Origin of the sequence: Bradyrhizobium sp. CCGB12 (genome assembly GCF_024199845.1) — a bacterium.
Classification (GTDB): Bacteria; Pseudomonadota; Alphaproteobacteria; order Rhizobiales; family Xanthobacteraceae; genus Bradyrhizobium.
This window is the reverse complement of sequence record NZ_JANADO010000001.1, coordinates 8,907,297-8,964,967: the sequence shown is the minus strand read 5'-3', so window position 1 is coordinate 8,964,967 and position 57,671 is coordinate 8,907,297. Positions and strand designations below refer to the sequence as shown.

Here is a 57,671-nt window from a genome sequence, read left to right as displayed (position 1 = left end):
CAGGGACTGCTCCGGCGGGTGCATGGCGGGGTCAGCCTGCCCGTCCAGAACCAAAACCTCGCCTATGGCAGCAGGCATAGGTTGAACGCCAACGCCAAGCGGCGCATCGCGCACGCGACCGCCAACCTTATCCCCGACGGGACGTCGCTGATGATCGGGCTCGGCACGACGCCCGAATATGTCGCGCAGGCACTCTCCCGCCGGCGGGATCTGCGGGTGATCACCAACAGCCTGAACGTGGCCGCAGCGTTCGCACACAATCCCGACGTGGAGATCACCATTGCGGGCGGCACGCTGCGGCCACTCGACCGCGATATCATTGGCGAGGCCGCCGCGCGTTTCTTCTCGGGTTTCCGCGCCGATTTCGGGATATTCGGCGTCGGCGGCGTTGATCAGGACGGCACGCTGCTCGATTTCCATGTCGATGAGGTCAAGGCACGGCAATCCATCGCCGCCAATTCGAGAACGTCCGTGCTCGTGGCCGACATCACCAAGTTCGGGCGTAATGCGACGGTTCGGGGCGGCCATCTCGACGACTGCCACCATCTCGTCATTGATGATCAGTTACCTCCGGCGTTCCAGCCGATCGCGCTCAAATATAGCGATCGAATTCACACCGCAGGCAATGCTGGCCACCGAGCGACTTGATCGTGCTGTTGAGCCCTGCGGACGACCCTTCGACCGCATCATCCGATATCGGCGATGCGTGCGTCGAGCGCGAATATGCTTTGGTAGATCTCAGGATCATCAAGGATGCCAACGACATCGGGCGCCACCTCGACGGCATTGCGCCAGGCAGTCCGCACCGCCGCTTCGTCGAGTGCTTCGATCATCAGCAGTCCGGCAAAAAAGCCTTCGCTGTTCCGCATGCCCTTTTCAATGGTAGGCACGGACGTCCGGGCTTGATCCGTCGCACCGATCTGGACGGCGACCACGCCGTCGCAACGAGCTATGGCATTCGCAAGCCCTCCCGGATCGCGCGGCGATCGTTCGATCCGCACGACCCCGGCGATGGCCCTCACCGCGACCGCCCCGGGCAGTCACATTGCCACCTCCGCGCATGAAATTGCCCAGGCGCGGCATGATGCGCTGTGACCACGGCGTCGGCGAGTTGAGACGAGCCAGATACGCCTCTCCGTCGAGGACTTCCGCGGCTTCCAGCTCGTATAATATGAAATAGCGGTTTCTGTCCGCCTGCATCGCGTGAAAGACGCGACAAGCGAGGAAGCCTTTGGTCATCACCCGTTCGGTGGTGTGCTCACGCGTCAGCCAGTGCCGGTAGTCCGTCAGATCCGCCAGCTCGATGTCGCCCCAGATCGCCAGAAAACCTTCGCCTCGCACTCTGCACTCCCTGCTCTATGCGCCGCCCGTCGGCGTGAGGCCGTGCAAGGCGGAGGGAACGGCACCGGGCAAGCGCCCGAGCCGTTGAACCACGGCCAGAATGGCCGCGATATAGCCGTAAGGTCCAAGCCCGCAGATCACGGCGGTCGAAGCGCTTGATGTGATGGAATGCCTGTGAAGCTCGTCCCTGGCATGGATGTTCGAGATGTGGACTTCGATCTTCGGACCATCGAAGATCTTCAGGGCATCGATCAGAGCAATCGACGTGAATGAGAATGCCGCCGGGTTCATGATGATCGCGTCCGCATTGCCATGCGCCGATTGGATTAAACCTACGAGCTCGCCCTCGATATTCGATTGATGGAACGAGAGCGAGACGTCCAAAAGTCTCGCGGCCTCCTCGCAGTTCGCCTCGATTTCACCAAGCGTCGTCGAGCCGTAAATGTGCGGCTCCCTGATGCCGAGGAAATTGAGATTGGGGCCGTTCAAGACCATGATCCTCGTGGTCATCGGCTGCTCCTTCTCCATGGGGTAATCAACCACCGAACCACTTCGCGGGTCCCGTGACGAGTTGCGGGAAGAGCACCATCAGAAACAGCACGACGAGCTGGGCGACCATGAACGGCCAGACGCCCTTGATGACCTCCTCCATGCTGATCCGCGAGACGCCGCATACGACGTTCAGGACAACCCCAACAGGCGGCGTGATCAGCCCGATCGCATTGTTGATGATAAAGAGCACGCCGAAATAGACCGGATCGATACCGGCCTGCTTGATGATCGGCATCAGGATCGGCGTGAGGATCAGGATCGTCGGCGCCATGTCGAGCGCCGTACCGACGATGACGACAAGGATCATGATCGCAACCATCAGCAGCGTCGGGCTACCCATGAGCGGGCGCACCAGGTCCGCCACCTGCGTTGCGATTTCCGCGACCGTGATCAGCCAGGACGAGACCAGCGCCGCCGCGACCAGGAACATCACGATGCTGGTGCTGAGCGCCGCCGAGACCACGACCTCATAAAGCTGCGACAGCTTCAGCTCCCGATAGATGCAGGTCGCCACGAACAGCGCATACACGGCGACGACCACCGCAGCCTCGGTCGGCGTGAAGATCCCGAACCGCAGGCCGACGACGATGATGACCGGCAGCATCAGCGCCCAGAACCCGTCGACCACTGCCCGGCCAATCTCGACCAACGACTTCCGCGGTGGGCTTTCGATGTTCTCGTTGCGAGCCACCCACCACCAGGCGAAGCAAAGTCCGACGCCCAGAAGCAGCCCGGGCACGATGCCAGCCAGGAACAGCTTCGAGATCGAGACGCCGCCGGCAACCCCAAACAAGACAAAGCTGATGCTCGGCGGAATGACGGGAGCGATGATCCCTCCCGCCGCGACAAGGCCTGCCGCATACATCTTCTTGTGGCCCGCGGCGACCATCATCGGGACCAGCAGGGCAGCGAGCGCAGCGGCATCCGCGGCGGCCGATCCGGACAGCGAGGCCAAGGCGCAGGATGCCAGGATCGCCACGTAGCCTAGTCCGCCGCGCACATGTCCGACGAGCGCCAGCGCGATGTCCACGATGCGCTTCGCCAACCCGCCTTTGTTCATGATTTCGCCAGCAAGCATGAAGAACGGAACCGCCATCAGCGGGAAACTGTCGGCCCCGTTGATGATGTTCTGCGCGACGATCTGCGAATCGAAGATATCGAGATAGTGCATCAGCGCAACGCCGCAGACGATCAGCGCGAACGCGATCGGCATGCCGAGCGCCATGGCGCCGAGGAGGGAGAATGTGAAGACGGCGATCGTCATGCTGCAATCGGACGGGCAACCAGAGCCTTTGCGCTCAAGCGTGCTCGTCGCTTTCCTTTACTGCGATGAGCTCTTCTTCGCTTGCCGCGCCGGTGACCACGCGAAATAGGTCATAGGCGAGGATCACGGCTGCCGAAACGCCGAATACGAGCCCAGACGAATAAAAGAATAGACCGACCGACATACCCGACGCCGGCGCCGCATCGCCGAATGTGAGAACCGCCTGCTTCCAGCTCCCGAGCGTCAGCAGCCAATCGGCATACAGCATCAGTAAATAGCTGATGACGAAGCAGATGAATCTGCCGCGGGGCGGGAGCGCACGCACCAGTGTATCGACACCCAGATGGGCATGCTGGCGCAAGCCAACGATTGCCCCGAGGAAGGTCAGCCAGACAAGCAGCCAGCGGGACAGTTCCTCCGACACTGCGATGCCGGAGTTGAAGGCATAGCGGAGGACGACGTTGCTGAATACCAGGACGACCATCGCTGCAAGGCAAACGGCGATCGCCGCCTTCAAGACCTCGCAGTAGACATCGAGGATCTTTGCCATCGAGGACCCGTCACTTGACCGTGCTGCGAATACGAGCGAGCTCGGCATTGAACAGCTTCACCTTGTCGGGGTCATATTCACCGGAGAACTTCTCGATGACCGGCTTCACGGCCTCCTGCATGCGCGCGTATTCCGAAGGCGCAATCTCGTTGAATTGCATACCCTTGGCCTTCAGCTCGCCGAGCGCCTGATCGGCGGCCCGCCTGGTCTGGTCACGCTGGTACTGAATCGTCTCTGCGTAAGTATCGCGGAACATCTTCTGCTCCTCGGGCGAGAGCTTGTCCCAGAACTTCTTGCTGACGATGATGATGTTCTGGGTGAAGGTGTGGTTCGTCGCCGAAACGTATTTCTGCACTTCATTGAACTTGTTCGACAGGATGACGCTGTAAGGGTTTTCCTGGCCATCGACCGTCTTGTTCTCAAGTGCAGTATAGAGTTCGCCAAACGCCATCGGCACCGGGTTGGCCTTGAACGCCTTGAAGGTCTCCAGATAGACCGGGTTCGGAATGACGCGCAGCTTCAGGCCGGCCAGGTCTTCGACCTTCGAAACCGGCCCTCTGCTGTTGGTGACGTTACGGAATCCCAGCCCCCAGTAACCGAGCGGAATGAGATCCTTCTCAGGCAGGAGATCCATCATTGCCTTGCCGAATGCGCCATCGGCGAGCGCCGTCGCCTGGTCGAAGGTGGCGACGATGAAGGGGAAATCGAACAGGCCGAGGTCCTTGACGACGCCCGCCAGCGACGTCGTCGAGGCCGAGAACACCTCTTGGGTGCCGCCGCGAACGGCCGACTGCTGCTGCATTTCGTTTCCGAGCTGGGACGCGGGAAACTCGCGGATCTTCAGCTTGCCGCCGCTCTTGGCGGCCAGCACCTCCGCGAATTTCTGCACGCCGAGACTGACCGGGTGATCCGTATTGTTGAGGTGCCCCCAGCGGATCGTCCGCTCCTGCACCTGTGCCGCGGCGGGCAAAGCCGTGAGCACAGCGCTCACCGCGACCGCCAAGCCAAGCATCGTCCTGCGCATGCCGACCCTCCCAGTGATGATGCCGCGGTCTGGCGCCGCGGCTTTGACCCCAGGAAGAAAGCATATGAGAATACGAGAGTCAAAATAGGAAATGGATTTTATCATATGATTTTGGTATCATATGAGCCTGGAATCGAGGGCTGTGCGCCCCCGCCCCGTTCAGCAAGGTCGACGCGATGTCTTTGATCGAGAAAGAAGAATCAGCCGTCGGCGAGGACGGTTATCGCCGGATCCGGACGGACATCATTTTTGGCCGGCTTGCGCCGAGCCATAAGCTCAAGCTCGAGGCGCTGCGCGAAACCTACGCTGTGAGCGTCAGCACGCTGCGCGAGGTTCTGAGCCGCTTGGCTGCCGAGGGCTTCGTCAGGGCGGAAGGCAAGCGCGGTTTTGAGGTCGCCGCAGTTTCCGCCGACAATCTGCGCGAGCTCGCCGGCTTACGTCTGCTGCTCGAGTCCCACGCGATGGCCGTCTCGTTCGCCAACGCCGATGTCGAATGGGAGGGACGCATCGTCTCGGCGCATCACAAGCTCGCCTCGACGGAGCGACTCATGGACTCCGGGATCGGGGAGCCGGAACAGTGGAAGCGCTACGACGGCGAATTCCATCAGGCGCTGATCTCGAATTGCGGATCGCACCTTCTCATGGAGACGCATAGCCTCGTCTTCGACAAGTACTTCCGCTACCAGATGGTTGCTTTCCACTATCGCGGCGCCGAGCCGGCCGCGCAGCACAGGGCGCTGCTCGAATGCGCGCTGAAGCGAGACGCCGAGACGGCAAAGCAGGTGCTCTCTTCGCACGTCAACAATTGCGTCGCGCATGCGCTCGCGAACAGCTCGCTGCGCTGAAGGGGCGCGAGGTGACGGCGACGATCATCGCGACCCGGAAGGTGGAAACCGCGGTGCCTGCAGGCGACCTCTTGGGCGAGACGCCGCTCTGGTGCGACCGGTCAGCCAAGCTTTGGTGGGTCGATATCGACCGGCAGCTTCATCAATCGTTCGATCCGTCGACCGGCGTCCACACGTCATCTCGTTATGACTGCAGCTTTCTCGGAAGCCAGGCCTTGACGTCCGACGGCCCGCACATCCTGGCGCAGGATCTATGCTTGCGGCGCCGGGATCCGACAAGTGATCAGTTGCACCAGTTCTGCGATGTCGAACGCGGCTTGGATAACCGGCTCAATGACGGGCGCGTCGATGCACGCGGCCGTCTCTGGATCGGAACCATGGACAACGAGCTGCATCGGCCCAACGGCTCGCTCTATCGGATTGACGGCGATGGCACGACGACGCGCATGTTTGGGGGTGTCATCGTGACGAATGGAATCGCGTTTTCGCCGGACAATCGCACCATGTATTTCACCGATACCCGGCGATACCGCACTTGGTGTTTCGATTTCGATCTCGACGACGGCGTGATCGGCAACAAGCGGCTCTTTGCAGACTATGCGGCGTACAGGGAGCGGCCTGACGGAGCTTGCGTCGATGTTGATGGCGGGCTTTGGACGGCGTTCTTCTCAGGTAGCCGGATCGTGCGTTATCGACCCGACGGCCGGATCGACACCATCATTCCCCTGCCCGTGACGAATCCGACATGTGTGTGCTTCGGCGGCAGCGATCTGAGGACGATGTTCGTCACAAGCGCGCGCAGGTTTCTCGACGCCGGACAATTGAGTGCAGAGCCTGAAGCGGGCCATCTCCTCGCCATTCAGTGCATCGCGCAGGGCCTCCCGGAACACCGGTTCGCAGCCAATCCACGAACCCGAAACGTCGCCCGTTAAAAACACGTTGGCCGGCCGCACCTTGATTTAATTTGCAGATCACAATAATAATTTAAATATTGACACTGCATTAACTAGTTACAGGGGTCTGAGAGCGCGACGGGCAGGTCCAAATCATTGCGATGCGACCTTCTGGACCACTAGCTGCTTCCGTCAATGTTGTCCGGTCCGCAGGTCATCGGCCAGGGAGACTTATGCAAGAGGGAGCAAGCGCCGCCAATCGGCTACCAGTCACCGTGCTCAGCGGATTTCTGGGTTCGGGGAAGACGACACTGCTTAACCACGTGCTGAGGAATCGTGAGGGCCTCCGGGTTGCCGTCATCGTCAATGACATGAGTCAGTTGAACATAGACGCGGATCTGGTTCGCAACGGTGGCGCAAACCTATCGCATACGACCGAAACACTCGTGGAGCTCAGCAATGGTTGCATATGCTGCACGCTACGCGACGATCTCTTGCTCGAGGTCAGGCGATTGGCCGAAGAACGGCGCTTTGACTATCTTCTGATTGAAGGGACCGGGATTTCTGAACCTCTCCCTGTCGCGGCAACTTTCTCCTTTCGCGACGAAGCCGGTGTCTCGCTCTCTGATCTTGCGAAACTCGACACGATGGTGACGGTCGTGGACGCCACGGACCTGCTCGCCAAGTATAGCAGTCGCGATCTTTTACGCGACCACGGCGAGCTGCGCGATGCGGCCGATGGGCGTACGATCATCGATCTCCTGGTTGAGCAGATCGAATTTGCTGATGTGGTCGTGATCAACAAGGTGTCGGAAGTGACAGAGGCAACGTGTGCGGATGTGCGCAAGGTCGTTGCCGCACTCAATCCCCGGGCGCGCACAATCGAGACCGACTTTGGCGACGTTCCTCTCCACACAATTCTCAACACCGGCCTCTTCGATGAAGCGAAGGCTGCGACACATCCTCTCTGGGACAAGGAGCTATACAATCCCGCGTCCCATGTGCCGGAGACCGAGGAGTACGGCATATCCAGTTTCGTCTACTTGGAAAGACGTCCGTTCGATCCCGTCAGCCTCTTGTCCTTTCTCAATAGGCCCTGGCCAGGTGTGTTACGCGCCAAAGGACATTTCTGGCTTGCGACCCGTCCGGATTGGGTGGGTGTCCTCTCAGTTGCAGGGATGCAACGTCGGTGCGAGCCTATGGGATATTGGTGGGCAACAATCCCGAAGTCGACGTGGCCAGGCCATCCTCACGTCCAACAACAACTCAATGATCAATGGGACAGCACTTGGGGCGATCGTCGTCAGGAGCTTGTGTTCATCGGTTCAGGCATGGACGAAACATACATCCGAGCCTCGCTGGATGCCTGCCTTGCCAATTCGGAGAATGGGTTCGATCCCCAGAGCTGGCGCAATCTCAGCGATCCCTTTCCGCCTTGGGCATTATCCTGATCACGTAAACTGGGCAGCGTAACGCTGGGCATTAAAGTGCAATGCGACCATGTGCCACGGAAAATCTTGACATTAAATATTTAATGTAATTAATATCACTGCTTTAATTCGGCATGATTGAATTTTTGCCGGCGACGCCATGGTTATAGCAACCATTACGAATAGCAGCGCAATCGCAGCCGAACGGCAGATCGAACAGCGCGGCTTCGCGCTCGCCTCCTGGTTCAGAGCCCCGCCTGCAAGTCCAGAATTGGCTCGTTCACGAACATTGGAGATGTCGATCCACGCCGTCGTCACGGTGACGGCCATCAGAAATCTGTCATGCGAATTCCCCCATCTCTCGCGAGGATGTCATGAGGTCCTTGTACGAAAAGTCTGGCATGAGCCAGATCGCTCTCGGATTGCGGACTTGGCCACGGACGCTGCACCGGAGAAATATCTGGGCGTCTGATTCAGAGGCCGAGGACGAGCGGCCGTCATCGCACGCCGCGCGAAATCCGCTGGAAACGGGCCTGCACGCCTCAGCTACCGCTGCGCTGTCTTCAACCAGCCTGACTTCGAGCGCCGAATTCGCAGGCGTGACCGCAGGATTGCGAACGCCAACCTCTGCGGCAGCCGACCAAGCGACGTCAAGTCCCGTCGTCCTCCTTGGTCGGATTCCCTCGGCGACCTTGGCCCCGACTATCGTCGGATCGTCTATGACTCCAGCAGTCGCGCAGGTTTGTGGTTGCGGCTACTTCATTGCTCCAACACGATTGCTCGATCAAATGGCAGCCCACAGCGGGCAATTGCAGGGTAGCCGACTGTCTGGCGGGGCAGATTTCGTGCTGACCGGCCAGACCGGCATCATGGGAGCCTCCACCAGCGCTGCCATGTCATTGCAGCACGTTGCGCCGCTTATCAACTGGAACGCGCTGCCCGGCGGAGGAGAGACCGGTATCGGGACGCCGACCGCCCCAATCGGAATTCTGTCCGGCTCGGTGACAATCGCAAAGGCAACGGCTCCTCCAGCCAGCCGGCAGGCCGCCACAACGGAATCGACCGGCCTTCTCGCGGCCGCAGCGGCCTCTACAAATCCAGTCGTTCTCGAGAATCAGAAGCCGGGAAATCCCCAAAGCGAATGGGATATCGTTGGCGCGGGCAGCTCGAATATCGAAGGTTTTGCCACCGACATCAGCGTCAATCGGGGCAACCGGGTCGACTTCAAGATCAATACGAATTCATCGAACTACCGAATCGACATCTACCGCCTTGGCTACTATGGCGGCATGGGAGCGCGAAAGGTCGACACCATCCAGCACACGGGCGTGCAGAATCAGCCTACGCCGCTGCGCGACGCGGCGACCGGCCTGGTCGATGCGGGCAATTGGTCCGTCTCAGCCTCCTGGAATATTCCGGCCGATGCCGTGTCCGGCGTTTATATCGCAAAGCTCGTGCGCCAGGACGGAACTGCCGGCGCCAATCACATCCCCTTCATCGTTAGAGACGACAGCAGCACCAGCGATGTGGTGTTCCAGACCTCGGATACAACTTGGCAAGCCTATAACGGCTGGGGCGGCGCCAATTTCTATGGCGGCAACGGTCCCGCGACCGGTCAAGGCGCAGGACGCGCCTACGCGGTGAGCTACAACCGGCCGATCGCCACCCGCGGCAACGTCGGAACCTATGCCGGTCCGCAGGACTATTTGTTCGGCGCCGAATATTCAGCGATCTACTGGCTGGAGCAGAATGGTTACGACGTCTCCTACATGTCGGGAGTCGATGCAGACCGTTACGGCAATCTCCTCCTCAACCACCAGCTCTACCTCGACGTTGGTCACGACGAATATTGGTCAGGGCAGCAACGCGCCAATGTCCAGGCGGCCCGCGATGCCGGCGTGAATCTCGCGTTCTGGAGCGGCAACGAGATGTATTGGCGCACGCGCTGGGGCAACAGCATCAGCAGCGGCGCCACGCCCTATCGCACCTTGATCTCCTATAAGGAGACCTGGTCACCAGGAGCCTCGATCGATCCAAGCGACCAGTGGACCGGAACGTTCCGCGATCCGCGCCTCAGCCCGCCGGCGGTCGGCGGGGGAATCCCGGAAAATGCCCTGATCGGGCAGATGTTCCAGGTCGATGATGTCGGCCAAGGCAGCGGCCTTGAGTCCATTAAAATCCCCTATGACGACGCCAATCTGCGCTTCTGGCGCAACACCAGCGTTGCCAATCTTCAGCCCGGGCAAACAGCATCGCTGACCAAGAACTATCTCGGCTATGAGTGGGATGAGGCGCCCGACAACGGATTCGATCCAGCTGGCTTGGTTCGGCTCTCGTCGACAACACTTCCGGTCAACACATATTTGCTCGACTATGGCAACACGACCGGAAGCGGCGTCTCAACCCATAACCTGACGCTCTATCGCGCTCCGAGCGGCGCGTTGGTCTTCGGCGCCGGTACGGTCTACTGGGCATGGGGCCTGAGCGACAATCACGATTTGGCGCCGACACCCACCGATCCGCGCGTGCAACAGGCGATGATCAACCTGCTCGCCGACATGGGGATTCAGCCAGGAACGCTCCAGCCAGGGATGATCGCGGGTACCGCCTCGACGGACTCGACGGCCCCGACCTCCACCATCAACGCACTGGCAAATTTCGTTGCCGGGAGTTCGGTCACGATTTCCGGCACGGCGGCGGATCTCGGCGGCGGCGTGATCGCTGGCGTGGAAGTCTCGACCGATGGCGGACTGAGCTGGCAGAACGCGATCGGCGACGAGACGTGGACCTATACCTGGTCGCCGCAGGTCGCCGGGACTTACACCATCAAATCACGTGCGGTGGACGACAGCATCAATCTGGAAACGCCCTCGGCGGGTCGTACGGTGACTGTGAGCGCGCCGTCCTACATCTCGCTCTTTCCGGGCTCGGCAACCCCCGCCACGATCAACACCACCGATGCAAGCGCCGTCGAGCTCGGTGTGAGGTTTCAATCCTCGACTGCCGGCACCGTAAGCGGGATCCGCTTCTACAAGAGCAGCCAGGATACAGGCACCCATACCGGTGAGCTCTGGAGCAGCACCGGCACCTTGCTGGCAACCGCCACCTTCACAAACGAAACGGCAAGCGGTTGGCAGAGTGTGACGTTCTCCAACCCGGTCTCGCTGACGGCAGGCACCACCTATGTCGCGTCTTATCACACGAACGTGGGCCACTACTCCTCCAGCGTGAATTACTTCACGAGCAATGTGACAAGTGGTCCGCTGACCGCTCTCGCCAATGGTAACGGCGTCTATACTTACAGCAGCAACAGGGCATTCCCGACCACCACGTTCCAATCGACAAATTTCTGGGTTGACGTCATGTTCAACCCGTCCACCACCAATTCCGCGCCGGTGGCTGCGAACGATACCGGGCCGACCGTAACACAGAATACGCCCATGACGATCACGGCGGCGTCGCTGATCGCCAACGACAGCGACCCCAATGGGGATACGCTGACCATAACCGCAGTGAGCGCAGCGACAAACGGCACCGTCGCCCTCAACACGCAGCCCAATCCGCAGAACAACACCATCACATTCACGCCCAATGCCGGCTATACCGGTCCGGCCAGCTTCAGCTACACGATCTCGGACGGGCGCGGCGGTACGGCCACGGCCAATGTCAACCTCACGGTGGCACCGCTCGGAGCGGGTCCTGTCAGCCTGTTCAGCGCGTCAAATACACCGGCGCAGACCAACCTCAATGACGGATCCCAACTTGGGGTCGGGATGAAGTTCACATCCTCAGTCGCCGGCCAGATCACGGCTCTCAAATTCTACCGCAGCGCCAGCGACACCGGTCCCAACGTCCTCGATCTCTGGACGTCGACGGGCACCCGCCTTGCTACGGCCACCTTCACCAATACGTCAGTCAGCGGCTGGCAGACCGTTACTCTGCCCTCCGCGGTTTCGATCGCCGCCAACACGACCTATGTTGCTTCCTATCACACCACCGGCGCCTATGTGGTGACCAACAACTACTTCACCGCGGCTGTCACAAACGGCCCATTGACGGCGCTTTCGGCCACGACACCGGGCGGCAACGGCGTCTATTCCTATGGCGGCACCAGCACGTCCAGCATCTTCCCGACCAGCACCTATAACGGCTCGAACTACTGGGTCGATGTTTCGTTTGTGCCGTCCGGCGGCAGCAACCAACCGCCGGTTGCCAACGCAGACAGCGGCTACACCACCAGCCAGAACACCGCACTGACGATTGCGGCAGGCACGCTGCTCGCCAACGATTCCGATCCCAATGGCGGTACTCTCTCAATCACGGGCGTGAGCGGCGCCGTCAACGGCTCGGTCAGCTTCAACAGCCAGACCAATACGGTGACCTTCACGCCGACCACCGGCTATACCGGCGCGGCTTCATTCAGCTATACCATCTCCGACGGACAGGGCGGCACCGCAACGGCGACGGTCAGTCTGACGGTAAATACCGCACCCAACCAGCCGCCGGTGGCCAACAACGACAGCGGCTACACCACCACCCAGAACACCGCACTGACGGTTGCGGCAAGCGCGCTGCTCGCCAACGATTCCGATCCCAATGGCGGCACTCTCTCAATCACGGGCGTGAGCGGCGCCGTCAACGGCTCGGTCAGTTTCAACAGCCAGACCAATACCGTCACCTTCACGCCGACCACCGGCTATACCGGTGCGGCTTCCTTCAGCTATGCCATCTCCGACGGCCAGGGCGGCACCGCAACTGCAACGGTCAGTCTGACGGTAAATACCGTAACCAACCAGCAGCCGGTTGCTAACAACGACAGCGGTTACAGCACCACGCAGAATACAGCCTTGACGATTGGCGCATCGTCCCTGCTTGCCAATGATACCGATCCAAATGGCGATCCGCTAACCATCACGGGCGTGAGCGGCGCCGTCAACGGCACCGTCAGCTTCAATGTCCAGACCAATGTCGTTACCTTCACGCCGACCACCGGCTACACCGGCGCCGCATCCTTCAGCTATGCCATCTCGGATGGCCGCGGCGGCACCGCGACTGCAACAGCTAACCTGACAGTGACCACGCCGACGGTCAGCTTGTTCTCAGCTTCGAACACGCCGGCGGTTCTCTCGGATCCTGACGCGGCCCAGGTCAATCTCGGCGTACGGTTCACGTCATCTGCAGGCGGTACCATCAGCGGCATCAAATACTACAAGGGCACGGGCGACACCGGCACCCATACGGGTTCGTTATGGAGCAGCACCGGCTCGCTGCTGGCAACCGCTACATTCACGAACGAAACCAGCAGTGGATGGCAGACTGTCGTCTTCAACAATCCGGTTTCGATCACCGCCGGAACGACTTATGTGGCAAGCTACCATAGCAACGGCCACTACGCGACCACGGGCAACTACTTCACCACGGCTCGCGTGAATGGCCCGCTCACAGCCCCCGCCAGCAACAACGGCGTCTACACCTACGGCACCGGCAATCTATTCCCGACCAGCACTTATGGTGCTACCAACTACTGGGTGGACGTGCTGTTCAACCCTGCAAGCGGCGCCAACCAAGCACCGGTGGCCACGAACGACTCCGGCTTTAGCGCGACCCAGAACTCCCCGCTCACGATCCCGGCGTCGGCTCTGCTCGCCAACGACACCGATGCGAACGGCGATGCCCTGACGATCACGGGTGCAAGCAACGGCGTCAACGGCACGGCGAGTTTCAATGCGCAGACCAACGCCTTCACTTTCACACCCAACTCCGGGTATACGGGACCCGCGTCTTTCGCTTATGCCATCTCCGACGGCCGGGGTGGGACGGCAAGCGCGGTCGCCTCACTGAACGTCAATGCACCGGGGACCATCGTCAGCCTGTTCAGCAACAATCCGACGCCGAGCGTGGTAACGGTCAATGATCCGAACTCGGTGGAGCTCGGGTTCAAGTTCCAGGCGTCCAGCGCCGGCGATGTCACCGGGCTGCGCTTCTACAAGGGCCCGTCGAACACCGGCACTCATACCGCGCATCTCTGGAGCAGCACCGGCACCCTGCTGGCCACCGCCACCTTCGCCAACGAGACGGCGAGCGGTTGGCAGCAAGTCAACTTCGCCACGCCGGTAACGATCACGCAAGGGCAGACGTATGTTGCATCCTATCACACGTCGGGAAACTACTCCGTCGATCCCAACCTGTTTGGCTCGGCGATTAGCAACGGACCGCTGACTGCGCCATCCTCGGCTTCGAGCGGAGGCAATGGCGTGTATGCATATGGATCAAACAGCCTCTTCCCGACCAACACCTACAACTCAACGAGTTACGGCGTCGATGTGCTGTTCCGTCCGCAACTGAGTGCGTAGCGGGGCGGCGGCCGACTGTGCCGCTGCTCTATCGCCTCCACAAATCGCGCGATCGCGTCGACGGCTCAGACGAAGCTTTCGGCGTAAGATTACGGGTTTATGACGGCAGTGGGGCGGGCGCGTCTCATGAAAGAAGCGCGGCCGGGCTCGAAATACAGGTCCCGGCAGCGCTGGATTTTCCAACTGAGCACTAAAATCCCAGTTGATTTCAATGTGCACGGGACATGCCACAGGCATGTGACACCCCCTGCATTTCGCCAGGTCACGCTTTCACCGGCCAATCAGCGCGCGGGAATGTCGAGCTCCTCTCAGCATTCAAACTCGAGGCCACCCACATTCTGGAGCTGACAACACCTTAAGATGAAACGCTATCTGCCGGCCGGGTATGGCTCTGGCACCGGGCGGCCGGGTACCCAGCTCAATGCAACTGCTGGCCGGCGGCGATTTCGTTGCGTGACAGCTTCGATGCGACGGCGTCCCGGAACCTGAGATAGGCCTCTCGCTGCCGCCCCCCTGCCCGGGCCGCCGCCAGGTTGAGCCATTTGTAGGCAAGCACGAAGTCCTGGGGAACGCCGTGCCCCTTGTCATACATCAGTGCAAGCATCGCTTGCGCGAACGGGTCTCCCTGCTCGGCCCCGCGGCAGTAGAGATCCGCAGCGGCGTAATAATTCTGCGGAACGCCGAAGCCATGTTCATACCGGAAACCGAGCCGGCCGAGGGCTCTCGCGTTGCCGCGCTCGGCGGTCGGTGAAAGCATCCGGGCAGCGTGGGTATGACCGGTGCGATGGAAGGCGACCGATCCAGGCGAGATACCATCGGCGCTCGCGACGGACGTCGCCGCCACAAGAAGCACAAGCGCAAGCAGGACACAGAACGGCGTCCGCGGCCCAAACATCGGGATCGTCGGCCGGTCCGACTCAGTGGAAGCTGGTGGTAATAGGCGCATTGGTCGATGTCGTGGCAATGCCGCCGCGCAGTTTCGATCGAAGCTCCTCGGCAACGACATGGGCGTCGGAACCGTCACGGATGATCTGCGGGCGGATAAAGATGATCAGCTCTGTGCGCTGGGTGGCATTGCTCTGATGCCCGAAGGCATCGCCAAGGCCAGGGATCTGGTCCAGCACGGGAATCGCATTGCGGGAGCCGCTCTGCTGCTCGCTGATCAGGCCGGCCAGCAGCACGGTCTGACCGTTGACGACCGCGATCTGGCTCTTGACGCGCCGCTCCGACACCGTCGGTGTCAGGCTGTTGGTGCTGGTCGCGGGCACGTTGCTGATCTCCTGCTCGATATCGAGCCGCACCGTGCCGTTGACGCTGACGCGCGGCGAAACCTTCAGGATGATGCCGGTGTTACGATAGTCGATGGTGTTGACCACAGTGTTGCTCGTGGTCAGCACCGTCGCGCTGCCGGTCGACACCGGAACAACATCGCCGACCTGTAAGGTGGCGACCTGGTTGTTGATCACGACGAGCGACGGATTGGAGAGTACCTTGACGCTGGTGACAGCGTGGAGCGCATCCAGGATGAGGCTCGGCTGCGTTTCGGAGCCGATCAGGAAATTGAAGCCCGGAAAGGCCCGGTTGATGAAAGCATTGGTGACCGAGCCTGCGACAGAGGCGGCTCCGGTCGTAGCGTCCGTGACAGTCGCGGGAGCCGTGCTGGCATTGGTATTGAGGACCGAACCGGTGTTCGGCTTCAGCCCGAGGTTCCTGCTGGTGAGATAGGTCTGCACGCCATAGGACAGCGTGTTGTTCAGCGTGACCTCGGCGATCGTCGCGTCGATGGCGACCTGGAGTTGCGGCACATCGATCTGGAGCAGCGTCGCCTCGATGATGCGGTAATTGGCCTGGTCGGCATAGACCAGGAGGCTGTTGTTCACGGTGTCGGGCGTGATCCGCACGTCCTGCATCACGGGCTGGCCGTTGCTGCCGGCGGAGCCGCGTCCGCTATCGAGCGCGGCATTGTTGCCCTGACTTTGGTTCGGATTGCCTGCTTGCGCGCCAGCCGCGATATTTTGGCCGGTCACTCCCGTCCCCGAATTGCCGCGAGACGCAAAGCCGCCCATGGTCGAACTTGAATTGCCGTTGAGCGACAGACGGTCGGCGACGCTCGACGACGCCACGGTTCCGGAACCCGGCGCCACCTGGCTGTCGGCACTGTCGAGCAAATTGCCGGACGATCCGCCAAGGAACATGTCGGTCAGAACCCGCGCGATCTGGCGCGCATCGCCGTACTTGACGCGGTAGACATGGACCGTGGTTCGCGCGGTGTCGTTACGGTCGAGACGCTTGATCCATGTCGCGGCCGTGCGCAGCATCTCCGGCTTCTTGGTCACCACCATCACCGCGTTGAGGCGGGTAATCGGCATGAACTTGATGACATTCTGGCTGAGACCATTTTCGCCGGAATCGACGATCTTCTCGAGCTCGGCGATAACAGGCGCGGGCGAGCCGCTCGATATCGGGAAGATTCCGACAGATTGACCACGCATCCAGTCGACGTCGAAGCTCAGCACCGTGTCGACGGCGGTGCGGCGCTCCGCGCCAGTGCCCTGGATCAAAAGCAGGTTTCGCGTCGTGTCGGCGCGGATCGCGCCGGCCCGCGTGGCAAAACTATCCGTCAGCTTCAGCAGTGTCTGCGCCGAGACATATTGCAAGGGAACGACAGAGATTCCAAACCCGGCCTCGGGATTGGCCGCGGCCTCGTCGACGCGGCCGCCGCCGACCGCGTCGCCGAGCGGCGTCAAGCGATAGCCCGCCGTGTCATGCAGCAGCACCACACCACTGAGGCGGAGTGCATTCTCAAGCACGAAGACCATGTCGGATTTCGGCACCGGGCGAACCGATACCAGACTCACCGTGCCCTGCACGCGCGGATCGATGGTGTATCCGACATGCAGGATATCGCCCAGCACGACCTTGGCGACGGTCGCCACGGGCGTGCTCTCGAAATTCAAATCGAAGCCATTGCCGTTCGGCGTCGGCCTCAGCCGATCGTCCGCCACGGCCGTGACTTCACTTCCCTCATACACCGCCGCGCGAACGTTGCCGCCGCCCTGGCCGGCGGTCGTTGTCGCCAATGCGTTCACCGGCTGGGTCTGGCGCGGCAGCAGGTCCAGCGAACGCACCTTGTCCGAGACGTCGAGCTGCGCCGCGTCGACGCCTGCGTCGCCGACTGTCGCAGAGTTACAGGACGCCAACAACACCAGCGATGACAAAACAAACATGGCTCCAAGGCCGCCACGAATGATCGGGCGGCGGCCCATTATGCCTACGCGTTGCATGAAGGCCCTTCGCTCTGGCTGGCTGCTGTTCGATTGCTTTGACGATCGGTCCTGCCTTGGCGGACTCTTAGCGACCGATCATGACAGAAATAAATTGTTTACATGATTGTCGTTCGCGACCTTGCCGCTCGTGACCTACACTTCGCATCGCACCACTCGTGAAATTGCCCGTACCTGCGATGGCGTCTCAAAGTTTGTTGAGCAGGACGGACGGTGCGGCTTCGCACAGCTGTCACACTTCAGATCGATAAGCATGCAGTTGACGGGGGCCCAACGCTACGGCGCGCGCTGATCCAGGATAGAGTGGCGGGACAACGGAATGGCCAACGATCTGTCCGCTCGGTTCTTGGACTATCTCCGTCAGAACAACCAGCTTATGGCGTTCGATGGGCCGGACGACCGCGCCGGACAGAGGCCCGACCATCGCCAATTGAAGCTGTGGGAGGTCACCAGCCTCTCGCCGGCCGAATTTGCCGAGACAGCCGCGCGCTTCTTCGCACTCGATCGGATCACGCTCCAGGACATGACGGCGGCTGAGCCGCTGGTCGGATCGTTCTCGCCCCGTTTCCTGCGCGAGACCATGGTCTATCCATGCCGGGCGACGGATGGAACCACCACACTCGCTGTCGCCGACCCGACCGACCAGGCAACCCAGCGGGCGGCGGAGATCGTGCTCGGTGCCGGCATCACGTTGAAGGTGGCGTCATCGGAAGATCTCGCCATCGTCCTGAACAGGAGCTTCAGCGCCGAAGACGCTCAGGCCGCCGAAGCGGCCACGACGCTGCCGCGCGAAGATGATATCGAAAGCCTGCGCGATCTCGCCAGCGGCGCGCCGGTGGTGCGTGCGGTCAACGACCTGATCGAGAAAGCGGTCGAACTTCGCGCCAGCGACATCCATATCGAGCCGTTTGCCGGCGGGCTCACGGTCCGCCTGCGGATCGACGGCCTGCTGCGGCCGGTCGCGGCGCTGTCGGGCGTGCTGCCACAGGCCGTGGTCTCCCGTATCAAGATCATTGCCAATCTCAATATTGCCGAGCGCCGCCTGCCGCAGGACGGCGCAGCGCGATTGCGCGCCGGGCGCACCGAGATCGATATCCGCGTTGCGATCATGCCGACCCAGCACGGCGAATCCGCCGTCATCCGTATCTTGCCGAAAGATCGCGGCCTGCTGGTGGTCGAGAAGCTCGGCTTCTCGGAGCCCGACGAAGGCAAGCTGCGGCGGCTCTTGAAGCTGCCGCACGGCATGATCGTGATCACGGGGCCTACCGGCAGCGGCAAGACCACGACGCTCGCGACGATCCTGTCGATCCTCAACGAGCCCAGCCGCAAGATTCTCACGATCGAGGATCCGGTCGAATACGAGATCCCCGGCGTCAACCAGTCCCAGATCAAGCCGGCGATCGGCCTGACCTTTGCCACCGCCCTCCGGTCTTTCGTTCGTCAGGACCCCGACGTCATCATGGTCGGCGAAGTCCGCGATTCCGAGACCGCACATGTCGCGGTGCATGCGGCGCTGACCGGGCATCTGGTACTGACGACGCTGCACACCGAGACAGCCGCAGCCGCCGTGCCGCGCCTGCTCGACCTCGGCGTCGAGGGCTATCTGCTTCGTTCGGTGTTGCGCGGCGTGATCGCGCAGCGTCTGGTCCGGCAATTGTGCGAGCGATGCAAGACGGCGCGACCGCTTGCAGCAGCCGACCTCACCGAGGATCCGAGGCTCGCCGCGCTCGGGTTCCGTGCCGGCGAGACTATTCAGGAGCCATGCGGTTGCGAGCGCTGCAGCGGAACCGGCTATCGCGGCCGTCTTGGCATCTTCGAACTGCTCGAATTGTCCAACGAACTGCGTGAACTGATCGGAGAACGAACCGACGGGCTGAAGATCGACGCCATGGCGATCCGCGAGGGCATGACCACGATGCTCGACGACGGGATCGCCAAATGCCGCGCCGGATCGACCTCGCCGGCCGAAATCCTCCGCGTTGCGACCGTCCGGTGACGCCGTGCCGAATTTTCGCTACCGAGCCCTGACCCAAGCCGGCGAGATCGTGAACGGCACGATCTCCGCACCGACCATGGCCGAAGTTGCGCGCCGGATCGAATATCTCAAGCTGCTGCCGATCGAGACCATCGAGGACAAGCGCGCGTCCGTTGCGGGAGGCCACAGCCTGTTCGGCGGGCCGAGTTCTGCCGAGGTCACGACGTTTACCCACGATCTCGCGCTGCTGCTCAAGGCCGGCGCACGCCTCGACGATGCGCTCGAGCTTCTGTCCGGCGACGCCGATGTTGGGCGGATGCGTCCGGTGGTCGCCAAGATTCGCGCGGCTCTGCTCACGGGCGAGAGCTTTGCCGACGCAGTCGCCGATCACCCGGCCCTGTTTCAGCCGATGTACGTTGCGCTGGTACGCGTCGGCGAGATCTCCGGCACCCTCGATTCCGTGCTGGAGATGCTCGGGACCGAGCGCGCCCGCTCCGAGCAGATGCGGCGGAAGCTGACCGATGCGATGCAATACCCTGCGTTCGTGCTGGTCGCCGCATCCGGTGTGATGCTGTTCTTCCTGCTGTTCGTGCTGCCGCAATTCTCCAGCGTGCTCGGCGATTTCGGCGGCAAGTCGGATACGGCGCTCGCCAGCTTCATCGCGGTGTCGGATTTCCTCCGTGCCAACGCCACGGCCGCGAGCCTGATCGCCGCGACGGCGATCGCCTTTACATGGTGGCTGCTCCGGCAGGCGCGCGTGCGCGCCGCACTGGTCAGCACCATTGCGCAGGTTCCAGGCATTCGCAGCGCCTTCCAGTTTTATCGCGCCAGCCTGTTCTGCCGCAATCTCGGCGTCCTGCTCGGCAGCGGCGTCAACCTCACCGCCGCGCTGCGCATTCTCGTCGACATCATGGCGGTGACGGGAAGCGAGGCGAACTGGACCGCGGCCGCCGACCGCGTCCGTCACGGCGGAAAGCTGTCGGAAGCGCTCGCCGTGGCGGACAGCCTGCCGCCGATGGCGGTCCGCATGCTGCGGCTCGGCGAAGAGACCGGGCAACTTCCGGTGCTGGCCGGCCGGGTCGCGGAGTTCTACGAAGCAAAATTGCAGCGCAGCCTGGACCGCGTCGTCGGTATCGTCGGGCCACTGGCGATCATCACCATCAGCACCGTCGTCGGCGGACTGATCGTCTCGGTGATGACGGCGCTGCTCTCGGTCACGCAGCTCGTCGGTTAAGGCAGGGACATCGATCATGATATCGCGCAACACCATCTTTGGCGCATTTTCCATGCATGCGGGACGCGGCCGCGCGCGGTCGCGATCACCGAGGCGTCCCGGGCAAGAGGGCTTCACGCTCGTCGAGATGCTGGTGGTGATTGCGATCATCGGCCTCATCATGGGGCTGATCGGGCCACGTGTTCTCAACTATCTGAGCGAGTCCAAGGTCAAGACGGCGCGCATTCAGTTGCAGAGTTTCTCCAGCGCGCTCGACCTGTTCTATCTCGATGCCGGTCGGTTCCCGTCCACGGCGGAGGGCCTTGCCGCGCTGGTCCGGCGCACGCCGGGGGTCGCGGCCTGGAACGGCCCGTATCTGAAGGGCGGCAACGTCCCGAGCGATCCCTGGAACCACACCTATCTCTATCGCGCGCCCGGCGAGCACGGACCTTATGACATCGTCTCCTACGGCGCCGACGGACAGGAGGGCGGCAGCGGCACTTCGGCCGACATCTCGCTCGAGAAGACGACCGCCGCCAGGGATGAATGACTGAAATGACCGACGCCACGCAGCACGGCTTCTCCCTGCTCGAGATGGTGTGCGTGCTCGCCATCATCGCGCTGATGGCCGCCGTGCTGCTGCCGTTCATTCCACATCAGACGTCGCGATCGCGGTTGCAGGCCTATGCGTTGCAGGCCGCGACGCTGCTGAAGGCGGATCGCAACGCCGCCATTGAGCGCAGCACCAGCGTTGCGACGCTGGTCGACGCGGCGAGCCGCGTGATCCACTCGGGCTCCTCGCGCACGACGCTGCGGATTCCCGACGACGTCCGGTTCGATGCCGTCCTGCCGCAAAGCTGCCAGCGCCAGGCTGCGCACTCGACCATTCGTTTCTTCGCCAATGGCGGTTCCTGCGGCGGCTCCATCGCGCTGACGCGGCTCGAGGCGGGGTACGAGGTCCGCGTCAACTGGCTCACCGGAAGGGTTGAAATCATTGCGCGCGACATCGCCGCCAACTAGCCACGCTGAAGCGGGCTTCACGATCATCGAGGTGCTGGTCGCGCTCGCGCTGGTGGCTGTCTCGATCGTCGCGATCGGCGCCGTCATGGGCGGCAAGACGCGCGGGGTGCGGACCCTGGAGCAGCACGTCGCGCTGATGCAGGCGGCGCGCACCTTGATGACGGTCGGCATTCCGCCGCGCGCGCAATTGCGGTCGGGTACGTCGACGGGACAGGCCGAAGGCTATCGCTGGACCATCGACGTCAGTGCGCTCGGCGGTGACTGGACCGTGCCCGAGGGTAACGCGCCCTGGGCCCCCGAGCTGGTCAGGATTCGCGTCAAATCGCCGGGCGGCGCGTTGTCCGACATCCGCACCGTGCGCCTGATGCCGAGGTCTCCTGAATGATCCAGGCAAGGACAGACTTGCGAGCGCACGAACGCGGCTTCACGCTGATCGAGACCATCGTCGCGCTGGTGCTGATGGGACTCTTGCTGTCGGCGCTCGCCAGCATCACGGCGCAATGGTTGCCGAGCTGGAACAGAGGCCTCGACCGGATCCAGCGCAGCGAGCTGATCGGGATTGCGCTGGAGCGGATCGGCGCCGATCTCGCGGCGGCGGAATTCGTCGCCCCCAATCGCGACACCCGCCGGCCGCTGTTCGATGGATCCGAGCTGTCCGTGATGTTCGTGCGAACCTCGGTGGGACCGAACGCCGGGCCCGGGCTCGACGTGGTGCGCCTCGGCGAAACCAGAGATGGCGGCGAATTCGTCACGGTTCGCACGCAGACGCGTTTCACGCCGCTCGCCGACGGCCTGTCGCTGACCGAGCAGGTGCATCTCGGCAGCCCGGTCGTGCTGCTGCGTGCGCCCTATCGCTTGTCCTTCGCCTATGCCGGGCCTGACAGGATCTGGAAGAGCGCCTGGAAGGATGCCGACAAATTGCCGGCGATGATCCGCCTGACGGTGCGCGACGCTGCGAGCCAGCGCGTCCTGTCGGTCTCGACCATCGCGCCTGTCCATGTCCAGATTCCCGGTGACTGTACCAAGCCGGACGGCAATTGCAGCGACAAGCGCAATTCCGAAGGCGCCACCGACCAGGGCAAGACGTGATGGACGCCACCGGCAACATCGGCCGATCGCCGAACAACCGCGGCTTCGTCATCGTCGCGGTGCTCTGGATCCTGATGGCACTGGCGTCATTGGCGATCATCTTTTCGGCCTATCTCGCCGCCTCGGCGCGGGCGCTGGCGGCGAGCGACATGTCCTTGCAGACCGAGGCGCTGGTATCGGCCGGCGTCGAACTCGCGGCCTACCGGCTGACGCTGACCGACGAGAAGACAAGGCCGCCCCGCGGCGCGTTTCATTTCGGCCTCGACGAGGCCAATGTCGCCGTGACGTTCACCTCGGAGGCCGGCCGCCTCGACCTGAACTACGCGTCAAAGGAGATGCTGACCGGCCTCTTCGCCGTGCTCGGCGCCAACAAGGGCGCAGCCGCCGAATACGCAGATCGGATCATCGGCTGGCGAACCCGGCCGACGCCAGGCAGCGAGAACGTGGAAGCAGCGCGCTACAATCCGCTCGGCTACTCGCCAAGGCAGGGCCTGTTCACCCACGTCAATGAGCTGGGGCTGGTCGCGGGCATTCCTGCTGCCCTGTTCGATCGCGCCCTGCTCTTCGTTACGGTGTTCAACGGCACGCCCGACATCGATCCGGCCATCGCTTCGCCGGAACTCTTGGCGGCAATGGGCAAGACACCGGGGACCGCGCAGGGCGGATTAGCGGCGCTGTCGGCGTCGCCAAACGGCGCCGCTGGCGCGCCCAGCCCGCAAAGCGCGGCATCGACAGCGCAAAGTCCCTGTTACCGGATCGCGATATCGATCCAATTCCGTAACGGCCGCCGTACCACGTCCGAGGCCGTGATCGCACTCGGAGACAAGGTCGAACCCTATCGCGTGTTGTCCTGGCAAGACGATGTCGAGCCGCGCAATACGGTGCTGCTTCGCGGGAGGGGTTGATGGCACTACTTGCCGAGGCACGACAATGGTTCGAGCAATGGATCGGCGCGGTCGCGACCGCCATTGATGGCGTTGCGGGCCGGTTCATGCAGCGGCGCAGCATCACGCTTGACGAGAATGCGGACGGCTCATTCACTGCACACCTTGAAGCGTCGCGGGCCGGATCGCACCCGGCTCCGCTGTCGTTTCGAGCCGAGCGCGATGCGCCGCCGCCAATGCTGCCGGCGGATTGGAAAGCAGCCTTGGACGGAAGCCGCATCGAGATGCGGCTGCAGCCGGATCACGTGGTCAGTCGCCTGCTCGATTTCCCCGGCCAGGCTGCCGATTTCCTCGACGGCATGATCCGCGCACAGGTCGACCGATTGACGCCGTGGAGCGCTGCTGACGCCGTCTTCGGCTGGGCTTCGCCGCAGTCTGTCGCCAATGATCGCATCGAGGTTGCGTTCAGTGCGACCTCGGCGGCCAAGGTGGATCCCCTGATCCGACTGGCGAAGACGTTCGGCTGCGCCTCCGTCGTCGTCTCGGTGCCAGCCATCGGCAGTGACGGCACCCCGCTACGCGTGACATTGCTCGATCGAAAGCTGCGCGGCCTTGCCGGTTCAAATGTTTCCCGTCTCCTGCGCATTGGCCTCGCCGCGACGGCGGCCGCGGCCGCGGCATGCCTGCTGCTGAACATCTATCTCGGCGGCGAGCTGCAATCGGAACAGGATGATTTACAGAATCGCATCGCGCAGCGCCGCGCGGCGCTGCGCCTCGACGCCAACAGTGATTCATCCGGGCTCGGCCTGCTGGCCAAGCGCAAGCAAACGACGCCTTCGAGCGTCATGGTTCTGGAAGCCCTCTCGCGCGTCCTGCCCGATACGACCTATGTGACGGAACTCCGCATCGAGGGACCCAAGGTGCAGGTGGTTGGATTGACCCAGGACGCGCCATCGCTCATCCGGCTGATGGAGCAGTCACCGCAATTCACCCGCGCCACTTTCTTCGCGCCGACGACGCGCGCGGCGAACGAAACCGCGGAGCGGTTCCACGTCGAGGCCAATATCACCGCCTATTTTGGATCCGGCTCATGAGCGCAGCATCCCGGTCGCTGGCTGCGGTCAGCACATCGCCATTGGTTGCAACCGCGAGCTATCTCGGTCTTGTCGTGTTGCTGCTGCTTGTCGTGATATCGTCGCTGTCCGATCTTGCCGGGCAGCGCAGCGATGTTGCGGCATCGGCCGCCATGCTCGCGCAATTGGAGGGGCGAACGAAGGCCAATACGGCGCCCGGCAAGCCGGTCATGCCGACCGGCTCGGCCTATCTCGAGGGCGCAACTGTCACCGTTGCCGGCGCCACCTTGCTCCAGCGTGTATCGGGCGCGGTCGCCAAATCGGGCGGCAAGGTGCTGTCGACCCAGCTTGACGTCCCCACCATCCCGGCCAAGGCCGGCTTCATCAGCATGGTCGCGAGCTGCGAGATCGAGCAGACACAATTGCAACAGGTGCTTTACGATCTCGAGGCCGGCATGCCGTTCTTGTTCATTGACCAATTGGTCGTGCAGCCTGTCGCCGACGATACCGCCAGGCAGGTCGATCCAGGCAAGCTGCGCGTGCTACTCGGTGTCTCCGGACAATGGCGAGGGACCAAGTGATGTGGCGCTTTGCAGCGATCATTGTCTGCGCGGTCTCGGCTCAAGCCGCATGGGCTGCCGTTCCCGACGGTGCCGCGGATGCACTCGATGCCGGGACGCTCGACGATACCCGGCTCGGCGGGCCGGTACTGTCGTCGCCGCCACCATCTGAGCCCGTGACATCGGTTCGGGTGGCGCCGTCGCCGGCGCCAGCGCCAAGGCCGCTCAGCGCAAATCCGCTATGGGGCATTCCGCTCAAAGCGCTGTCCAACACGCGCGATCGTCCCGTGTTCTCGCCATCGCGCCGACCTCCGCCGGCCGTCGTCGCGGAACCCGCGGAGAGCAAGCCACCGCCACCGCGCAAGGCCGAGCTCGAACCGCCACCGCTGTCGCTCGTCGGCACGATCGCGGGCGGCGATGAAAGCTTCGGAATCTTTCTCGATCAATCAACCAAAGCCGCACTGCGATTGAAGATCGGCGACGATTTTCAAGGGTGGAAACTCCGCACCATCAGCGGACGCGAAGTGACGATGGAGAAGGACGAGCAAGGGGCACTGCTCACGCTGCCACGCCCCGGGAGCGAGGATAGCGGCGATATTCGCCTCATTCCGATCAGCGCAGAGAAGAAGCCCTTGGCTGCGCGGCACGAGAAGTGATTGCGATTCCGGTCGAAATGCCGATTTTAGGTCAGGCCAAGCCAGTTCTGAAGGGCCGGCGTCGCGAGAAGGCCGAGCGCGAGGAAGGGGCCGAACGGGATCGACGTCTGACGCTTCATCTCGTGGCCTGCGAGTTGCAGGCCGCCCGCGACGCCAAGTGCCGCGACCGCAGCAATCAGCAGCAGCGTTGGCACGCCGGCGACGCCAACCCAGATCGTGGCCGCGGCAAGAAACTTGACGTCGCCAAGTCCCAACCCGTCCACATGTCGTAACCTGAAGTAAAGACGCTGCAATAGCCGGAACAGGACACCAACGAGAAAGGCGGTCGCCACCGCGCTAGGAGCGGCAGCTGCGCCGTCTGTGACGACTATATTGGCAAGACCGAGGGCTGCGATCGCAAGATTGAGCCAATCGGGAATGATGCCGTGGCGAAGATCGATCAGGGCGACAGCGCAGCAGAGCACGCAAAGCGCGCCGTAAGACCCGAGAAAATAAAGAGCTTCGTAGCCTATCTGCATCGTGACGTGACGGGAGTGACGCGTGTGGACGCCGTGTCGCAAATAATCCGCGCTGGGGAGCAGATTTGAATCGATCAATCGTAGCGGAGTAAGTTTGCAGGATTGTGATCGTCGACGATGGTGTCGAAATAGAAAGATGCGACAAAACGTCCGTGCTGTCACAAATCCGCATAGGATACCGACAATAGTTCGCCGCACTACGCGCCATGAGCCCTTCATGGCGGATGAGTGGGTTGGACAATGTACAAGATGCGAGTGGCGACGTGCCTTCTGTTGGCGGCGTTGGCCGGAGCGCGTGACGCGCATGCCGGCGCTCTCGAGGACGGAGCCGAAAGCTATCGGCCGTATCTGATCGAGGGCGTCGCCAGTGCGCTGGCGGGCGCGCGCGCCTTGCGGGAGCGCGCCGCAGCTGCAGATTTGCCCGGCGCCAAGAAGGCCTGGTTGTCGGCGCGTGCGGGCTGGGAACGCTCCGAAGTGTTCACCGCCGGCTTCGTCCCCGAACTCGATGCGCAGATCGACGCCTGGCCGAACGCGGACAGCGGGTTCCACGCGATCGAGGCAAAATTGTTCGGAGCAGGCAACACGGATGTCGCCGCCGATGCGGCAGGTCTCGTACAGCATCTGGACGATCTGCACGGCAAGCTCAAGGACATCAAGCTCACGTCCCAAGGCCTGCTGGATGGCACGGTGCGGCTCGCCTACGAAGTCGGGGAGAGCAAGGCCGATGGCGGCGAGTCACGCATCAGCGGAACCTCGCTCGACGATATGCGCAACAACATCGCTGGCATCGATTTCGCGTATCACACGATTTTCTCCGCCGCGCTCAATACGGTGGACGGCAAGCTCGACGAGATGGTGTCGAACCGGATCGAGCAGCTCGAGGCAATCGTCGCAACGCCAGATCTGCCACACGTCGATATTGCGGACCTGCGCCAGACCAGTGAGGAGCTGGTCGTGGCATTGCAGGGGGCTTCGGCCAAGCTCGGCCTGCAGCGCCCGACGCTGGAGGCCCAGGCACGATGACATCGCTTTACCTGCGTCCAGTCGCGCTGTTTTCGGGGCTTGCGGTCCTTGCGCTGTTCGGCCAGGCGGTGGCCTTCCCCGTCGACGGCGACAAGACCGTTCTGCCTGTTTCAACCGAACTGAACGAGGATGCACTCGACAAGCCACGCGAGGTGTTCCAATCCGAGCGCACCGGCAGCAAGTCGTACCTCGTGAATCTTGGCGATCTCGCTTTCAATTCACCGGGACTGCTCGGCCCGGTGGCACGGCAGGGCGGGGTGAGCTGCGGCACTTGTCACGTCAACGGAGCCAACAACTCGAAATTCTTCATGCCGAAGATGTCGAGCCGGCCCGGCACGTTCGACACCACCGGCCCGCTGTTCAATCCGAAGGCCAACAATCTGGCGTTCGACCCCGTCAGGATTCCGAGCCTGCGCGGCGCGCGCTATCTTGCGCCCTATGGCGCCGATGGACGGTTCGCCTCGCTGCGCGACTTCGTCCACAACGTCATCACCAACGAGTTCGCCGGACCGGAGCCCTCCCCGGCAACGCTCAACGCGATCGTCGCCTATATCCAGGACATCGACTTCCTGCCCAATCCGAGCCTCGGTCCTGCGGGACGTCTGGCAGGCAAGATCAGCGAAGCGGAGCGCCGCGGCGAAGCGCTGTTCTCCAAGCCGTTCCCGCACGATCCGTCGCTGAGCTGCGCGGGCTGTCATGTTCCATCGTCAGGCTTCGTCGATCATCAGCAGCACGACATCGGCTCCGGCGGCCTGTTCAAGACCCCGACCCTGCGCAATGCGGACTTCAACGCGCCGTATTTTCACGACGGCCGCTTCGACGATTTCAATCAGGTCGTCGATTATTTCGACCGGAATTTCCAGCTCGGCCTCTCCGCACAGGACAAGGGCGACCTCGTCGCCTATCTGACTGCGGTCGGCGACGGCACACAGCCCTATGAGCGCGACGGCGCCGGCGCGACTCTGAAAGAGATCAACGACTTCTCTTCCGTGCTCGCGATTGCCGTTCCCGCCGGCGACAAGGACACGGTCGCCCTCGCGGTCGACACGATCGGCCGCGAGCTGCGCGAGTTGACCGAGCAATATCCCGACCGGAAGAACACCAGCGTGTCGGGTGGCGAACAGCAGCGGGTGCTCGCGCGCAACAGCCTCAAGGAACTCGTTCTCACGCTACGGCGAATCGATATGGCCGTTGCAGCAGGACGCAACGCCGACGCGGCCACCGAACTCAGGAACTATCGCTATCTGATGGCCGCCGCAGTGCCCGCGCTGCTCGCCAGCGCCGAACCGTGGTCGCTCTTCAACCAGGACGTCCACGATCAGCACTATGCCGCACTTCGACAGGTGATGCAGTCAAAGCACGTTTCGCATTGATTATGCTGCGCGGAACCGCGTTTGCGATTCTCGTGGTCGCTTGAAATTGCTGAAGACCCTTTGCCGTCGCTCGCGGATTCATTGAATCGCGGAGATGCGATTCTCGTTGCGTGTGTCTCCACAGAAATTCTCGGAACGTTTCGAAATTTCTTTCGGGCATTCATCGCAACGAAAAGCATGCGTCATATTGTCTCACTAAGCAGGTCTGTGTTGCTAACCGCAAACATCCTGAGGTCGACAATGACTTTCAATTACAAGAAGCACTGGCGAACCAGCACCGCGATCTGCCTCGCATCCACGGTGCTCGTCGCAACTGCTGCCTACGCCGCTCACTATCCGGGCGGTCACAGCCCGTGGGACAAGCGCTCACACCACAACAACAAATCGCACGACGAAGGCCGGAACGAACATCACGGCGATCATGGTGACAAGGATCACGGCGACAAGGTGAAGACCGCCTCGCCGATCAAGCACGTCATCATCCTGATCGGTGAAAACCGCGGCCTCGATCACACCTTCGGTATCTACAAGCCGAAGGGCAAGGGACAGACGATCTCCAACTTGCTGTCGAAGGGCATCGTCAACGAGGACGGAACGCCGGGCCCGAACTTCGCCCAGGCGCAGCAATATTCGGTCGCGGGCCAGCCGTCGTTCTATATCGGCGCGCCGACGATCGGAAAGTCGCCCTACAACGCGACCAACAAGATGCCGCAGCCGAACACCAACGGCACGCCGACCGCGCAGAGCGACACCGGCGCCCCGTTCAAGACGATCGCCGAAGCCAGTGTCGAAAAGGATATGGATCCGAGCGATCTCGACATCCTCACGACCGGCTTCAGCGGCTTGCCGACCGGTGTGCTCGACACCCGCGTTCCCGGCGCCGGCAGCCTGACCGGCCCCTTCCAGCTGCAGGGTGAGCAGATCAGCGACGACGACTACACCGGCGACTCGACCCATCGCTTCTATCAGGATTGGCAGCAGGACGACTGCAGCGCCGCCAATGCCACGAAGAAGAACAATTCGGGCTGCCTGAACGACCTGTTCCCGTTCGTGATGGCGACCTACTCGGCGTCCAACAAGAGCGCGGCCAACTCGATGGGCTTTTATAATGCCCAGCAGGGTCAGGCCCCGGTCCTCAAGATGCTCGCCGACCGCTTCACGCTGAGCGACAACTTCCACCAGTCGTTCCACGGCGGCACCGGCGCGAACCACTTCATGCTCGGTACCGGCGACGCAGCTTTCTGGAGCGACGGCAAGGGCAACACGGCCACGCCGCCGGCCAGCGCGATCGCCAACCCGAACCCGGTCGCGGGTACGGTCAACCGCTACACCGTCGATGGCAATTGGAGCAACTGCTCCGATGTGTTCCAGCCCGGCGTGAAGCCGATCGTGACCTATCTCAACAATCTGCCGTACGCGGCCGAGCCGAACTGCAAGCCCAACCACTATTACATGCTCAACAACGTCAATCCGGGCTATCTCCCGAACGGCGCGTTGTCGGGCGGCAGCAACGTTCCTCCGTCGTCGGTCCGCACGATCGGCGATGCGCTCATGGAGAAGAACATCTCCTGGGCGTTCTATGGTGGTGCGTATAACGACGCCGTGACGCTCTCGAACGCTGCGGTTGCGGCCAATCCGACCAACCCGAACCTCACCGCTGCCGCGGTTGCCGATCCGGCACACGCGCTCGGTATCGCCTACTGCCAGATCTGCAATCCGTTCCAGTATGCGACCTCGATTATGGCGAACCCGACCGTGCGTCAGGCTCACATGAAGGACACGTCCGATCTGATCACGGCGATCGAGAACAACACCCTGCCCGCGGTGTCGCTCGGCAAGCCGGACGGTCTGCTCGACGGTCATCCGCAGAGCTCGAAGGTTGACCTGTTCGAGGCCTATACCCTGAACGTGCTCAACGCGCTGGACAACAATCCGGAACTGAAGGCCGAGACCGCGGTGTTCATCACCTGGGACGAGGCCGGCGGTTACTGGGACTCGGGCTACATCCAGTCGATCGACTTCTTCGGCGACGGACCGCGCATCCCGACCCTGATCCTCTCGCCCTACTCGACGGGCGGCAAGGTCAACCACAACTACGCCGACCACGTTTCGCTGCTGAAGTTCATCGAACGCAACTGGGCTCTCCAGCCGCTCACGAACCGCAGCCGCGACAACCTGCCGAACCCGACCTACTCGAAGAACAACGAGTACGTCCCGACCAACAGCCCCGCATTGTCTGACATGTTCGACGCGTTTGACTTCAGCAAGGCGGTCACGCTGTCCTACACCGAGTGATCGATCTCTCGTCCAGCACGAGACATTGATCGCCCTGATGCCGGCGCCGGCCGAACCCATAGTTCGGTCGGCGTTGTCCTGTCCGCCATGAAGCAACCCGGGAATATGTCCATGAAGATCGATGCACAGGTCTCGCCGGTTAGCAGGCTCCTCAAAGCCTCCCTGCTCGCCGCCACGCTCCTGGCAGCGACGGCGGGATCGCTCGAGGCGCAGCAATTTTCTGCTGATCTTGTTGCCAGAAAGGACGAGACGACGACTGCACTGGGACGCTTGCGTGTCTCGGACGGAAAGGAGCGGTTAGAGGCAGCCGCGCTGCCCGATGGCTTCTTCCTGATCGACATGGCGGGGCCTGCGGCCTATTTCGTCCGCCCCGGCGCGCGCGTTTTCATGGACGCGAAGCAATCGAGCCCCCTGACGGGGATGCTCGTTCCGGTCGATCCGAACGATCCCTGCCGGCAATGGCTGGCGATGGCGCAGCTATCCGCACCGACTGATCTTCCGACATGGCACTGCCAGCGCGAGAGCGAGGAGACGATCGCGGGGCGAGCAATGTACGTTTACCGGGTCGCGACACCATCCGGCTCCACCTTTCTCGCTTGGGTCGACCGCGAGCGCAGATTCCCGGTCCGGATCAAGACGGAGGACGGCACGATAATCACCGCCGATCGCATCCGCGACGAACCCCAGCCGGCGCAAGCGTTCGAGATTCCCGCCGGCATCGGCAAATTCGATCCGCAAGCGCTGATCCGCCGGATCAAGCAGAGCGACGTGTGGGTCGCGCAGCCGGACTCGGAGTGAGCCCGGCGCAAGCGTTCCGCGTCACTGCGGCTGCTGGCCTGCCGCCGGCAGCAACCGGACTTCCACTCCATCGTCGATGCGAACGGCATGCCGACCAGCACGCCGCTCTATACGCCGACCACCACCGTGAAGGATGCGCAGCTCACCGCCAAGTGCAACCAGACCGGCCTGCCGACGGGCCTTGCCTGCGGCGACTATGCGGTCAACACGACGCAGCCGTTCTATCAGCCTTATTCTCCAGGCACCGCTGATATCAAGCGCCTGCCGCCACTGCACACGCCGAACATCGGCGATCGTCTGTCGGCCAAGCGCGTTGATTGGGCGTGGTATTCGGGCGGCTGGTCGAACGTCAATGGCGATGTCGGCGCATCCGGCTGGACCAACGGCAACGGCACCACCTGCACCGATCCGAACCATCTCACTACGGCGGTCTTCCCGAACTGCCCCGACGTGGACTTCCAGTTCCATCACCAGGCGCTCAACTACTTTGCGACCTACGCACCGGGAACGCAGGCCCGCAAGGACCATCTGAAGGATGAGGCTGAGTTCATCCAGGCCGCCAGGAACGGCCGGCTGAAGCAGGTCAGCTTCATCAAGCCGGTCGGCGAGGAGAACGAGCATCCCGGCTACACCAGCGAATCCGAGGGCAGCCAGCACCTCGTCGATCTCATCAAGGCGATCGTCGAAGGACCTGATGGCAAGGATACGCTGATCGTCATCACCTATGACGAGTTCGGCGGTCAGTGGGATCACGTTCCTCCGCCGCCGCACAACCGTCACGGTGCCGAAGCCCTTGCTGCGGATCAGTGGGGTCCGGGCACCCGGGTCCCGGCGCTGCTGATCTCCAGGCGTTTCGACAAATCGGGTGTCGCCCATGAGGATTTCGACACGACGTCGATTCTCAGGCTGCTCGAAAAGCGGTTCGATCTCGATCCGCTGGTGACGCGCCGGGTTCGCAGCCTCTCTGCCGCGCTCAAGGCCGGCGAAGGCGGCTGGCACTGACAAGAAAGGGCTCTGGCCCGCGTCAACACCTGATGCGGGCCAGATGGCCGCTTGCGTGCCGCAATTTTCATGGTTGTTACGTGCTAGCGAGACAGCAGGCATGGCTTCTCCTCCCCGCGGCGCATTTCGCCCGAGCTTTGCTTGATCTCTCCACCCTCGAAGCCAAGAGGGCGCAGGGAAAGCCGGGTGCCGGCTGGCACCCACGGTCCGCTGCGCGAAGATGTAGCGCAAAAAGACCGCACAGCAGCATACAGGTGTAGCCAATCACTCGGCCTTCCCTGCGCGATGGTCGGACGGCGTATGCCGTGCTCTCCCGGGAGCCGAATTCCTTCTGGCCTCCCTCGCCCCGGCGGAAGTCGCCAGCACCGCGCCGGTTGACGCGATTGCCGCATCCGCAAGAGCTTGACCGTAGCAACGACGGCCAGGACCACACGGTTTTGCCGTACGCACGGCTCGCCATTTCGCCGCAGTCTTCCCGGCCCTGTCGACGGAGCCGGAAACTTACAGACGAGACGAACCTGACAGCGCCGTTCGTCCGCGCGAAGCCATGGGGCTCACGGAGAGCAATCCGCCCCGCCCTTGGCTGCTCGCGCCCGACGCTGCTGCGTCCACCGCAAGCCCGGCCCTGCGATCACCACGACAATGACCGCCCCTCAAGGGTGAGCCGGGATGAAGCGACAGATACGCCATTTCCGAATTTCGGTAAAGTGGAATATTTTTGTGGGGAGGGGTTGACGGGGTGGCGGGGTGTGTTGCCCGACGGGCGACAGTGATCGGCTGCTCGCACCAGAGCGTGCCGTCGTTGTCGAACATGGCGATGCGCCCGGCGGGCGGGAACGAAGTCCGTCCCACCATCGCAGGTAACGCGCGCGACAAAATCGGCGATCGCCGATTTCGCCGCGCCGTCGTTCCAGGATGACAATGGATCGCCCGGCTGCGCCACCGCAACCGCCGTGGTCGCGAGACCCACATAGTGGTGCAGTGAGCCGAGCCACCATTGCAGCGATCCCTTCCCTGCTCTCCCGCTATTGCGGCTTCAAGCGTTCAAGCTCATTGAGCCGCTTCAAAGCCGCCTGCTGCCGCAGCAGCCCGTAATTGATGCCGCTCGCGTTCAGCGAGCTGCCTTCCTGATAGGGGAACTGGTCGAAGTCGGAAAAGAACTCCTTGATCTTTCCCTGTACGGGCACGATCAGCCACATGTTCCGGGCGAGGAAATCGATCGCTCCCCCTCCATCCTCCATGCCGCGTTCGTAAGGATCCATGCGCAGATTTGCGATGAGCGACCAAGCCGGGACTTCGCGGGTCGCGGTCGCGATGTTGCCCTTGGACGCCGTCGCAAAGCTCAGCTTCCAGTCGTTCCACCTGATCGCATTGAGGTTGCCACCCTGGTCGAAATAGTAGATCGCATCGCGCGGCGGCTCCTTGGCCTCTCCCTTGAAGAACGGCATGAAGTTGTAGCCGTCGAGATGAACCCTGAAGCTCTTGCCGCCGGCGCCCGCGAAGCCGGACTTCATCTTCTCCTTGATGTCCGGGATTCCGGCGGCGGCACAAAGCGTCGGGAACCAGTCGATCAGCGAGATGATCTCGTTGTATTGCGTGCCCGGCTTCACGACGCCCGGCCACCGCACCATCATCGGGATGCGCATGCCGCCTTCCCAGGTAGTGCCTTTCTCGCCGTGGAAGGGCGTCTGGGCGCCGTCCGGCCACAGGGCAAGCTCGGCACCGTTGTCCGTGGTGTAGAGGACGATGGTGTTGTCGGCGATGCCGAGATCGTCGAGCTGTTGAAGCAATTCGCCGACCATGCCGTCGTGCTCGGCCATGCCGTCGGCATGAATACCCTTGCCGGTCTTGCCGAGCGACGACGGCTTCAGATGCGTGAAGACGTGCATCCGCGTCGCATTGAACCAGACAAAGAACGGCCGGTTGGCCCTCGCCTGACGCCCGATAAAATCCTTGGCGCCGCCCAGAAACTCCTCATCGACCGTCGGCATGCGTGCCGTGTTGAGCGGGCCAGTGTCCTCGATCTTGCCATCGGCGGACGCCTTGAGCACGCCGCGCGGGCCGTACTGCTTCCGGAAGTTCGGATCCTTCGGATAGAAATAGCCTTCCGGCTCTTCCTCCGCGTTGAGGTGATAGAGATTGCCGAAGAATTCGTCGAAGCCGTGCTTGGTCGGCAGATGCTCGTCGCGGTCACCGAGATGGTTCTTGCCGAACTGCCCGGTGGCGTAGCCTTGGGTCTTGAGGACATCCGCGATCGTCGGCATCCAGTCCTGGATGCCGTGGGGATCGCCGGGCATGCCGATGGTGAGAAGACCAGTCCGGAACGGCTCCTGGCCGAGAATGAAGGAGGCGCGACCCGCGGTGCAGCTCTGCTGGCCATAGGAATCGGTGAAGATCGCGCCTTCGCGCGCGATCCGGTCGATGTTGGGCGTGCGATAACCCATCATGCCCATGGTGTAGGCGCTGATCTGGGGAATGCCGATATCGTCGCCGAAGATGACGAGGATGTTGGGCTTGCGGCCACTGGCGGGAGCAGCAGCGGGCGCTGCCGAAGGCGCCGCCTTCTGGGCCTGCGCCAGCGCCTGCGATGTCAGCGCGGCCGCGGCAACGATCGACGATGTGCCCAGCAACACGGCCCGGCGGTGAATGGCTGAATTATCGCTGCTGTTGGAATCGGTCGCGGCATTGCCCGCTGACTTCGTCTCGTTGGTCATTCGACGCTCCCTGATCTACGTGTTTATTGGTTAGCGCTGGTGATATCGAGTTTCGATCGTCCGTTCCGTCTGAATTGGCTCCTTGTGTTCAGCTTATCTGGCGGGCTTTCTGTTCTCATGCGCAGTGACGTGCGAAGTCCCGGCCGGATTCAAATATTGGGGCAGGCCCGCCACGTCGCGCGGCGTGGCACGCGGACGCAGGCTACGGCGAGCGGCGGTTACATGTCGCAACAGGTCACCTGAGGACCATCCCGCCGAGCCGCGCCGGCCCGCGAACAATTGTCTCTCCAGCGCGCCGAGTTGTCGGGTAAGCTCCGGATCGCGTGCCGCGGCCTTGAAGTCCCGCGCGGTGACCGTGTCGATGCGCGGGAGCCATTGTAGCAGGGCGAAATACGATCCCTTGGCGTCGCGACGGCGGATCGCGTGACGCAACTCGTGGAAGGCAAACGCCTCCGACCGAAGATGCGCCTCGCGGCGCCGACGAAGATCGGTGGCGGCGCGACGAGCCAAACGAGGCGTAAACCAGGCCAGCACGGAGATAAGAGCCGTCAGCAGAAGTGCGGCTCGCCAGTGGTCGATGATAAAATCGAAAGCTCTATCCCACGCCCATCCCCGAGGTTGGCCGGTTGAAGGGGCCGACCCTGCTGCGGCTGCAATTCCCTTGAGTGGCACGGCGTCAAGACGGACCTGCGCGATCTTGCCACTCTCGACATTCCACCAGTCGATGGCGATGGCCGGCAACTCATAGTCGCCCGCCCGCTCCAACATGTAGGTTGCGGAGTCGATGCGGGTCGACGTCATGACGTCGGTGCGTCCGTCGACCTTGTCCTCAAGCTTCGGCTGCACCGGATAGAGCCTCAAGCCGTCGATGGCGGGGAATTGCTGAGGGGGCAGCAGCATCGCCGGCGTCCCCTCGGCCCTGATCGTGATCGTCCGGGTCACGGCATCACCGGCCTTGAGCGGCTCGGCCGAACGCTTGATGTCCTGCTCGACGGTCAGGCTGCTGGCCGATACGAACGGGCTAAGCGTACTTGCCGCGTCCGGAATGAACGCCTCGAATGAAACCGGCGGCAGCGCTACGGTCACGTCGCGCGTCGCGGGTGGTTCGGCCGCAAATTTGATCCTGACGCTCTGGCCGACGACGGCGTAGGAGCCTGGCTCCTGCGGCGAGATCGCGTATTCGAAGCGTACGCCGGCATAGGACACACCGTCGCGCTGCTCGCTGGTGTTGACGCTCTGCAACTGCCGCGTCACCGCGTTGCTTACCTGGAAGTCGGGCAATTCGGGCGGCGACGTCATGTAGTTCGGCGCCAGGGCCAGGATACTCAGCGTGGTCTGCTGTCCGACCACGATTCGCGGCGGGCTGATCGTCACCTGCACGATCGGGTCCGGCGTCACAGCCTGTTGCGCACGCGCATCCGGCGACTGGAGCGCACAGCCGAGCAGCACCGCGATAGAGCCCATCCAAACCTTCACTGCGATGCCCTCCCCTGTGCCGGGGCGGCGGCCTGGATCGCGAATTTCATCTTGAGAAAGTCCGCCGGCGAGGTCTGGACCTGGCGCATCCAGGCTTCGGCCGCGCCGGCCGTCGTGACATCCTGCGGTGTAACAGTGATCCGCTTGCCGCCTTTCTGCTTGGGATCAACCCGCATTTCGTCGGCTTTCAGATCGGGCGGCGCGGCGGCGTTCTGCTCCTGCTTGCGGCGTTTCTCCTCCTGCGCATCCAGCGCCGCCTGCACGATGGCGCGATTGGTCTTCGCGGCGGCATTGCCGGGCTCCGCCTTCAACACCTCGTCATAGATCTTGAGCGCCTTCTCATAGGCATGGTTCTGCGCCTGCGCATTGCCGAGCGCGAATTTTCCCTCGAGCGTATCGACGCGCGAGAATTCCTCGGCCGCGGCAATGAAGTCATAGGCACGGTAGGCCGAGATGCCGCGCCACATCGGATCGGCGAACAGCGTTTTCGCGGCTTGATAATCGCCTCGATCGAACGCGAGCCGTCCCTGCTGATCCGGCGTCAGCCACAAGCTGGCGAGCCGCGATGTCTCTTCGGCTCTCGACGGACCAACCTGGAAAGTGATGCAGAGGGCGAGGACCCACGCCACCGTCGTGCCGCGCCGGAACCAGAGCAGGCTCAACAGCGCCAGCAGCGGCAGCAGCCAATACCCCTCATCCCGCCATTGCGTGCCGAACGCGTCGCCCTGGGCTGCCTGGAAGCGCGTTTCGATCCGGCGCTCGAGCCGCGCGATATCTGCGCCGTCGATACTGACCCGGATGACGTCCGCGCCACCCGGCATCGCTGACACATCGGCGCTCACCGCTAGGATGACGAGGTTGTTGCGCCCGGCCGCCTGCCGCACCGTCGCCGCATCCGCAGCGCCAAGATCGTCGGCGACCAGCAGAATGGTGCCGGCGACGGGCTCCGTGGCGAGCGCGACCGCGGCCAGCGCGATTGCGCTGGCAACATTCTTCCCGTCCGCTGGCATCAGCCCCGGGGTAAGCGCGGCCAGGAACGGCTCGATCACGAAGCGGTCGTCGGTCGGTGGCATCACCAGATGTGCGGTGCCGGCATAGGCGACGAGCCCGGTCCTGGCGCCCGTGCGGGCCGCAAGCAGATCCCGGATCTTCTGCTTGGCGCGTTCGAGCCGCGAGGGAGCGACATCCGTCCCGCTCATCGACGAGCCGACCGCGAGCGCGATCATCAGCGGCGCCTTGTCCTCGACAAAGGGCGGCAGCTCACGCCGCCAGGTCGGTCCGGACAACGCGACAACGCCCGTCATCATGGCGAACGCCACCAGATAGAGCGGATTGATGTGGCGTCCGCGCTGCGGCCGCACGGTCAGGTGAGTCAGGAGATGGGGCGCGATCACCCTGCCCCATTGCGCGCCCACGCTTTGCCGTCGAAGCAGGACGATGAACACGACGGCAAGTGGGATCAGCGCGAGCAGCCAGAGCGGGCGCAAGAGATGGAAGGGCATCGCGGCCGCGTCATGCACGGCTCACGCTCCTCATCCGGCGCCACTCGCTCCCGAGCAGAAGCGCGAGCCACAGCAGCAGGCCTAACATGACGGCGCCACCAAGTGGCCATTGAAACAGCGGTAACTTCGGCCGCCACGACTGGGTCTCCAATTTTGCCGGCGCCAGCCGGTCGATGTCGACATAGATCGCCTGGAGCTCGGCGCCATCCTCGGCCCTGAAGAAGTGCCCGCCGGTGGTGCTGGCGACCCGTTGCAGAGCGCCGAGATCGACGCGGTTCTCGCCGGAGGCAGCGGGATCGCCGACGCCGATCGTGTAGACGGTAACGTCGTTCTGGTGGGCGATGTCGGCGGCGTGCTCGGGCGGCACGCGGCTCGCGGTGTCGTTGCCGTCGGTCAGGAGGACGAGCAGCTTCTGCTTCGCCGTACTGGCCGCGAATGTCTTGATGGCAAGCCCAATGGTGTCACCGATCGCCGTCTGCTGGCCGGCCATGCCGACCGCAGCCTGATCGAGCAGTTGCTGCGCCGTCCGAAGGTCCTGGGTGAATGGCACTTGCACATAAGCCTTCGTGCCGAACAGGAGCAAGGCGACACGATCACCTCTGCGGCGCGCAATGAAATCCCCGATCACGCGCTTGACGCCGTCGAGGCGAGTGAGCATTGCACCGTCGGGCGCCTTGAAGTCGCGCTGATCCATCGACCCCGATATGTCGATGGCCAGGATCAGGTCACGCGCGGACACGTCGCGCGTCACGGCATCGCCGACCCATTGCGGCCGGGCCAGTGCTGCGACTAGCAATACCCAGATCACCGCTGCTACGATCATCTGCACCGCACGGCGCTCCAGGATGACCGCGCCCCGCTCCGGCACCTGTCCGGTCGCCGCCGCCAGGCGCTCGAAGAACGGCACCTGGACCGAGGGCTGTCTCGCCCGGTATGGCGGCAGCAGCCACCACGCCAGGATCGGCAGCGGCAACAGCAGGAACAGCCATGGCCAGGCGAATTCAAGCATGGTGCCCCCTGATCCAGCGGCGGACGAGGCGGAGCAGCGATTGCAATTCGGCACCATCGGGCGGCATCTGCCGATAAGGACCGCTCACGAGCAGCCGGCCGACACCCTGCGAGAATTCCTCGCCGCCGTAGCTGCGATCGAGGAAGGAGAGCCAGGCCGGTCCAACCAGAGGCGCGACCTGTTCGCGGGAAAACGCAGCAAGCGCCGTGCGCCTCACCAGCACGGTCAATTTCGACAGCAGTTCCGGCGATCCGGAATTGCGGGCGTGCTCGATCCGGTAAAGCTCGGCGAGAGCTTCCCGGCGATAGCGGTTGATGCGGCGCAGATGGGTAAAGCGCCACACTGCCGCGCCGATCGCGGCCAGCAGCAGCACGATTGCAAGCCGCGCCTCCCAGGTCTGCGGCCAGAGGCTCACCGCGTGTGGCAACGGGATGTCGATCAGGCCGGCAACGGGATCGGCTTTCAAGGAGGGAGCTTCAGCCAAGGGCCGCCTCCATCGGACTGTGTGCGGCTGTGCGACCATGGCGGGCCGCCAGTCCACCAAGCAGGCGGCGGAGCTGCGCCGCGGTGTCCTCCGCCGCACTGAGCGGCAGCACGGGAATTCCGAGTTCGTGCGTCCAGGCGAAGATGCCTTTCAGGCGATCCTGCGTGGCCTGCGATACGCTCCTGCGGACACTGTCGCGCCCGACATCGAGCCGGATCTGCAATTCGCCGTCGGTCACGGTCATGCTGGCCGAAGGCGGCAGATCGCTTTGCAGGGGATCATGGACCAGCGCTGCGATCACGTCGTTGTGCCGGGCCAGCGCGGTGACTATCTCGCGCGTGGCGTCGTCCACTCCGTCGAAATCGCTGATGACGATCACGACAGCATCATGCGGCGCGCGGCGCCGGGCGCGATCGAGCGCAACGTTGAGCATCGCCGGCGCGGAGACGAGGCCGCGCCCGACACCGAGTGCTTGGTTCTGCGCGACGATGGCGCCGAGGATCTGAAGCACGGTTGCCCGACTGCGGCGCGCCTTCACCTCCACGACGTCGCGATCGCCGAAAACGACGGCGCCGATGCGGTCGCCGACGCCAAGCACCCGCCACGCCCCGATCGCGGCGGCCTCGGCCGCCGTCACCGATTTCATCGCGCGTCGGCTGCCGAAGAACATCGACAGGCGCTGGTCGACAACGATGATCGTTTGCCGGTCGCGCTCCTCGTTGAAGACGCGGATGTGCGGCTTGCGCAGGCGCGCCGTTACCTTCCAGTCGATCGTGCGGACATCGTCGCCGGCGCGATAATCCCTGATCTCCTCGAAGTTCAGGCCACGACCACGCATGCGCGAGGCGAAGCGGCCGGAGAGCAGGCTGTGCACCGGCTGGCGGGGCAGAAACGAGACCTTGCGTCCGCCATATTCGAGCGCGATCAGATCGTCGAGACCGACATAGACACCCGGCAATTTGGCTGATGTCCCGGTCATACCCGCCTCAGGCTGCTGCGACGAGCTCGGTGATCTTGTCGATCACCTGATCGGGTGTGACGCCTTGCGACACTGCCTCGTAGCTGAGGATGATCCGGTGCCGCAGGCAGTCGTGGGCGACGGCGCGGACGTGGTCGGGCGTCACAAAGTCGTATTCGTCGAGCCAGGCGCGGGTACGCGCGCAGCGATCGAGTGCGAGGCTGCCGCGCGGGCTGGCGCCGACCTGGATCCACTTGCTCAAGGGCTCGCCATAGCGACCGGGGAAGCGCGTCGCGTAGATGAGGTCGACCATGTATTTCTGGGCGAGGTCCGACACGAAGATGCCGTCGATCTCGCCGCGCGCATCCAGGACGGCTTGCTGCGGGATCGACGATGGATCGGAGGCATTGTCCTTCGATGCTTGCGCGTTCTCGGCGCGGTTGAGCCTGATGATCTCGCCTTCCGTCGCCTCGTCCGGATAGGTGATGACGACATGCATCAGAAAGCGGTCGAGCTGCGCCTCGGGCAAGGGATACGTTCCTTCCTGCTCGATCGGGTTCTCGGTCGCGAGCACCATGAACAGCGCAGGCATCTTGTAGGTCTTGCCGGCGACCGTGACCTGGCGCTCCTCCATGGCCTCGAGCAGCGCCGACTGCACCTTGGCCGGAGCACGGTTGATCTCGTCGGCGAGCACCAGATTGGCGAAGATCGGGCCCTTCTGAAACTGAAACTGGCCACCCTTGTCGGTCTGAACGTAGATCTCCGCGCCGGTGACGTCCGACGGCAGCAGATCCGGCGTAAACTGTACACGCGACAGATCGGCAGCGAGATGCTTCGCGAGCGTCTTGACCGCGCGTGTCTTGGCAAGTCCGGGCAGGCTCTCGATCAGGAGATTGCCGTTTGCAAGCAGCCCGATCAGCATGCTCTCGACGAGATGGTCCTGGCCGAGCACGGACTTGCCGATGCGCGACTTGAGATCGAGCACGGCGTATCGCGCTGACGAGTGTTTCGGACTTGCCGGCTCTGTCACGGTCTGCGGTCGGTTGATCTGGGGATCAGGCATCGCTGTCCCTCGATGGGAACGATTCCGGCCGCCGGGATGGGCGGCCGGGACGCTGTTTCGCGCCAGCTATTTCGGCGCGGCCTTGTCGAGCGTCTTCATCAACGCATCGACCATCTGGTCAATGCTAAAGCTCGCGGAGCGCTGGCTCGGCGGAAACTCCTTGAACGTCTGAAGGAATGGTGCCACGCGCCAGACGCCATACGAAATCAGATAGCCGTTCTTCCCGAACCAGTCGTAATATTGGTCGGAAACGACGTCGGCCCGCTCGAACGGGTCCATCCGCAGGTTGAAGATCTTCGGCGCTCGCAGGCAGGTGAACGGGTTCGACCAGACCTCGAAGCCACCGGGCTTGCGCTGCTCACAGAATACGATCTTCCAGTCGTTGTAGCGATAGGCGACCATGTCGCCGTCATCGTTAAAATAGAAGAATTCGCTGCGGGCCGATTTCGGCTGTTGTGCCGTTAAATAGGGCAATTGGTTGTAACCATCGAGATGCACCTTGAATGACTTGCCGCCGAGGTCCGTGCCCTTCAGCAGGCGATCCTTGATGTCGGTATCGCCGGCCGCGGCAAGAAGCGTCGGAAACCAGTCGAGGCCGGAGACCATCTCGTTGGAGACTTCACCCGCCTTGATGCGGCCGGGCCAGCGGATCATCGCCGGGACGCGGAACGCACCTTCCCAGTTGGTGTCCTTCTCGCTACGGAACGGCGTCGTCGCGGCGTCCGGCCACGACCACTGATTGGGACCATTGTCGGTAGAGTAGACCACGATGGTGTTGTTGGCGATACCGAGCTCGTCGAGCGTCTTGAGAAGCTTTCCGACGTCGCCATCATGCTCGATCATGCCGTCGGCATATTCGTTGCCTGGCATGCCGCTCTGTCCCTGCATCGAGGCGCGCACATGAGTGAACGCATGCATGCGCGTGGTATTCATCCAGGTAAAGAACGGCTTGTTGGCTCTCGCCTGCCGCTTGATGAAATCGATTGCCGCGTCCGTGGTCTCGTCGTCGACCGTTTCCATTCGCTTGCGGTTCAGCGGCCCCGTATCCTCGATCTTGCCGTCGGCGGACGCCTTCAGCACCCCGCGTGGCGAGTTGCTTTTGACAAAGGCAGCATCGTTCTTGGGGTAATAGGGCCGCTCAGGCTCTTCCTCCGCATTGAGGTGATAGAGGTTGCCGAAGAACTCGTCGAAGCCATGCTTGGTCGGCAGATATTCGTCGCGATCACCCAGATGGTTCTTGCCGAACTGGCCCGTCGCGTAGCCGAGCGGCTTCAGCGCCTGGGCGATGGTGACGTCGCGATCCTGCAAGCCGACGGTCGCGCCGGGGACGCCGACCTTACAAAGGCCAGTGCGCAGGCAGACTTGCCCTGTGATGAAGGTAGACCTGCCGGCGGTGCAGCTGTTCTCCGCGTAGTAGTCGGTGAAGATCATGCCTTCGTTGGCGATGCGATCGATATTCGGAGTCTTGTAGCCGACGAGGCCCCGTGTATAGGCGCTGATGTTGGACTGGCCGACGTCATCGCCGAAGATGACGAGGATGTTGGGCCTGGCCGTGTTCGGCTGCTGCGCGATGGCTGGCGTCGTGACAAAGGGGCTTAAGCTCGTCGCAATCAGCGCCGCGGCGAGCAGGCTACGGAATAGCGACGTTCGGCTGTTCTCGTTTGGATTTGCAGTCGTCTTTGCCTTGTCCTTCACGTCACTTCCCATTTGATACTCCCTACTTTGCAGAAGGTATCGGTGAGCTCGTGTCAGCAGGTATCCGCATCACGCAGCGGAACCCGACGTGACTGGTCGAGGTGTCGATCGGCTCGGCGTGCCTCGCCGCGGGACGGTAGCGTCGGCAGTAATTGGGTGCGCAAAGATGCGAGCCGCCCTTCAATACTTTCCGGGGGATGCGGACGCTTGGTTGACATGGATCAAAGCTCGCCTCCTCTCGACCGCCGCGTGGGTTGCGTGGAATGCAACAGGGCTTTGCAGCGTCCGCATGGTGCTTCGCCGACCACCAGTCGGACGTCCACTCCCAGACATTGCCGATCATGTCGGAGAGGCCGTAGCCGTTCGGCGGGAAAGCCATGACCGGCGAGGTACGCTCGAACCCATCCTCGCCGAGATTCTGGACTGGGAAGCTGCCCTGCCAGATGTTGGCCATGTGCCTGCCGCCCGGCATCAGCGCATCGCCCCAGGCGAACTCGGAATCGTCAAGGCCGCCACGCGCGGCGAACTCCCACTCCGCCTCCGTCGGCAGATCCTTGCCGGCCCAGCGCGCATAGGCGGCCGCGTCGCTATAGGAGACGTGGACGACGGGGTGATCGTCGAGGCCCTTGATGTTGCTGCCGGGACCATAGGGATGGCGCCAGTTGGCGTCCCGCATGAACGACCACCACTGGCTCCAGTCTTGGAGATCTTTGATGCGCGGCAGCGGCGAGAACACCAGCGATCCCGCGTAGAGCATCTCCTTCAGCGCGCCCGGATAATTTTTGGGATCCGGAACGATCTGCGCTTCGGTGACGTGGCCGGTGGCGTTGACGAATTGCTTGAACTGCCTGTTGGTGACCGGCGTGCGATCGATCCAGAAGCCGTCGACGGAGACGCGATGGCTCGGCGCCTCCTCGGGGTAATGGTGATCGGATCCCATGTGGAAGGTCCCGCCGGGAATGAAGACCATATCGCCGGTCTTCAAATCATCCGGCAACCACTCGCAATGACCCGGGTCCGCCCGCAGCATGGTGGAAACTCCGATACGCGCATTCCACCCGGCTTACGCAACGAACTTCGGTAGATACCGAAGACGGAATATTGCCCGGCACTCTGGACGCATTGTCTGGTCCTCTTTCTTGGCGCTTGAGACTCGCGACGAAGGCGCCTCATTGCGTCAACGTCACTTTCCTTTCGCGCGCACGTTTATCACCCCCGTGGAAAAGCCCTGCCGCGTGCGCCCTCCCATACGCAGGCGCATCCGATTGATCTCGCTAAGGTTGTGAACGGTAACCGAAGATTGGCCAGCTGTGATGTGCAGTTTGTGCCAGCACGCCGCACCGATTGGTGAGGCTTAACGACACATCGCGCAAATGCCCAATCCGAAGCGCTCTCTAGCGCATATCGCGCGTCAAATTCGGCGAGCATTTGTCTCAAAACGCGAAGTCGATCTTCGCTCCTCTAGCAGCGATTGGTGCGCTGGCCTCGAACTTTGACACTGGCAACGGGCTGACCGTGGTCGACCTCGTGAATGTCGGCGACGAAGCGAAAGGCTATGCTGTGTCAATCGGCGTTCAAATATTGCAAGCCGAATGACAGGGAGATTTCCGACTACCTACGCCCCAGCGTATATCGAAAACCTTGCGTCCCGCGTATCGGAGCACTCGGCGGATGGCGGCGGCGGTTTGGCGAGCAATTCGCTTCGGAGACCTCCTGGCGGATCTCGAGAGACCTGAGAATCGCGGGCAATCATCGGTCTCCATGTAGTCCGGGCAGCGATCGGAACACCGGGTTGTCGCTGTCAGGCGGCACGCCGCCGGTGCGGCGGACAAACCGTCGATCGTCGTGATTCAGCCGTCAGCGAGCCGGATCACGGCGACGCCGCCAAAAATGCCGACTATCATCGGCTCGACCACGGACAGCGTGAACAGTGCCGCGACGGACCTCGATCGCATTGCCGCCGACGGCCATCATTTCCAGCGTGGCAGCGGAAGCCAGAGGATGGTTTGTCACGGCCATGCCGCGCGGTCGCCGGCGTCTTCTCGCAATCGAACAGCGTGGCGGCCCGTTGTCCCCAGGACATGAGATTGGTCATTCTCAGTAGAGCCTCGTACGGTACCCTTCTTCCATCACCTTCTCGGCCTCTGGGACCGCAATGGCTGCGGTCTGCTCGGCGATGATGCGGCCGAGCGTCGGGAAGCTGTTGCGCTCGACCTGCGCGGCTGGATTCCACAGCTTCGAGCGCATCAGCGCCTTGCCGCAGTGGAAATAGGTCTCCTCGACGTGGATCTTGAGCCCGATGATCGGGACGACATTCTGCACCGCCAGAGGTGTCAGGAGTTCCGCATCCTGCGAGATCTCGGCGCGGCCATTGACGCGCAGGGTCTCGTTGATCCCCGGCACCAGGAAGATCAAGCCGATCCCTGGTGATGTGAGGATGTTGCCAAAGGTATCGACGCGGTTGTTGCCGCGCCGATCAGGGATCAGCAGCGTCTTGTCGTTGAGCACGGCGACGAAGCCCGGCGCGTCGCCGCGCGGGCTGGCATCGGCATGGCCGTTACCGTCGCTGCTGGCGAGGACGAGGAACGGGGACAGCGCGATGAAGTCGCGGCAGAACTTGTCGAGATGATTGAGAACCTTCTTCTCGGCAAGCAGGTTGAGCTGCCCGAAATGGGCACGCAGATCTTCTTGCGTCTTCACCGGCGGCTTGCCGCCTGCACCCCGGCTGTCCATTCGCGAACCTCCCAGTTTGGCGAGTTCCTTCTTCGGATTACCTGGTCTCGATGCCGCACCAACCCGCGGTAAACAGCGCGAGCGCCTTGGTGACGCGCCTGACCGAAGCAAGATCGACGCGCTCGTTGAAGCCGTGTGCACCCTCCATCCTGGCACCGAAACAGAAGGCGGGGACGCCGAAGTCGAGCCCGTAGAAGCGGGCATCGGTCAACGCGGTGGACGAGAAGCTGGTCAGCTTGCGGCCAAACACGTGCTCGTAGACCGGCGCCAGAACGGCTTCGCTCTCCTGAATCTCGGTCGCCTCATAGCCCGGCGACAGGAAGCCGGACCAGACGATCTCCGGCGGGTTGTTGGCGAGGAACGGATGTGAGCCCGCCGCCTTCGCGACGAAATCCAGGATTTCGGCCTGGGCGTCGGCGATCTTCCAGCCCGGCAGGACGCCGATGCGGCAGTCGACATCGCACCAGGCGGGAACGCTGGAGGCCCAGTCTCCGCCCTTGATGATGCCGGGATTGAAGTTGAGGGGATGATCGACCGACTTGAAGGAGGGATGCGTTTTGGCACGCTCGTTCCACTCGGCTTCAAGGCCTTCGAGCTTCTGGATCAGGTGAATGGCGGCCTTGATCGCATTCGAGCCGGTGCCGGCACGCGCGACATGGACGGGTATGCCGCGCACCTTGAGGCGGAACCAGATCACGCCGACCTGGGCGCGCATCAGCTTCTCGTCGGTCGGCTCGGGCAGGATGCAGACATCGGCGCGATAACCGCGCTGGAGCGTCGACAGCGCGCCGAGGCCGGTGCTCTCCTCCTCGATCACGGATTGCAGGTGGATGCGGCCCTTGGACTTGTAGCCGGCTGCCTTGATCGCATCGAGCGCGTAGAGCGCCGAGATGGTGCCAGACTTCATGTCACCGGCGCCGCGGCCATAGAGCCAGCCATCCTCGACCGTCGGCTGGAACGGCGGCCGTTCCCACATGTCGAGCGGGCCTGCCGGCACCACGTCGCAATGCCCCTGCAGGATCAGCGATCGGCCCTCCTCCTTCGCCGGCCGATAGGTGCCGACGACGGAGCGCGCGCGCGTGAAATCGGTCTCCACCGGGCCATAACCCGGCAGCGTCTTCAGATCGTCCTGTCTGATGACCCAGTCGTCGACCTCATAGCCGCGATCCCGCAGCAGCTTTGCGAACATGTCCTGGCACGGCGCTTCCGCCGCGCGCGTGCTCGGGATGGCCGTGAACGCAATGGTCGTGTCGATCTGCTTGTCGAAAGCGGCATCCACGGCGGCCTCGATGCGCTCGCGCGCGCCGGCGGGAAGGGAAAGATCGTCGGTCATGAACTCATCCTTGCTGTCGGAATTCGGCCGGCCGCACTGGCAAAGCCGGGCTGATCGAAGAAGTCGCGGCCCGGGATCGCATCGAGCAGGTCGCGTGTGTACGCTGCTTGCGGTGCGGTGAAGACGCCGGCGGTTGCACCCTCTTCCACGATGCGCCCCTTTTGGAGCACGATGACGCGGTCGGCGATCTCGGCGGCGATCCGCAGGTCGTGGGTGATGAAGATCATCGCGAGCTTCATCTCCTGACGAAGCTCGGCGAGTAGGGCCAACACCTGAGCCTGGACCGAGACGTCGAGCGCCGACACGGCTTCGTCGGCGATGAGCACACGCGGCTTGAGCGCCAGCGCTCGCGCAATGCAGATGCGCTGGCGCTGGCCGCCGGAGAATTCGTGGGGATAACGATCCGCCGCAGCGGCATTGAGGCCGACCCGCACCAGCAGCTTCTTCGCCTGCTCCATCGCCTCGGTGCGCGACGTGCCATAGGCCATCGGCCCACGCGCAATGGCATCGCCGACCTTCTGGCGCGGATCAAGGCTGGCAAACGGATCCTGGAATACGATCTGGAGCTGCTTTCGCGCCTGGCGCAGTGCCTCGCCGCGGAGCTGGCGCAGATCCTGGCCGTTGAAGCGGATCGCACCTCCATCCGGCTCGGTCAGGCGCATGATCATGCGCCCGAGCGTCGACTTGCCGGAACCGGATTCGCCGACGACGGCGAGCGTCTCGCCTTCGTGCAGGATCAACGAAATACCGTCGGCCGCGACGACTTCACGCGGCGGCTGCAACAGGCCGCGCTTGACCCGGAATGTCTTCTCGAGACCAATCACTTCGAGCAGCGGCGCGGGGTGGATCGCCGTGCGCCGGATCTCGTCGAGCCGCGCCTTCGGCACTGCATCGATCAACTCGCGGGTGTAATCCGCCTTGGGTCTTCGCAAAACCTCTTCGACCGTACCTTGCTCCACCACCTTGCCGTGACGCAGCACCACGACGCGGTCGGCAACATCCGCGACGACGCCGAAATCATGGGTGATGAGCAGCACGCCCATGCCGCGGTCGCGACGGAGATCATCGATCAGGCGCAGGATCTGCCGCTGGGTGGTAACGTCAAGCGCGGTGGTCGGCTCGTCCGCGATCAGGAGCGCCGGCCGGTTGGCCATCGCCATCGCGATCATGACGCGCTGGCGTTGGCCGCCGGACAGCTCGAACGGATAGCTCTTCTCGAGCAGCTTGGGATTGGGCAGGCCGACCTGCGTCAGCAGCTGCTGCACGCGTTCGTGCACCTCAGCTGCCGACGGCGTCGGCTTCTGATGCGTGACGATCATCTCCTCGATCTGCTTGCCAACCCGCTTGAGCGGGTTCAGCGAAGACAGCGGCTCCTGGAAGATCATCGCGGCTTCGCCGCCGCGCAGGCGACGCAGCGCCTGCCGGTCGAGCTTGACCGGGTTGTGACCTGCGACGTTCACGACACCGGAGGCGACCGCGACGCTCTTCGGCAGCAGCGACAGCACCGCATGCGCGATCATCGACTTGCCCGAGCCGGACTCGCCGACGAGGCAGACGACTTCGTTCGGCTTGACCTCGAAGGAGACGTTCTCGACGGCGAACGGCCGGTCGCCGCCTTCGGGCAGCGCGATCGAGAGGCCCTCGACCGACAGAACCGGTGACTTGGCTTGCACGGCCTCGGTCATGACCGGCGCCTCGACACACGCGGATTGAGCACGTCGGAAAGGCCTTCGCCGAACAGGTTGATGGCGAGCACCGTGATGAGGATGGCGAGCCCCGGAAACACGCTCATCCACCAGGCATTGCGGATGACGGTGCGCCCCGCTCCGATCATGAATCCCCAGGACATCAGATTGGGATCGCCGAGGCCCATGAAGGACAGCGCACTTTCCAACAGGATTGCAGTGGCGACGGTCAGTGAAGTCACAACGAGGATCGGCGAAATGGCGTTGGGGAGGATATGGCCGAGGACGATGCGCAAGGTGCCCTCGCCCTGGCATAGCGCGGCCTCGACGAACTCTCGGTTACGCAGGCGCAGGAACTCGGCGCGGGTCAGGCGCGCCAGCGGCGGCCAGCTCACCGCGCCGATGGTCAGGATGATCGTGAGCAGCGACGGGTTGAAGGTCGCGACCAGCAGGATCGCGAGCACGAAAGCGGGAATGGTCTGGAACAGCTCCGTCATCCGCATCAGCACCAGATCGACCTTGCCGCCGAAATAACCTGATATCGCGCCGATCGTGACGCCGATCACCATGGCGGCGATCGCCGAAGCGATCCCGATCACGAGCGACACGCGGGCGCCATAGGCAACGCCCGCCGCAACGTCGCGGCCGAGCGTGTCGCCGCCGAGCAGCAAGCCGTCCTCACCGGGCGGTGTGAACGGCGCGCTGACCATTTCCCAAGGCGAGACCGGAAAGACGATAGGCGCGATGAGCGCGATAACGACCACGACCAGCAGCACGACGAGGCCGACCATGCCGCTGGGATGACGCAGGAAGGCGCGAACCGCATCCATCAGGCCGCGCCCGTCGTCATGCGGGGATCGATCAGCTTGTAAATCAGGTCGGTCAGCAAGTTGAGCACGATCACGACGATCGACAGGATCAGAAAGATACCGAGCAGCACGGGATAGTCACGCTGGAGCAAAGCGTCGAAGGTGAGTCGGCCGAGCCCCGGCCAGGCGAATACGGTCTCGATCACGACAGCGCCGCCGACCAGCGCGCCGGCCTGCATGCCGGCCACCGTGACGACAGGCACCAGCGCGTTGCGCAGCATGTGGCCGATGACGATGCTCGGGCCGGACAGGCCCTTGGCGCGCGCGGTCTTGATGAAGTCCTGCTGGGCAACCTCGATGATCGAGGAGCGCATCAGCCGGGCATAGATCGCGAGATAAATCGCCGCCAGCGAGGTTACCGGCATGATCATGTGCTTTGCAATGTCCAGCGCATGCTCCAACGGCGAAAGCTTGACGTTTATGGTCTCATAGCCGAATGGCGGCAGCCAGCCGAGCGTCACGGAGAAGACCAGCACCAGCATCAGCCCGAGCCAGAATACCGGCGTCGCATAGAGCACCAGCGACAGCACGGTGAAGATCGTGTCGAGCAGACTGCCCGCTGTCAGTCCCGCAAGCGCGCCGAGCGTCGTCCCAATCAACAGCGCGAGGCAGAAGGCCGTCACCGTCAACAGCAGCGTCGCCGGGAGCCGTTCCATGATGAGGTCGACCACCGCGCGGCGCTGGCGATAGGAATAACCGAGGTCGAGCCTGACAACGCGACCGAGATAGCTTGCAAGCTGCACGGCATAGGGCTTGTCTAAGCCATATTCTTTCCGCAGATCATCAAGCAGTTTTGGATCCGACGCGCCTGATTGTCCCGCCATGACCTGGGCGGGATCGCCCGGGGCGGCCCGCACCAGCACGAAGTTGAAGGTGGCGATAGCGAGGATGACGGCGACCAGTTGAGCAATCCTGCCCAGTGCCATCAGCCCGATCGTCGCCGCGCTGCCGAGACGGATCACGATTTGTAGACCGTCCCAAAGGTCTCATGCGAACCGATGCCGGTCGACACGATGTTCTTGAACGCCTTGTCGTAGATGATGGGATATTCGAGCTCCAGCGTCCAGGCGACCGGCACCTCCTCGACCAGAATCTGCTGCACCTTGGAATAGAGCTCCTGTCGCTTGGCCTCGTCGAGCGTGACGGCGGCCTCGTCGAACAACTTGTCGACTTCAGGGTTGGAATAGCCCTGGGTGTTCGAGAACAGGATACCCTTCTTGATGTTCGACGACACATAGGTGCGGGAGACGCCGAGCGCGGGATCGCCGAGCTGGTAGAGCAGGTTCTGGGTCATCTCGTAGTCCCAATTGCCGACCTTCTCGGCCCAGCCCGCCATGTCGGTGCCGACCAGGACGAGATCGATACCGACGCGGGCAAAGCTCTGGCGGAAGAATTCGCCGGCGCGCTGGTAGGATTCGCCGTAAGGCGGCACGACATATTTGATCTCGGCGCGCTTGCCGTTGGCGTCGGGCTTCAGCCCCATCTCGTCGAGCAGAGCCTTGGCCTTGTCGATCGAATAGTCGTAACGCTTGACCTTGCCGTCATAGAACTTCGTCTTGGACGAGATCGGACCGGTCGCGACCTTGGCGTTGCCGAAATAGACGCGCTTGGCGAGCGCATCGCGGTCGATCAGGTGCATCACCGCCTGGCGGAAGCGCTTGTCGTTCATCGGCGCGATGCGATTGTTCATCTCCAGCCACTGATGCGGCGCGAAATATTCATAGCCCATAGTGGTGACCTCGAGATTCTTCTGCGCCTTGAAGCGCTGCACATCGAAGAACTCGATATCGGTCCATTGCACGAGCTGCACCGTGCCGTTCTCCAGCGCCAGCGCGCGCGAGGCGGAATCCGGAATGATGCGGTAGATGATCTCGTCGAGATGGGGCTGTTCCTTCAGATAGTAGCCATCGTGGCGCACCAAATGGACATGCGAGCCGCGTACCCATTCCTTCAGCTTGAACGGGCCGGTGCCGATGGCCTTGTCGTTCAGCGGGTTCTTGCGGTAGTCGGTGCCTTCATAGACGTGCTTGGGCACGATCGGCGCCGAGGTGCAGTCGAAGCAGCCGAGGAACGGCGCAAAGGGCTGCTTCAGCTTGAACACGACGGTGAGCGGATCAGGCGCCTCGGCGGAGGCGACGCGCGCAAAATTCTGTCGTGCACGCGGATGCGTCTCCATCAGCACCTTCATGCAGCTGAACACGACGTCCTCGGACGTCATCGGCTTGCCGTCATGGAAGGTGATGTTGGGAAACAACTTGAACGTATATGTCAGTCCGTCGGGCGAGACCTCCCAGGACTGCGCCATGCCGGGCATCGGCTTCAAGTCGGCGCCGTATTTGAGAAGGCTTTCATAGATCTTGCCGCCGAGCGTCAGCGTCGGCTGCTGCTGGTTGAAGGCGGTGACCAGCAGCGGTGGTTCGGGCTGGATGATGGTGTTGAGCGTTCCACCGCGGGTCTGGCCGGCTGCGCGCGTGATGCCGAAGGGAATTGCGGCGCCGGCGGCCAGCATGGCCCGGGTGAATTCGCGTCTGTTCATCGAGCTCTCCGTGGTCGCATATCGACGCGAGATGGACTTCGCCAATGCCTTGCATTCGGTTTCGGCGAATGCCGTAGGCTGAGCGCATTCTTGCCAATCCCCCTGTCCCGCGCTACCTGATTGGGGACAATGATCATCGCGATCGGGCCATATCTGGCCCGGAAGATGCATAAGAGCCTTGCGAAAAGGACCTTGATCAGGGAGTTCACGACACGTGAAAGTCGTAGCGCGGCAAGGTGTCACTGACGAATTGCGCACCGGCAACAAACAGGTGGGCCCGGCGGCGGCTGCAAACTATGCCGGACATCTTCAGACGATCGCGCGGCCCGTCGCCGCGATGACCGCAACCTATCCGAACGAGAGCACCAGCACGCGGCACGCGCATCGGCGCGACCAGTTCATCCTTCAGGTCGCGGGGGTGACGGCGATGCTGACCGAGCGCGGTCATTTCGTCGTTCCACCCGGCCATGGCTTGTGGATTCCGGCCGGCGTGGTGCACCAGTCGCGCGCCTGGGGCGAGGTGGAGGCGCAGACGATCTACGTCACGCCCGATCGCGAACGGGAATCGTCGAACAAGTGCCGCCTGATCCGTGCCTCCCCGCTGGTAGAGGCGTTGATGGACGAGGCAGTGCGTATGCCCGAGATCTACGAGCAGAGCGGACGCGACGGCAAGCTCGTCGAATTCCTGCTGACCGAGATCGCGCGCATGCCGGAGGTCACACTGCATGTGCAGGTGCCGCCGGACCCGCGTCTTGCCGCGATCTGCAAGGCCGTGCTCGGCGACCCCTCCTCGGATCTCACGCTCGACGATTGGGCCGACAAATGCAGCCTCAGCCGGCGGACACTGACGCGGCTGTTCCGCCGCGAGACCGGCCAGAGCTTTTCAGTGTGGCGGCAGCGCGTCCGGCTTCTGGAAGCCCTGGCCCGCCTTGGAGCAGGCGAACCCGTGACTTGCGTCGCGCTGGACGTGGGTTACGACAGCCCGAGCGCTTTTGCCGCCATGTTCAAACGCGAGCTCGGGGCGGCGCCGCGGCACTATCTTCGATGGACCGACCAGGAAGTCGTGCTGCGCTAGGCGCCCGGCCCTTCGCAGAAATGCGCACACCGGTCTCCCGGCATGCGCGCTCCATCATCTGTCCCTGTCCACCCGGTCATGAGGCCGACCGGACAGTTTCAGTCACGCATCCCTACTTTTTGATCAGGGAGCACCGCGACTGCGACAGCGGCTGGAAGGCCTGATCGGCCGGGATCGTGGCCAGCAGCTTGTAGTAATCCCACGGCGCCTTGGATTCTTCCGGCTTTTTCACCTCGAACAAATACATGTCATGGACCATGCGGCCGTCCTCGCGGATCTTGCCGTTCTTGTAGAAGACGTCGTTGACCGGCAGCTCCCGCATCTTCTGCATCACGTCGTCAGTGCGGTCGGTGCCCGCGGCCTGGACAGCCTTGAGGTAATGCAGGACTGATGAATAGGTCCCGGTTTGCAGCATGTTCGGCATGGCATTCATCGTCGCGTAAAAGCGCTTCGCCCATTTCCGCGTGTCGTCGTTCATGTCCCAATAGGAGGCTTCGGTGATCGTCAACCCCTTGGCTTCCCTAAGGCCGAGACCGTGGACGTCATTGATGAAGCCTGCCAGAGCTGCGAGCTTCTGTCCGCCCGAAGTCAGGCCGAATTCCGCCGCCTGCTTGATCGAGTTGATGGTGTCGCCGCCGGCGTTGGCGAGCGCGACAACCTTGGCCTTGGAGCCCTGCGCGGTCAGTAGGACAGAGGCGAAGTCGGCAGTGCCGACAGGATGCTTCGTGCTTCCGAGAACCTTACCGCCGAGGGCCGTCACGACGTCGCCGGTGTCCTTTTCGAGGCCCTGGCCGAATGCGTAGTCGGCCGTCACGAAATACCAGGTGTCGAAACCCTGGCTGACCAGCGCCTTGCCGGTGCTGTTGGCGATGGCAAAGGTGTCATAGGCCCAGTGCGCCACATAGGGACCGCAGACCTCGTTGGTGATCCGCGTCGAGCCCGGCGAACTCAGCGTGATGACCTTTTTCTTCTCCTTGGCAATTTCGAGGACGGCCAGAGCGGGCGAGGAGGACGCAACGTCGAGAATTGCATCGACCTTCTCGGTATCGAACCATTTGCGCGCGGCGTTGGCGGCAATGTCGGGCTTGTTCTGATGATCGGCCGAGACGATCTCGATCGGCATGCCGAGCACCTCGCCGCCGAACTCCTCGACGGCCATCTGCGCGGCGGTGACCGCGCCCTTGCCGGTTATGTCGGCATAAACGCCCGACATGTCCTCGATCAGCCCGATGCGAACGACGCCGTCCGAAACCTTCTCGCTCTGCGCAGCAGCGGGACCGCCGCACAGCAGCAGGCCTACTGCAGCGACCGCCAGATAGCCGAATTCGAATTGTCTCATCGCCCTACCCCTTGTCATCACGTCTTCATGTTGTTGTCAGCGGCCGTCGAGACGGCCGCGATATCACTTGTCGCCGCCCCTGTTCGCGAACGCGGCCAGACCTCGTTTGGCATCCTCGCTGGTGAAAGTGCGCTGGCCGAGCCCGGCCTCGAGGCGGAACGCTTCGGCGAGCGGCAGATCCTGCAGCGTCAGCGCGGCTTCCTTGATGGTCTGGATCGCGACCGGGCTGAGCGCGGCGATCTTTGCCGCGAACTCGTAGGCCAGCGGTTCGACCTTGTCGGCGTCGACAACGTGGTTGACGACGCCCTTGGCCAGCATGTCGTCCGCCGAGAAACGTTGCGCCGTCAGCATGATCTCCATCGCATGCGCGTAGCCGATCTGCCGGACCAGGCGCACCAGCGTGCCGCCCGCCGGGACGAAACCGTGCTTTGGTTCGGGCAGCTGGAACACTGCACTGCGCGCGGCGATGCGGATGTCCGTCGCCAGCATGATCTCAAAGCCGCCACCCATGCACATCCCGCGGACGGCGCTGACGACCGGCTTGTAGAAGCCGGGAAACTTGATGTGAGCTGGATCCCACTCGGAGATATCGAAGCGATCGGACGCCAGCGCCGGAATGGACTCGGTGAGATCCGCACCGACGCAGAACGCCCGCTCGCCGGCTCCCGTCAGCATGACGACGCGAATCCTGTCGTCGTCCTTGATCTCGAAGAACGCGCGGCCGAGATCGTCATACATGGCGAGCGTCAACGCGTTCAGTTTGTCCGGCCGGTTGATCCGGACCGTCGCGATATGGCCGTCCCTGGTGAATTCGATCGACATCAAATCGCTCCCGAAGCCTTGAGGCGAGCCAGCTCTTCTGGCGTCACGTCCGCGAGACGCGCGAGAATTTCGGCATTGTGCTCGCCCGGCAGCGGCGCCTTGTCGAACGATGACGGCTCGCCTCCCGACAGCTTGATCGGCTGGCCGAACATGCCGATCAGCTTGCCCGCAACGGGAACGTTGACGATCATGTTGCGCGCGGCGATATGCGGATCTTCGACCACTTCTGCGATGGTCTTGATCGCACTGAGCGGGATCTTGTCGCCCGCCATCTCCTCGAGCTCCGCCTTGGTGTAGCGGCTGAACCAGCGCTCCAGCAGCGGCTTGACCCTGGTCTCGGCGATGACGCGATCGAAGCGCTTCTCCATGGTGTCGATATCGGGATCCTTGGCGCGCTCGGGTTCGCCGAACAGCGCGCAGGTGATCGCCCAGAACTTGTCAGTGTAGCCGCCGAAGAAGACGTAGCCGTCCTTGCAAGGAAACTGGCCGTAAGGCCGCACAAACGGATGATCGTTTCCGAGCGGCGACGCCACGTCCTTCTCGGCGGTGTAGCGGACCACCGCATTCTCGGTCAGGGTCAGGACGGAATCCTGCTGCGAGACGTCGACGACCTGACCGACGCCTGACGTCTCGGCCTCGCGCAGCGCCGCCAGCGTTCCGATGGCGGCATAGAGCGATGCGGCGAGATCGCCGATGATGGTGCCGACGCGGACCGGCGGCATCTCGGCATAGCCGTTCATCGACCACAATCCGCCCGCCGCCTGGCCGGTATTGTCATAGGCGGGCTTGGACGAGTTCGGACCGGTGCGACCGAAGCCGCTGATGGCGGTGTAGATCAGCTTTGGATTTTCCACGCGTAGCACCTCGTAGCCGAGGCCGAGCTTGTCCATCGTGCCGGGCCGGAAATTCTCGACGAGGATGTCGGCTTTGCGGACCAGCCTCTTCAGCAGCGCTTTGCCGTCCTCGGACTTGAGATTGAGCGTGATCCCCTGCTTGTTGCGGTTGAACTGGGTGAAGAAGGCGCTGAGCTGCTCGTCGCCGACGAAGGGCGGGAACGTTCTGGCATAGTCGGGGTCGCCTGGATGCTCCACCTTGATCACGGTGGCGCCGAGATCGGCCAGCAGCATAGAGCAGAACGGACCCGCGACGACGCGCGTGACGTCGAGAACCACGACGTTCTTGAGAGGGCCGCTGCGCACGGCCAGACCGCCCGTGTTATCTTCTTTGTTCACATCATCCTCCCATCCCCCCGCGAGCGCCTGCCGGCATGGCGCGCAATCTCGCTCAAGGGGGTGAGCACCGAACATACATTTTCGAACCCGTGCGTCGAGGCGACGAAATGCCTGCATGTCATGCAGGCATC

General features: G+C 63.0%; 48 protein-coding genes (1 of these 48 only partly in view). 21 read left to right on the top strand and 27 right to left on the bottom strand.

All coding sequences use genetic code 11. The features are described 5' to 3' along the window. A protein-coding gene (locus NLM27_RS41160) for a DeoR/GlpR family DNA-binding transcription regulator (protein WP_254148696.1) crosses the window boundary here: on the top strand, window positions 1-648 show its 3' portion. The gene continues 141 nt to the left of window position 1, outside the view; the window shows 648 of its 789 coding nt (coding positions 142-789); its start codon lies off the left edge, out of view; it ends in the stop codon at window positions 646-648. 38 nt (window positions 649-686) lie between these two features. Here the strand turns inward: NLM27_RS41160 and NLM27_RS41155 are convergent, their stop codons facing one another. From NLM27_RS41155 to NLM27_RS41135, 5 genes are all read right to left on the bottom strand, one after another. Next, window positions 687-1,022 carry a hypothetical protein gene (locus NLM27_RS41155; protein ID WP_254148695.1) on the bottom strand — a complete coding sequence of 112 codons (336 nt, stop codon included), beginning with the start codon at window positions 1,020-1,022 and terminating at the stop codon, window positions 687-689. Window positions 1,023-1,356: 334 nt separating this feature from the next. Continuing rightward, the gene (locus NLM27_RS41150) at window positions 1,357-1,851 is read right to left on the bottom strand and encodes a type II 3-dehydroquinate dehydratase (RefSeq protein ID WP_254148694.1); all 495 of its coding nucleotides are present in this window, start codon (window positions 1,849-1,851) and stop codon (window positions 1,357-1,359) included. Window positions 1,852-1,876: 25 nt separating this feature from the next. Continuing rightward, the gene (locus NLM27_RS41145; RefSeq protein WP_254148693.1) at window positions 1,877-3,157 is read right to left on the bottom strand and encodes a TRAP transporter large permease subunit; all 1,281 of its coding nucleotides are present in this window, start codon (window positions 3,155-3,157) and stop codon (window positions 1,877-1,879) included. 34 nt (window positions 3,158-3,191) lie between these two features. Further along, entirely contained in the window at window positions 3,192-3,707 is a 516-nt protein-coding gene (locus NLM27_RS41140) for a TRAP transporter small permease (protein ID WP_254148692.1), read from the bottom strand. 10 nt (window positions 3,708-3,717) lie between these two features. After that, window positions 3,718-4,731 (bottom strand): TRAP transporter substrate-binding protein, encoded by a 1,014-nt coding sequence (locus tag NLM27_RS41135; protein WP_254148691.1) that lies wholly within the window; start codon window positions 4,729-4,731, stop codon window positions 3,718-3,720. 176 nt (window positions 4,732-4,907) lie between these two features. Between NLM27_RS41135 and NLM27_RS41130 the strand changes: the two genes are divergently transcribed. The 3 genes from NLM27_RS41130 to NLM27_RS41120 all read left to right on the top strand — a co-directional run bounded on the left by NLM27_RS41130 (window position 4,908) and on the right by NLM27_RS41120 (window position 7,920). Continuing rightward, window positions 4,908-5,576 carry a GntR family transcriptional regulator gene (locus NLM27_RS41130; RefSeq protein ID WP_254148690.1) on the top strand — a complete coding sequence of 223 codons (669 nt, stop codon included), beginning with the start codon at window positions 4,908-4,910 and terminating at the stop codon, window positions 5,574-5,576. An 11-nt stretch (window positions 5,577-5,587) separates the two neighbouring features. Beyond that, window positions 5,588-6,508 carry an SMP-30/gluconolactonase/LRE family protein gene (locus tag NLM27_RS41125; protein WP_254148689.1) on the top strand — a complete coding sequence of 307 codons (921 nt, stop codon included), beginning with the start codon at window positions 5,588-5,590 and terminating at the stop codon, window positions 6,506-6,508. A gap of 194 nt (window positions 6,509-6,702) precedes the next feature. Further along, complete coding sequence (locus tag NLM27_RS41120; RefSeq protein WP_254148688.1) at window positions 6,703-7,920, top strand: GTP-binding protein; 1,218 nt, start codon at window positions 6,703-6,705, stop codon at window positions 7,918-7,920. A 72-nt stretch (window positions 7,921-7,992) separates the two neighbouring features. Here the strand turns inward: NLM27_RS41120 and NLM27_RS41115 are convergent, their stop codons facing one another. After that, window positions 7,993-8,229 (bottom strand): hypothetical protein, encoded by a 237-nt coding sequence (locus tag NLM27_RS41115; RefSeq protein ID WP_254148687.1) that lies wholly within the window; start codon window positions 8,227-8,229, stop codon window positions 7,993-7,995. Window positions 8,230-8,300: 71 nt separating this feature from the next. Between NLM27_RS41115 and NLM27_RS41110 the strand changes: the two genes are divergently transcribed. After that, entirely contained in the window at window positions 8,301-14,252 is a 5,952-nt protein-coding gene (locus NLM27_RS41110; protein WP_254148686.1) for a DUF4082 domain-containing protein, read from the top strand. Window positions 14,253-14,670: 418 nt separating this feature from the next. Here the strand turns inward: NLM27_RS41110 and NLM27_RS41105 are convergent, their stop codons facing one another. Then, the gene (locus NLM27_RS41105; RefSeq protein ID WP_254148685.1) at window positions 14,671-15,009 is read right to left on the bottom strand and encodes a tetratricopeptide repeat protein; all 339 of its coding nucleotides are present in this window, start codon (window positions 15,007-15,009) and stop codon (window positions 14,671-14,673) included. A gap of 160 nt (window positions 15,010-15,169) precedes the next feature. Next, complete coding sequence (gene gspD / locus NLM27_RS41100; protein ID WP_254148684.1) at window positions 15,170-17,479, bottom strand: type II secretion system secretin GspD; 2,310 nt, start codon at window positions 17,477-17,479, stop codon at window positions 15,170-15,172. 376 nt (window positions 17,480-17,855) lie between these two features. On the opposite strand from gspD, the gene NLM27_RS41095 reads away from it, so the two are divergent. From NLM27_RS41095 to NLM27_RS41050, 10 genes are read left to right on the top strand one after another with little or no spacing between them, the layout of a single operon-like run. Further along, window positions 17,856-19,532: a GspE/PulE family protein gene (locus tag NLM27_RS41095; protein ID WP_254148683.1), complete on the top strand. Its 1,677-nt coding sequence runs from the start codon at window positions 17,856-17,858 to the stop codon at window positions 19,530-19,532. A gap of 4 nt (window positions 19,533-19,536) precedes the next feature. Next, a complete protein-coding gene (locus NLM27_RS41090; protein WP_254148682.1) occupies window positions 19,537-20,745 on the top strand; it encodes a type II secretion system F family protein in 1,209 nt (402 codons plus the stop codon). Between the two features lie 52 nt (window positions 20,746-20,797). After that, window positions 20,798-21,274 (top strand): type II secretion system major pseudopilin GspG, encoded by a 477-nt coding sequence (gene gspG / locus NLM27_RS41085; protein WP_254149054.1) that lies wholly within the window; start codon window positions 20,798-20,800, stop codon window positions 21,272-21,274. A gap of 5 nt (window positions 21,275-21,279) precedes the next feature. After that, on the top strand, window positions 21,280-21,744 hold the full coding sequence (locus tag NLM27_RS41080; protein ID WP_254148681.1) for a type II secretion system protein: 465 nt from the start codon (window positions 21,280-21,282) through the stop codon (window positions 21,742-21,744). Further along, window positions 21,719-22,129 (top strand): prepilin-type N-terminal cleavage/methylation domain-containing protein, encoded by a 411-nt coding sequence (locus tag NLM27_RS41075; protein ID WP_254148680.1) that lies wholly within the window; start codon window positions 21,719-21,721, stop codon window positions 22,127-22,129. The genes NLM27_RS41080 and NLM27_RS41075 overlap by 26 nt, the downstream gene beginning before the upstream one ends. Next, the gene (locus NLM27_RS41070; protein WP_375142307.1) at window positions 22,126-22,833 is read left to right on the top strand and encodes a type II secretion system protein J; all 708 of its coding nucleotides are present in this window, start codon (window positions 22,126-22,128) and stop codon (window positions 22,831-22,833) included. Before NLM27_RS41075 ends, NLM27_RS41070 begins: the two co-directional genes overlap by 4 nt. Continuing rightward, window positions 22,833-23,738 carry a general secretion pathway protein GspK gene (locus NLM27_RS41065; protein WP_254149053.1) on the top strand — a complete coding sequence of 302 codons (906 nt, stop codon included), beginning with the start codon at window positions 22,833-22,835 and terminating at the stop codon, window positions 23,736-23,738. Before NLM27_RS41070 ends, NLM27_RS41065 begins: the two co-directional genes overlap by 1 nt. After that, window positions 23,738-24,811 (top strand): PilN domain-containing protein, encoded by a 1,074-nt coding sequence (locus NLM27_RS41060; RefSeq protein ID WP_254148678.1) that lies wholly within the window; start codon window positions 23,738-23,740, stop codon window positions 24,809-24,811. The genes NLM27_RS41065 and NLM27_RS41060 overlap by 1 nt, the downstream gene beginning before the upstream one ends. Then, on the top strand, window positions 24,808-25,371 hold the full coding sequence (gene gspM, locus NLM27_RS41055; protein ID WP_254148677.1) for a type II secretion system protein GspM: 564 nt from the start codon (window positions 24,808-24,810) through the stop codon (window positions 25,369-25,371). Before NLM27_RS41060 ends, gspM begins: the two co-directional genes overlap by 4 nt. Next, window positions 25,371-26,006 carry a hypothetical protein gene (locus NLM27_RS41050; RefSeq protein ID WP_254148676.1) on the top strand — a complete coding sequence of 212 codons (636 nt, stop codon included), beginning with the start codon at window positions 25,371-25,373 and terminating at the stop codon, window positions 26,004-26,006. Before gspM ends, NLM27_RS41050 begins: the two co-directional genes overlap by 1 nt. A 26-nt stretch (window positions 26,007-26,032) precedes the next feature. Here NLM27_RS41050 and NLM27_RS41045 read toward each other — a convergent pair whose 3' ends face one another. Continuing rightward, window positions 26,033-26,524 (bottom strand): A24 family peptidase, encoded by a 492-nt coding sequence (locus tag NLM27_RS41045; protein WP_254148675.1) that lies wholly within the window; start codon window positions 26,522-26,524, stop codon window positions 26,033-26,035. 390 nt (window positions 26,525-26,914) lie between these two features. On the opposite strand from NLM27_RS41045, the gene NLM27_RS41040 reads away from it, so the two are divergent. The 5 genes from NLM27_RS41040 to NLM27_RS41020 all read left to right on the top strand — a co-directional run bounded on the left by NLM27_RS41040 (window position 26,915) and on the right by NLM27_RS41020 (window position 33,015). Next, the gene (locus NLM27_RS41040) at window positions 26,915-27,547 is read left to right on the top strand and encodes an EfeM/EfeO family lipoprotein (protein WP_254148674.1); all 633 of its coding nucleotides are present in this window, start codon (window positions 26,915-26,917) and stop codon (window positions 27,545-27,547) included. Further along, complete coding sequence (locus tag NLM27_RS41035; protein ID WP_254148673.1) at window positions 27,544-28,920, top strand: cytochrome c peroxidase; 1,377 nt, start codon at window positions 27,544-27,546, stop codon at window positions 28,918-28,920. Before NLM27_RS41040 ends, NLM27_RS41035 begins: the two co-directional genes overlap by 4 nt. A gap of 240 nt (window positions 28,921-29,160) precedes the next feature. Beyond that, entirely contained in the window at window positions 29,161-31,215 is a 2,055-nt protein-coding gene (locus NLM27_RS41030) for an alkaline phosphatase family protein (RefSeq protein WP_254148672.1), read from the top strand. A gap of 111 nt (window positions 31,216-31,326) precedes the next feature. Further along, window positions 31,327-32,013, top strand: a complete 687-nt coding sequence (locus NLM27_RS41025; protein WP_254148671.1) for a hypothetical protein — start codon at window positions 31,327-31,329, stop codon at window positions 32,011-32,013. An 87-nt stretch (window positions 32,014-32,100) separates the two neighbouring features. Further along, the gene (locus tag NLM27_RS41020) at window positions 32,101-33,015 is read left to right on the top strand and encodes an alkaline phosphatase family protein (RefSeq protein WP_254148670.1); all 915 of its coding nucleotides are present in this window, start codon (window positions 32,101-32,103) and stop codon (window positions 33,013-33,015) included. Window positions 33,016-34,040: 1,025 nt separating this feature from the next. Here the strand turns inward: NLM27_RS41020 and NLM27_RS41010 are convergent. The 15 genes from NLM27_RS41010 to NLM27_RS40935 all read right to left on the bottom strand — a co-directional run bounded on the left by NLM27_RS41010 (window position 34,041) and on the right by NLM27_RS40935 (window position 53,072). Next, window positions 34,041-35,729 (bottom strand): arylsulfatase, encoded by a 1,689-nt coding sequence (locus NLM27_RS41010; protein ID WP_254148669.1) that lies wholly within the window; start codon window positions 35,727-35,729, stop codon window positions 34,041-34,043. Between the two features lie 93 nt (window positions 35,730-35,822). Then, entirely contained in the window at window positions 35,823-37,193 is a 1,371-nt protein-coding gene (locus tag NLM27_RS41005; RefSeq protein ID WP_254148668.1) for a BatD family protein, read from the bottom strand. An 8-nt stretch (window positions 37,194-37,201) separates the two neighbouring features. After that, entirely contained in the window at window positions 37,202-38,725 is a 1,524-nt protein-coding gene (locus NLM27_RS41000; RefSeq protein ID WP_254148667.1) for a VWA domain-containing protein, read from the bottom strand. Further along, window positions 38,718-39,716, bottom strand: coding sequence for a VWA domain-containing protein (locus NLM27_RS40995; protein WP_254148666.1), 999 nt, complete (start codon window positions 39,714-39,716; stop codon window positions 38,718-38,720). The genes NLM27_RS41000 and NLM27_RS40995 overlap by 8 nt, the downstream gene beginning before the upstream one ends. Further along, window positions 39,709-40,200: a DUF4381 domain-containing protein gene (locus NLM27_RS40990; RefSeq protein WP_254148665.1), complete on the bottom strand. Its 492-nt coding sequence runs from the start codon at window positions 40,198-40,200 to the stop codon at window positions 39,709-39,711. Before NLM27_RS40990 ends, NLM27_RS40995 begins: the two co-directional genes overlap by 8 nt. Beyond that, window positions 40,193-41,179: a DUF58 domain-containing protein gene (locus tag NLM27_RS40985; protein WP_254148664.1), complete on the bottom strand. Its 987-nt coding sequence runs from the start codon at window positions 41,177-41,179 to the stop codon at window positions 40,193-40,195. Before NLM27_RS40985 ends, NLM27_RS40990 begins: the two co-directional genes overlap by 8 nt. Before the next feature lie 7 nt (window positions 41,180-41,186). Next, complete coding sequence (locus NLM27_RS40980) at window positions 41,187-42,221, bottom strand: MoxR family ATPase (protein WP_254148663.1); 1,035 nt, start codon at window positions 42,219-42,221, stop codon at window positions 41,187-41,189. A 66-nt stretch (window positions 42,222-42,287) separates the two neighbouring features. After that, window positions 42,288-43,928, bottom strand: coding sequence for an arylsulfatase (locus NLM27_RS40975; protein WP_254148662.1), 1,641 nt, complete (start codon window positions 43,926-43,928; stop codon window positions 42,288-42,290). Window positions 43,929-43,938: 10 nt separating this feature from the next. Beyond that, the gene (locus NLM27_RS40970) at window positions 43,939-44,946 is read right to left on the bottom strand and encodes a formylglycine-generating enzyme family protein (protein ID WP_254148661.1); all 1,008 of its coding nucleotides are present in this window, start codon (window positions 44,944-44,946) and stop codon (window positions 43,939-43,941) included. Window positions 44,947-46,013: 1,067 nt separating this feature from the next. Beyond that, on the bottom strand, window positions 46,014-46,649 hold the full coding sequence (locus tag NLM27_RS40960; protein WP_254148660.1) for a pyridoxamine 5'-phosphate oxidase family protein: 636 nt from the start codon (window positions 46,647-46,649) through the stop codon (window positions 46,014-46,016). Between the two features lie 37 nt (window positions 46,650-46,686). Continuing rightward, window positions 46,687-47,982, bottom strand: a complete 1,296-nt coding sequence (locus tag NLM27_RS40955; RefSeq protein ID WP_254148659.1) for an ArgE/DapE family deacylase — start codon at window positions 47,980-47,982, stop codon at window positions 46,687-46,689. Further along, window positions 47,979-49,667, bottom strand: a complete 1,689-nt coding sequence (locus NLM27_RS40950) for an ABC transporter ATP-binding protein (protein ID WP_254148658.1) — start codon at window positions 49,665-49,667, stop codon at window positions 47,979-47,981. The genes NLM27_RS40955 and NLM27_RS40950 overlap by 4 nt, the downstream gene beginning before the upstream one ends. Continuing rightward, entirely contained in the window at window positions 49,664-50,497 is an 834-nt protein-coding gene (locus NLM27_RS40945) for an ABC transporter permease (RefSeq protein WP_254148657.1), read from the bottom strand. The genes NLM27_RS40950 and NLM27_RS40945 overlap by 4 nt, the downstream gene beginning before the upstream one ends. Continuing rightward, window positions 50,497-51,498, bottom strand: a complete 1,002-nt coding sequence (locus NLM27_RS40940) for an ABC transporter permease (protein WP_254148656.1) — start codon at window positions 51,496-51,498, stop codon at window positions 50,497-50,499. The genes NLM27_RS40945 and NLM27_RS40940 overlap by 1 nt, the downstream gene beginning before the upstream one ends. Next, window positions 51,495-53,072, bottom strand: coding sequence for an ABC transporter substrate-binding protein (locus tag NLM27_RS40935; protein ID WP_254148654.1), 1,578 nt, complete (start codon window positions 53,070-53,072; stop codon window positions 51,495-51,497). The genes NLM27_RS40940 and NLM27_RS40935 overlap by 4 nt, the downstream gene beginning before the upstream one ends. Window positions 53,073-53,286: 214 nt before the next feature. Here NLM27_RS40935 and NLM27_RS40930 point away from each other — a divergent pair, with 214 nt between their 5' ends. Next, complete coding sequence (locus tag NLM27_RS40930; protein ID WP_254148652.1) at window positions 53,287-54,147, top strand: helix-turn-helix domain-containing protein; 861 nt, start codon at window positions 53,287-53,289, stop codon at window positions 54,145-54,147. Between the two features lie 112 nt (window positions 54,148-54,259). On the opposite strand, the gene NLM27_RS40925 is transcribed toward NLM27_RS40930, so the two are convergent. The 3 genes from NLM27_RS40925 to NLM27_RS40915 form a co-directional block, all read right to left on the bottom strand. Continuing rightward, a complete protein-coding gene (locus NLM27_RS40925; protein ID WP_254148651.1) occupies window positions 54,260-55,486 on the bottom strand; it encodes an ABC transporter substrate-binding protein in 1,227 nt (408 codons plus the stop codon). 63 nt (window positions 55,487-55,549) lie between these two features. After that, window positions 55,550-56,308, bottom strand: a complete 759-nt coding sequence (locus tag NLM27_RS40920) for an enoyl-CoA hydratase/isomerase family protein (RefSeq protein ID WP_254148650.1) — start codon at window positions 56,306-56,308, stop codon at window positions 55,550-55,552. Then, window positions 56,308-57,540 (bottom strand): CaiB/BaiF CoA-transferase family protein, encoded by a 1,233-nt coding sequence (locus tag NLM27_RS40915; protein WP_254148649.1) that lies wholly within the window; start codon window positions 57,538-57,540, stop codon window positions 56,308-56,310. The genes NLM27_RS40920 and NLM27_RS40915 overlap by 1 nt, the downstream gene beginning before the upstream one ends. Between the last annotated feature and the right edge of the window lie 131 nt (window positions 57,541-57,671).

What these genes read in the sequence shown, in the direction of transcription:
- NLM27_RS41150 (WP_254148694.1), bottom strand. Translation starts at nt 1,851, where the DNA reads ATGACCACGAGGATCATGGTCTTGAACGGCCCCAATCTCAATTTCCTC.
- NLM27_RS41145 (WP_254148693.1), bottom strand. Translation starts at nt 3,157, where the DNA reads ATGACGATCGCCGTCTTCACATTCTCCCTCCTCGGCGCCATGGCGCTC.
- NLM27_RS41140 (WP_254148692.1), bottom strand. Translation starts at nt 3,707, where the DNA reads ATGGCAAAGATCCTCGATGTCTACTGCGAGGTCTTGAAGGCGGCGATC.
- NLM27_RS41135 (WP_254148691.1), bottom strand. Translation starts at nt 4,731, where the DNA reads ATGCGCAGGACGATGCTTGGCTTGGCGGTCGCGGTGAGCGCTGTGCTC.
- NLM27_RS41130 (WP_254148690.1), top strand. Translation starts at nt 4,908, where the DNA reads ATGTCTTTGATCGAGAAAGAAGAATCAGCCGTCGGCGAGGACGGTTAT.
- NLM27_RS41120 (WP_254148688.1), top strand. Translation starts at nt 6,703, where the DNA reads ATGCAAGAGGGAGCAAGCGCCGCCAATCGGCTACCAGTCACCGTGCTC.
- NLM27_RS41115 (WP_254148687.1), bottom strand. Translation starts at nt 8,229, where the DNA reads ATGGCCGTCACCGTGACGACGGCGTGGATCGACATCTCCAATGTTCGT.
- NLM27_RS41110 (WP_254148686.1), top strand. Translation starts at nt 8,301, where the DNA reads ATGAGCCAGATCGCTCTCGGATTGCGGACTTGGCCACGGACGCTGCAC.
- NLM27_RS41105 (WP_254148685.1), bottom strand. Translation starts at nt 15,009, where the DNA reads ATGCTTTCACCGACCGCCGAGCGCGGCAACGCGAGAGCCCTCGGCCGG.
- gspD (WP_254148684.1), bottom strand. Translation starts at nt 17,479, where the DNA reads ATGTTTGTTTTGTCATCGCTGGTGTTGTTGGCGTCCTGTAACTCTGCG.
- NLM27_RS41095 (WP_254148683.1), top strand. Translation starts at nt 17,856, where the DNA reads ATGGCCAACGATCTGTCCGCTCGGTTCTTGGACTATCTCCGTCAGAAC.
- gspG (WP_254149054.1), top strand. Translation starts at nt 20,798, where the DNA reads ATGCATGCGGGACGCGGCCGCGCGCGGTCGCGATCACCGAGGCGTCCC.
- NLM27_RS41080 (WP_254148681.1), top strand. Translation starts at nt 21,280, where the DNA reads ATGACCGACGCCACGCAGCACGGCTTCTCCCTGCTCGAGATGGTGTGC.
- NLM27_RS41070 (WP_375142307.1), top strand. Translation starts at nt 22,126, where the DNA reads ATGATCCAGGCAAGGACAGACTTGCGAGCGCACGAACGCGGCTTCACG.
- NLM27_RS41065 (WP_254149053.1), top strand. Translation starts at nt 22,833, where the DNA reads ATGGACGCCACCGGCAACATCGGCCGATCGCCGAACAACCGCGGCTTC.
- NLM27_RS41060 (WP_254148678.1), top strand. Translation starts at nt 23,738, where the DNA reads ATGGCACTACTTGCCGAGGCACGACAATGGTTCGAGCAATGGATCGGC.
- gspM (WP_254148677.1), top strand. Translation starts at nt 24,808, where the DNA reads ATGAGCGCAGCATCCCGGTCGCTGGCTGCGGTCAGCACATCGCCATTG.
- NLM27_RS41050 (WP_254148676.1), top strand. Translation starts at nt 25,371, where the DNA reads ATGTGGCGCTTTGCAGCGATCATTGTCTGCGCGGTCTCGGCTCAAGCC.
- NLM27_RS41045 (WP_254148675.1), bottom strand. Translation starts at nt 26,524, where the DNA reads ATGCAGATAGGCTACGAAGCTCTTTATTTTCTCGGGTCTTACGGCGCG.
- NLM27_RS41035 (WP_254148673.1), top strand. Translation starts at nt 27,544, where the DNA reads ATGACATCGCTTTACCTGCGTCCAGTCGCGCTGTTTTCGGGGCTTGCG.
- NLM27_RS41030 (WP_254148672.1), top strand. Translation starts at nt 29,161, where the DNA reads ATGACTTTCAATTACAAGAAGCACTGGCGAACCAGCACCGCGATCTGC.
- NLM27_RS41025 (WP_254148671.1), top strand. Translation starts at nt 31,327, where the DNA reads ATGAAGATCGATGCACAGGTCTCGCCGGTTAGCAGGCTCCTCAAAGCC.
- NLM27_RS41020 (WP_254148670.1), top strand. Translation starts at nt 32,101, where the DNA reads ATGCCGACCAGCACGCCGCTCTATACGCCGACCACCACCGTGAAGGAT.
- NLM27_RS41010 (WP_254148669.1), bottom strand. Translation starts at nt 35,729, where the DNA reads ATGACCAACGAGACGAAGTCAGCGGGCAATGCCGCGACCGATTCCAAC.
- NLM27_RS41005 (WP_254148668.1), bottom strand. Translation starts at nt 37,193, where the DNA reads ATGGGCTCTATCGCGGTGCTGCTCGGCTGTGCGCTCCAGTCGCCGGAT.
- NLM27_RS40995 (WP_254148666.1), bottom strand. Translation starts at nt 39,716, where the DNA reads ATGCTTGAATTCGCCTGGCCATGGCTGTTCCTGCTGTTGCCGCTGCCG.
- NLM27_RS40985 (WP_254148664.1), bottom strand. Translation starts at nt 41,179, where the DNA reads ATGACCGGGACATCAGCCAAATTGCCGGGTGTCTATGTCGGTCTCGAC.
- NLM27_RS40980 (WP_254148663.1), bottom strand. Translation starts at nt 42,221, where the DNA reads ATGCCTGATCCCCAGATCAACCGACCGCAGACCGTGACAGAGCCGGCA.
- NLM27_RS40975 (WP_254148662.1), bottom strand. Translation starts at nt 43,928, where the DNA reads ATGGGAAGTGACGTGAAGGACAAGGCAAAGACGACTGCAAATCCAAAC.
- NLM27_RS40970 (WP_254148661.1), bottom strand. Translation starts at nt 44,946, where the DNA reads ATGCTGCGGGCGGACCCGGGTCATTGCGAGTGGTTGCCGGATGATTTG.
- NLM27_RS40960 (WP_254148660.1), bottom strand. Translation starts at nt 46,649, where the DNA reads ATGGACAGCCGGGGTGCAGGCGGCAAGCCGCCGGTGAAGACGCAAGAA.
- NLM27_RS40955 (WP_254148659.1), bottom strand. Translation starts at nt 47,982, where the DNA reads ATGACCGACGATCTTTCCCTTCCCGCCGGCGCGCGCGAGCGCATCGAG.
- NLM27_RS40950 (WP_254148658.1), bottom strand. Translation starts at nt 49,667, where the DNA reads ATGACCGAGGCCGTGCAAGCCAAGTCACCGGTTCTGTCGGTCGAGGGC.
- NLM27_RS40945 (WP_254148657.1), bottom strand. Translation starts at nt 50,497, where the DNA reads ATGGATGCGGTTCGCGCCTTCCTGCGTCATCCCAGCGGCATGGTCGGC.
- NLM27_RS40935 (WP_254148654.1), bottom strand. Translation starts at nt 53,072, where the DNA reads ATGAACAGACGCGAATTCACCCGGGCCATGCTGGCCGCCGGCGCCGCA.
- NLM27_RS40925 (WP_254148651.1), bottom strand. Translation starts at nt 55,486, where the DNA reads ATGAGACAATTCGAATTCGGCTATCTGGCGGTCGCTGCAGTAGGCCTG.
- NLM27_RS40920 (WP_254148650.1), bottom strand. Translation starts at nt 56,308, where the DNA reads ATGTCGATCGAATTCACCAGGGACGGCCATATCGCGACGGTCCGGATC.